General features: G+C 50.7%; 51 protein-coding genes, 1 rRNA gene and 1 pseudogene (1 of these 53 running past the window's edge). 31 read left to right on the top strand and 22 right to left on the bottom strand.

Annotation, left to right across the window (positions count from 1 at the left end):
* The 4 genes from mutM to radC form a co-directional block, all read right to left on the bottom strand.
* Positions 1-535: the 5' portion of a bifunctional DNA-formamidopyrimidine glycosylase/DNA-(apurinic or apyrimidinic site) lyase gene (gene mutM / locus F3J40_RS21280; protein WP_017348852.1), read on the bottom strand. 275 nt of this gene lie to the left of the window's left edge; 535 of the gene's 810 nt are visible here — the first part of the coding sequence; it begins with the start codon at positions 533-535; its stop codon lies off the left edge, out of view.
* Positions 536-609: 74 nt separating this feature from the next.
* On the bottom strand, positions 610-777 hold the full coding sequence (gene rpmG, locus F3J40_RS21275) for a 50S ribosomal protein L33 (RefSeq protein WP_001051798.1): 168 nt from the start codon (positions 775-777) through the stop codon (positions 610-612).
* A gap of 11 nt (positions 778-788) precedes the next feature.
* On the bottom strand, positions 789-1,025 hold the full coding sequence (rpmB, locus tag F3J40_RS21270; RefSeq protein ID WP_026042749.1) for a 50S ribosomal protein L28: 237 nt from the start codon (positions 1,023-1,025) through the stop codon (positions 789-791).
* Positions 1,026-1,273: 248 nt separating this feature from the next.
* Positions 1,274-1,921, bottom strand: coding sequence for a RadC family protein (radC, locus tag F3J40_RS21265; RefSeq protein ID WP_167017881.1), 648 nt, complete (start codon positions 1,919-1,921; stop codon positions 1,274-1,276).
* 191 nt (positions 1,922-2,112) lie between these two features.
* Here radC and coaBC point away from each other — a divergent pair, with 191 nt between their 5' ends.
* The 3 genes from coaBC to slmA all read left to right on the top strand — a co-directional run bounded on the left by coaBC (position 2,113) and on the right by slmA (position 4,479).
* The gene (gene coaBC, locus F3J40_RS21260; protein ID WP_167017879.1) at positions 2,113-3,333 is read left to right on the top strand and encodes a bifunctional phosphopantothenoylcysteine decarboxylase/phosphopantothenate--cysteine ligase CoaBC; all 1,221 of its coding nucleotides are present in this window, start codon (positions 2,113-2,115) and stop codon (positions 3,331-3,333) included.
* On the top strand, positions 3,311-3,769 hold the full coding sequence (dut, locus tag F3J40_RS21255) for a dUTP diphosphatase (protein ID WP_167017877.1): 459 nt from the start codon (positions 3,311-3,313) through the stop codon (positions 3,767-3,769). Before coaBC ends, dut begins: the two co-directional genes overlap by 23 nt.
* 113 nt (positions 3,770-3,882) lie before the next feature.
* Positions 3,883-4,479 (top strand): nucleoid occlusion factor SlmA, encoded by a 597-nt coding sequence (gene slmA / locus F3J40_RS21250; protein WP_017348857.1) that lies wholly within the window; start codon positions 3,883-3,885, stop codon positions 4,477-4,479.
* Between the two features lie 30 nt (positions 4,480-4,509).
* On the opposite strand, the gene pyrE is transcribed toward slmA, so the two are convergent.
* Together pyrE and rph are read right to left on the bottom strand one after the other, a co-directional pair.
* The gene (pyrE, locus tag F3J40_RS21245; RefSeq protein WP_167017875.1) at positions 4,510-5,151 is read right to left on the bottom strand and encodes an orotate phosphoribosyltransferase; all 642 of its coding nucleotides are present in this window, start codon (positions 5,149-5,151) and stop codon (positions 4,510-4,512) included.
* Positions 5,152-5,201: 50 nt separating this feature from the next.
* Positions 5,202-5,918 (bottom strand): ribonuclease PH, encoded by a 717-nt coding sequence (gene rph / locus F3J40_RS21240; RefSeq protein WP_017348859.1) that lies wholly within the window; start codon positions 5,916-5,918, stop codon positions 5,202-5,204.
* A gap of 147 nt (positions 5,919-6,065) precedes the next feature.
* Between rph and F3J40_RS21235 the strand changes: the two genes are divergently transcribed.
* Positions 6,066-7,250 carry a NupC/NupG family nucleoside CNT transporter gene (locus F3J40_RS21235; protein ID WP_167017964.1) on the top strand — a complete coding sequence of 395 codons (1,185 nt, stop codon included), beginning with the start codon at positions 6,066-6,068 and terminating at the stop codon, positions 7,248-7,250.
* 34 nt (positions 7,251-7,284) lie between these two features.
* Here the strand turns inward: F3J40_RS21235 and F3J40_RS21230 are convergent, their stop codons facing one another.
* Positions 7,285-7,725 carry a DUF3574 domain-containing protein gene (locus F3J40_RS21230; protein ID WP_167017962.1) on the bottom strand — a complete coding sequence of 147 codons (441 nt, stop codon included), beginning with the start codon at positions 7,723-7,725 and terminating at the stop codon, positions 7,285-7,287.
* A 162-nt stretch (positions 7,726-7,887) separates the two neighbouring features.
* Here F3J40_RS21230 and F3J40_RS21225 point away from each other — a divergent pair, with 162 nt between their 5' ends.
* From F3J40_RS21225 to F3J40_RS21195, 7 genes and pseudogenes are all read left to right on the top strand, one after another.
* Positions 7,888-8,751: a YicC/YloC family endoribonuclease gene (locus F3J40_RS21225; protein ID WP_026042752.1), complete on the top strand. Its 864-nt coding sequence runs from the start codon at positions 7,888-7,890 to the stop codon at positions 8,749-8,751.
* Positions 8,752-9,344: 593 nt separating this feature from the next.
* Positions 9,345-10,706 carry a DNA cytosine methyltransferase gene (locus F3J40_RS21220; protein ID WP_167017872.1) on the top strand — a complete coding sequence of 454 codons (1,362 nt, stop codon included), beginning with the start codon at positions 9,345-9,347 and terminating at the stop codon, positions 10,704-10,706.
* Entirely contained in the window at positions 10,703-12,301 is a 1,599-nt protein-coding gene (locus F3J40_RS21215) for an ATP-binding protein (protein ID WP_205297476.1), read from the top strand. Before F3J40_RS21220 ends, F3J40_RS21215 begins: the two co-directional genes overlap by 4 nt.
* A gap of 3 nt (positions 12,302-12,304) precedes the next feature.
* Positions 12,305-14,563: a Z1 domain-containing protein gene (locus F3J40_RS21210; protein ID WP_167017871.1), complete on the top strand. Its 2,259-nt coding sequence runs from the start codon at positions 12,305-12,307 to the stop codon at positions 14,561-14,563.
* On the top strand, positions 14,563-15,549 hold the full coding sequence (locus F3J40_RS21205; RefSeq protein ID WP_167017869.1) for a PD-(D/E)XK motif protein: 987 nt from the start codon (positions 14,563-14,565) through the stop codon (positions 15,547-15,549). Before F3J40_RS21210 ends, F3J40_RS21205 begins: the two co-directional genes overlap by 1 nt.
* Before the next feature lie 345 nt (positions 15,550-15,894).
* Positions 15,895-17,006, top strand: a protein-coding gene (locus tag F3J40_RS21200) for an IS3 family transposase (protein ID WP_370659870.1) whose coding sequence is annotated in 2 segments (ribosomal slippage) — positions 15,895-16,147 and positions 16,147-17,006 — 1,113 coding nt in all. Because the reading frame shifts where the segments join, the coding sequence is not laid out codon by codon here.
* Between the two features lie 17 nt (positions 17,007-17,023).
* Positions 17,024-17,457, top strand: a pseudogene (locus F3J40_RS21195) (integrase core domain-containing protein); the annotation flags it as partial.
* 102 nt (positions 17,458-17,559) lie between these two features.
* On the opposite strand, the gene F3J40_RS21190 reads toward F3J40_RS21195, so the two are convergent.
* Positions 17,560-17,895: a zinc ribbon domain-containing protein YjdM gene (locus tag F3J40_RS21190; protein WP_167017865.1), complete on the bottom strand. Its 336-nt coding sequence runs from the start codon at positions 17,893-17,895 to the stop codon at positions 17,560-17,562.
* A 439-nt stretch (positions 17,896-18,334) separates the two neighbouring features.
* Positions 18,335-19,984, bottom strand: coding sequence for a malate dehydrogenase (quinone) (gene mqo, locus F3J40_RS21185; protein ID WP_167017863.1), 1,650 nt, complete (start codon positions 19,982-19,984; stop codon positions 18,335-18,337).
* A gap of 606 nt (positions 19,985-20,590) precedes the next feature.
* Here mqo and lpxP point away from each other — a divergent pair.
* From lpxP to F3J40_RS21160, 5 genes are all read left to right on the top strand, one after another.
* Positions 20,591-21,514, top strand: a complete 924-nt coding sequence (gene lpxP, locus F3J40_RS21180) for a kdo(2)-lipid IV(A) palmitoleoyltransferase (RefSeq protein ID WP_017348865.1) — start codon at positions 20,591-20,593, stop codon at positions 21,512-21,514.
* Between the two features lie 229 nt (positions 21,515-21,743).
* A complete protein-coding gene (locus F3J40_RS21175; protein WP_167017861.1) occupies positions 21,744-23,177 on the top strand; it encodes an efflux transporter outer membrane subunit in 1,434 nt (477 codons plus the stop codon).
* 116 nt (positions 23,178-23,293) lie between these two features.
* Entirely contained in the window at positions 23,294-24,436 is a 1,143-nt protein-coding gene (locus F3J40_RS21170) for an alanine racemase (RefSeq protein WP_167017859.1), read from the top strand.
* Positions 24,437-24,562: 126 nt separating this feature from the next.
* A complete protein-coding gene (locus F3J40_RS21165) occupies positions 24,563-24,958 on the top strand; it encodes a hypothetical protein (protein ID WP_017348868.1) in 396 nt (131 codons plus the stop codon).
* Positions 24,959-25,120: 162 nt separating this feature from the next.
* A complete protein-coding gene (locus F3J40_RS21160) occupies positions 25,121-25,738 on the top strand; it encodes a trimeric intracellular cation channel family protein (RefSeq protein WP_017348869.1) in 618 nt (205 codons plus the stop codon).
* On the opposite strand, the gene ligB is transcribed toward F3J40_RS21160, so the two are convergent.
* The gene (ligB, locus tag F3J40_RS21155; RefSeq protein WP_167017857.1) at positions 25,703-27,424 is read right to left on the bottom strand and encodes an NAD-dependent DNA ligase LigB; all 1,722 of its coding nucleotides are present in this window, start codon (positions 27,422-27,424) and stop codon (positions 25,703-25,705) included. The genes F3J40_RS21160 and ligB overlap by 36 nt on opposite strands.
* A 248-nt stretch (positions 27,425-27,672) precedes the next feature.
* Here ligB and gmk point away from each other — a divergent pair, with 248 nt between their 5' ends.
* The 8 genes from gmk to F3J40_RS21115 all read left to right on the top strand — a co-directional run bounded on the left by gmk (position 27,673) and on the right by F3J40_RS21115 (position 37,848).
* Positions 27,673-28,296: a guanylate kinase gene (gene gmk, locus F3J40_RS21150; RefSeq protein ID WP_017348871.1), complete on the top strand. Its 624-nt coding sequence runs from the start codon at positions 27,673-27,675 to the stop codon at positions 28,294-28,296.
* A gap of 54 nt (positions 28,297-28,350) precedes the next feature.
* Entirely contained in the window at positions 28,351-28,626 is a 276-nt protein-coding gene (gene rpoZ, locus F3J40_RS21145; protein WP_017348872.1) for a DNA-directed RNA polymerase subunit omega, read from the top strand.
* A 20-nt stretch (positions 28,627-28,646) separates the two neighbouring features.
* Complete coding sequence (gene spoT / locus F3J40_RS21140) at positions 28,647-30,752, top strand: bifunctional GTP diphosphokinase/guanosine-3',5'-bis pyrophosphate 3'-pyrophosphohydrolase (RefSeq protein WP_017348873.1); 2,106 nt, start codon at positions 28,647-28,649, stop codon at positions 30,750-30,752.
* A gap of 3 nt (positions 30,753-30,755) precedes the next feature.
* Positions 30,756-31,448, top strand: a complete 693-nt coding sequence (trmH, locus tag F3J40_RS21135) for a tRNA (guanosine(18)-2'-O)-methyltransferase TrmH (RefSeq protein ID WP_167017855.1) — start codon at positions 30,756-30,758, stop codon at positions 31,446-31,448.
* Positions 31,448-33,526 (top strand): ATP-dependent DNA helicase RecG, encoded by a 2,079-nt coding sequence (gene recG, locus F3J40_RS21130; RefSeq protein WP_167017853.1) that lies wholly within the window; start codon positions 31,448-31,450, stop codon positions 33,524-33,526. Before trmH ends, recG begins: the two co-directional genes overlap by 1 nt.
* A gap of 149 nt (positions 33,527-33,675) precedes the next feature.
* On the top strand, positions 33,676-34,428 hold the full coding sequence (gene glnH, locus F3J40_RS21125) for a glutamine ABC transporter substrate-binding protein GlnH (RefSeq protein ID WP_167017851.1): 753 nt from the start codon (positions 33,676-33,678) through the stop codon (positions 34,426-34,428).
* A 230-nt stretch (positions 34,429-34,658) separates the two neighbouring features.
* Positions 34,659-36,047: a nucleobase:cation symporter-2 family protein gene (locus F3J40_RS21120; protein WP_017348877.1), complete on the top strand. Its 1,389-nt coding sequence runs from the start codon at positions 34,659-34,661 to the stop codon at positions 36,045-36,047.
* 121 nt (positions 36,048-36,168) lie between these two features.
* The gene (locus F3J40_RS21115; protein WP_167017958.1) at positions 36,169-37,848 is read left to right on the top strand and encodes an AsmA family protein; all 1,680 of its coding nucleotides are present in this window, start codon (positions 36,169-36,171) and stop codon (positions 37,846-37,848) included.
* A 33-nt stretch (positions 37,849-37,881) separates the two neighbouring features.
* Here F3J40_RS21115 and fabY read toward each other — a convergent pair whose 3' ends face one another.
* The 4 genes from fabY to yihX are packed head-to-tail and all read right to left on the bottom strand — an operon-like array spanning position 37,882 to position 40,782.
* Positions 37,882-38,829: a fatty acid biosynthesis protein FabY gene (gene fabY / locus F3J40_RS21110; RefSeq protein WP_017348879.1), complete on the bottom strand. Its 948-nt coding sequence runs from the start codon at positions 38,827-38,829 to the stop codon at positions 37,882-37,884.
* Between the two features lie 59 nt (positions 38,830-38,888).
* Positions 38,889-39,326, bottom strand: coding sequence for a D-aminoacyl-tRNA deacylase (gene dtd / locus F3J40_RS21105; protein WP_167017849.1), 438 nt, complete (start codon positions 39,324-39,326; stop codon positions 38,889-38,891).
* On the bottom strand, positions 39,323-40,195 hold the full coding sequence (locus F3J40_RS21100) for a virulence factor BrkB family protein (protein WP_167017847.1): 873 nt from the start codon (positions 40,193-40,195) through the stop codon (positions 39,323-39,325). The genes dtd and F3J40_RS21100 overlap by 4 nt, the downstream gene beginning before the upstream one ends.
* On the bottom strand, positions 40,192-40,782 hold the full coding sequence (gene yihX, locus F3J40_RS21095) for a glucose-1-phosphatase (protein WP_167017846.1): 591 nt from the start codon (positions 40,780-40,782) through the stop codon (positions 40,192-40,194). Before yihX ends, F3J40_RS21100 begins: the two co-directional genes overlap by 4 nt.
* A 330-nt stretch (positions 40,783-41,112) precedes the next feature.
* Between yihX and F3J40_RS21090 the strand changes: the two genes are divergently transcribed.
* Entirely contained in the window at positions 41,113-41,625 is a 513-nt protein-coding gene (locus F3J40_RS21090; RefSeq protein ID WP_167017844.1) for an Ail/Lom family outer membrane beta-barrel protein, read from the top strand.
* Positions 41,626-41,706: 81 nt separating this feature from the next.
* Here the strand turns inward: F3J40_RS21090 and typA are convergent, their stop codons facing one another.
* Positions 41,707-43,527: a ribosome-dependent GTPase TypA gene (typA, locus tag F3J40_RS21085; protein ID WP_017348884.1), complete on the bottom strand. Its 1,821-nt coding sequence runs from the start codon at positions 43,525-43,527 to the stop codon at positions 41,707-41,709.
* A 439-nt stretch (positions 43,528-43,966) separates the two neighbouring features.
* On the opposite strand from typA, the gene glnA reads away from it, so the two are divergent.
* The 4 genes from glnA to F3J40_RS21065 all read left to right on the top strand — a co-directional run bounded on the left by glnA (position 43,967) and on the right by F3J40_RS21065 (position 48,263).
* Entirely contained in the window at positions 43,967-45,376 is a 1,410-nt protein-coding gene (gene glnA / locus F3J40_RS21080; protein WP_017348885.1) for a glutamate--ammonia ligase, read from the top strand.
* 204 nt (positions 45,377-45,580) lie between these two features.
* Positions 45,581-46,630 carry a nitrogen regulation protein NR(II) gene (glnL, locus tag F3J40_RS21075; protein ID WP_017348886.1) on the top strand — a complete coding sequence of 350 codons (1,050 nt, stop codon included), beginning with the start codon at positions 45,581-45,583 and terminating at the stop codon, positions 46,628-46,630.
* 7 nt (positions 46,631-46,637) lie between these two features.
* Positions 46,638-48,047: a nitrogen regulation protein NR(I) gene (glnG, locus tag F3J40_RS21070; RefSeq protein ID WP_017348887.1), complete on the top strand. Its 1,410-nt coding sequence runs from the start codon at positions 46,638-46,640 to the stop codon at positions 48,045-48,047.
* Between the two features lie 90 nt (positions 48,048-48,137).
* A complete protein-coding gene (locus F3J40_RS21065; RefSeq protein ID WP_167017842.1) occupies positions 48,138-48,263 on the top strand; it encodes a YshB family small membrane protein in 126 nt (41 codons plus the stop codon).
* Between the two features lies 1 nt (position 48,264).
* On the opposite strand, the gene hemN is transcribed toward F3J40_RS21065, so the two are convergent.
* Positions 48,265-49,638: an oxygen-independent coproporphyrinogen III oxidase gene (hemN, locus tag F3J40_RS21060; protein WP_167017839.1), complete on the bottom strand. Its 1,374-nt coding sequence runs from the start codon at positions 49,636-49,638 to the stop codon at positions 48,265-48,267.
* A gap of 210 nt (positions 49,639-49,848) precedes the next feature.
* On the bottom strand, positions 49,849-50,364 hold the full coding sequence (yihI, locus tag F3J40_RS21055) for a Der GTPase-activating protein YihI (RefSeq protein WP_017348890.1): 516 nt from the start codon (positions 50,362-50,364) through the stop codon (positions 49,849-49,851).
* Between the two features lie 551 nt (positions 50,365-50,915).
* On the opposite strand from yihI, the gene yihA reads away from it, so the two are divergent.
* Positions 50,916-51,545, top strand: a complete 630-nt coding sequence (yihA, locus tag F3J40_RS21050) for a ribosome biogenesis GTP-binding protein YihA/YsxC (protein ID WP_026042758.1) — start codon at positions 50,916-50,918, stop codon at positions 51,543-51,545.
* Between the two features lie 67 nt (positions 51,546-51,612).
* Here yihA and spfP read toward each other — a convergent pair whose 3' ends face one another.
* From spfP to F3J40_RS21035, 4 genes are all read right to left on the bottom strand, one after another.
* Positions 51,613-51,660, bottom strand: a complete 48-nt coding sequence (gene spfP, locus F3J40_RS25360; protein WP_071892919.1) for a small protein SpfP — start codon at positions 51,658-51,660, stop codon at positions 51,613-51,615.
* Between the two features lie 231 nt (positions 51,661-51,891).
* The gene (gene polA / locus F3J40_RS21045) at positions 51,892-54,681 is read right to left on the bottom strand and encodes a DNA polymerase I (protein WP_167017837.1); all 2,790 of its coding nucleotides are present in this window, start codon (positions 54,679-54,681) and stop codon (positions 51,892-51,894) included.
* 370 nt (positions 54,682-55,051) lie between these two features.
* On the bottom strand, positions 55,052-55,681 hold the full coding sequence (gene dsbA, locus F3J40_RS21040) for a thiol:disulfide interchange protein DsbA (RefSeq protein WP_167017835.1): 630 nt from the start codon (positions 55,679-55,681) through the stop codon (positions 55,052-55,054).
* Between the two features lie 26 nt (positions 55,682-55,707).
* Complete coding sequence (locus F3J40_RS21035) at positions 55,708-56,694, bottom strand: serine/threonine protein kinase (protein WP_167017833.1); 987 nt, start codon at positions 56,692-56,694, stop codon at positions 55,708-55,710.
* Positions 56,695-56,779: 85 nt separating this feature from the next.
* Between F3J40_RS21035 and mobA the strand changes: the two genes are divergently transcribed.
* Complete coding sequence (gene mobA, locus F3J40_RS21030) at positions 56,780-57,397, top strand: molybdenum cofactor guanylyltransferase MobA (RefSeq protein ID WP_167017831.1); 618 nt, start codon at positions 56,780-56,782, stop codon at positions 57,395-57,397.
* Between the two features lie 195 nt (positions 57,398-57,592).
* Here the strand turns inward: mobA and rrf are convergent.
* Positions 57,593-57,671 (bottom strand): 5S ribosomal RNA (rrf, locus tag F3J40_RS25355); the annotation flags it as partial.

The following is a 57,671-nucleotide window of genomic DNA, read 5'->3' as shown; positions in this document are numbered from 1 at the left end:
CGGTGAACAGTGACTCGCTGGCATAGATATTCCCTACCCCTACCACGATTTTGTTATCCATGAGCCACTGTTTTACCACCGTGCGCTTGCCGCGAGATTTCTCAAACAGATAATCCGTATTGAACGCTTCGCTTAACGGCTCTGGACCAAGATGTGCCAATACGCTGCTACCGGCTAAGTCATTGCTCCACAACCACGCACCGAAGCGACGAGGGTCGGTATAGCGCAGTACCTTGCCGTTGCTCATCACCAGGTCAACGTGATCGTGCTTTTCTGCCGGCAGTTCATGCGGCAGCACGCGCAGGCTGCCAGACATGCCAAGATGTACGATTATCCAGCCGTGGGGCAGCTCAATCAGCAGGTATTTAGCCCTGCGCTGTACGCTGATTACCGGCTGATCGCTCAGTGCATGAATTTCCTGCGAAACAGGCCAACGCAGGCGGCCATTACGTACCACGGCATGCAGGATAGTTTCCCCTACCAGATGCGGCTCAATACCGCGACGGCTGGTTTCGACTTCAGGTAATTCTGGCATCTCATCTCCCGGCTGCATTACTGGATAAAAACAAAAAACCCGGCCGAAGCCGGGTTTTTAGCAGAACACCAAAATTACTTAATTTTGGCTTCTTTGTAGATCACGTGCTGGCGTACAACCGGATCGAACTTTTTCAGTTCCAGTTTCTCTGGTTTAGTACGCTTGTTCTTCGTGGTGGTATAGAAGTGACCTGTACCAGCAGAGGAAACGAGCTTGATCTTCTCACGAATACCTTTAGCCATGATTCAGTTCCTTAGTACTTCTCACCACGGGCACGGATTTCGGACAGAACCGTATCAATGCCTTTCTTATCAATAACACGCATACCTTTAGCAGATACACGCAGAGTAACGAAGCGCTTCTCGCTCTCAACCCAAAAACGGTGTGAGTGCAGGTTCGGCAGGAAACGGCGTTTCGTCGCGTTCAGTGCGTGGGAACGGTTGTTACCGGTCACCGGACGCTTTCCAGTTACCTGGCAGACTCGTGACATGTCTATTCTCCAAAAATCAAATCAGCTCGAGCTTTAAAAATTAGGTTTTGGCCGCCTCGTCAGGCAAATGCCCGCCCAGGCGAGTTCCATGTGAACCCGCTAAGCTGGCCCAAACGCCAAACCCGAGATTCTCAAAGGTGGCGTAGTATACGCCGCTCAGCGTAAGTGCTCAAGTCCCGAACAAATAAAGATCCCAATGGATCGCGTAAAAAGCCGCCGTTTACACCGATTTTTCCAGGCTCAGACCCTTATAACCAGCCTCTTTCCGCAAAAGAAACATATTCACCACGACCAATCACTAAATGGTCAAGCAGCCGAATATTAAGCAGTTGGCAGGCTTCATTAACGCGACTGGTCACCTCACGATCGGCCTTACTTGGCTCAGATTTCCCCGAAGGATGATTGTGCGCCAGTATCAGAGCGGCCGCATTAAACTTTAACGCTTCTCTGACAATTTCACGTGGATGCACTTCAACGCTGCTAATCGAACCCGCAAACATTTGCTGTGCTTGTAGCACCCGATGCTGGTTATCTAAAAACAGCGCCATGAAAACCTCACGCTCCTGGTTGCCCAACAGACTTTGTAAGTAAGAACGCGTCGCATGCGGATTTTCCATGACGTTTTCACACGCAATCTGGGTGGTTAACACGCGTTTTGCCAGCTCAGCAATGGCGTGTAGCTGTGCCAGTTTCGCGTTACCCACACCTTTAATCTCATCAAATTCCTGACGGCTGGCGCTGAGGATATGATAGAGCGATCCAAATTTCGTCAGCAGTTGCTGTGCCAGCGCCATCACATTCAGACCGGTCACACCGGTACGCAGGAAAATCGCCAGCAGCTCGACATCTGTCAGGTGCTCAGCGCCCATTTCCAGCAGTTTTTCTCGTGGTGCCATCACTGTTTCCCTGTTCGTTTCACCCAGCGCTATCCTGCCCTGGCACGCGATGAACTGTCTGTTCGACGTGACAAATTCTGGAAACGGCTCGCAAACCACAGGGCGTGGCAAAGGCGCAAATCGGGTTTTGTGGTAAAGTTCATCCATTCTGCTGTGCCAGATACAGCACCCGATTTCACGAGGTCACAAGCATGATGGGTTTAGCCGGGAAAAAAATCCTGCTGGGTGTTAGCGGCGGCATTGCTGCTTATAAAACCCCTGAACTGGTTCGCCGTCTACGCGATCGCGGTGCGGACGTTCGGGTCATGATGACCGAAGCCGCCAAAGCTTTTATCACCCCATTGAGCCTGCAAGCCGTATCGGGCTATCCCGTCATGGACGATCTGCTCGACCCAGCAGCCGAAGCGGCTATGGGACACATCGAGCTGGCAAAATGGGCTGACCTAATTTTACTCGCTCCCGCTACCGCCGATTTAATTGCCCGGCTGGCAGCAGGAATGGCCAATGATTTGGTGACCACCGCCTGTCTGGCCAGCGCCGCGCCATTAGCGATTGCACCTGCCATGAACCAGCAGATGTACCGTGCGGCAGCCACTCAGCATAACCTGCAACTGCTTGACGCGCGTGGTGTGATGATTTGGGGACCAGACAGCGGCAGCCAGGCTTGTGGAGATGTCGGGCCGGGCCGCATGTCAGACCCGCTCACCCTTGTTGACCATGCGGTGCAGTGGGCATCCCCCGTCAAAGATCTGCAACATCTCAACATTATGATCACCGCCGGCCCAACGCGGGAAGCGCTGGACCCGGTGCGTTATATCACTAACCACAGCTCGGGTAAGATGGGCTTCGCCATTGCGGCTGCGGCTGCACAGCGCGGCGCAAAAGTGACGCTGGTAGCCGGCCCGGTTACACTGACAACGCCGCCACAGGTCGCGCGTGTTGATGTAAACAGCGCCCTTGAGATGCAGGCTGCGGTGATGAGCGACATTGAACAACAACATATTTTCATCGCCAGCGCAGCCGTGGCAGACTATCGTGCCGCCGCTGTTGCCGAGCAGAAGATGAAAAAACAGGGCGGAGAAGACACTCTGACGCTGCAGTTAGTTAAGAATCCAGACATCGTTGCAGAAGTGGCGGCGCGTAAGACGGGTCGGCCTTTTGTGGTTGGATTTGCGGCAGAAACCCAGAATGTGGAAGAATACGCCCGGCAAAAACGGCAACGGAAGAACCTCGATCTGATCTGTGCAAATGACGTTTCACAGAGCGGACAAGGTTTTAACAGTGACCGCAATGCGCTTCACCTTTTTTGGCAGGATGGAGATAAACGCTTACCGCTTTGCGATAAGACACTCCTTGGCCAACAATTATTAGACGAGATAGTCAGCCGTTATGATGAAAAAAATCGACGTTAAAATTCTGGATGCGCGCGTAGGCACCGAGTTCCCCCTGCCTTCTTATGCGACAGCAGGTTCAGCAGGCCTGGATTTACGCGCCTGTCTCGATGAAGCTCTGGAAATCACACCAGGCATGACAACGCTGGTACCAACCGGCTTGGCTATCCATATTGCCGATCCTTCTCTGGCGGCAGTTATCCTGCCACGCTCAGGCCTGGGCCATAAACATGGCATCGTGCTGGGCAACCTGATCGGCCTGATTGACTCCGATTACCAGGGCCAACTGATGGTTTCGGTCTGGAATCGCGGCAGCGAAAGCTTTACGCTGCAACCGGGCGATCGTCTGGCACAGCTGGTGTTCGTACCTGTCGTGCAGGCGGAATTCAACCTGGTGCAAGACTTTGACGCCAGCGTACGCGGTGAAGGTGGCTTCGGTCATTCTGGTCGCCAGTAACGCTCGCACTCCCACTTACGCCTCTGCCATTTTTATCCTCTCCATAAGCTCCTTGCTTGTGGCAGACGCGTAAGTGTTGCCTGTTTTGGTTACTTTCAGGGGTCTTTTAGGTCATGGCAGAAAAAAAAGTTGCGAAACGGAACCGTCGCGAAGAGATTTTGCAGGCTCTGGCACAAATGCTGGAATCCGACGATGGTAGCCAGCGCATCACTACCGCAAAGCTGGCGGCAAATGTCGGTGTTTCTGAAGCGGCACTCTATCGTCACTTCCCCAGCAAGACACGCATGTTTGACAGTCTGATTGAGTTTATCGAAGACAGTCTGATTACCCGCATCAATCTGATTTTGAACGATGAGAAAGAGACACTTTCACGCCTACGCCTGATGGTTCAGCTCATTCTCGGCTTTGGTGAGCGTAATCCGGGGCTGACACGCATTCTGACTGGCCATGCACTGATGTTTGAACAAGATCGCCTACAAGGGCGTATCAATCAGCTGTTCGAACGCATTGAAGCGCAACTGCGTCAGGTGATGCGTGAGCGAAAAATGCGTGAAGGCGTTGGTTTCCAGACAGACGAAACACTGCTGGCGAGTCAGTTGCTGGCAATGTGCGAAGGGCTGTTGTCGCGCTATGTGCGCTCTGAATTCCGCTATCGTCCTACTGCGGACTTTGACGTGCGCTGGCCACTGATTGTGGCGCAGCTGGTGTAATACTCTGGCGGGCAAATGCCCGCCAGACGATCAGATTCCGTACTGCTGCTGATAGGCACGCACTTGAGCCAGGTGGTCGGCCATTTCAGGCTTCTCTTCCAGGTAGGCGATCAAATCGTTCAGGGTGATGATGGCTGTCACCTGGCACTGATAATCACGCTCCACTTCCTGAATCGCTGAGATATCACCACGTCCACGCTCCTGACGATCGAGCGAGATTAATACGCCAGCCAGTTTAGCTTTATGCGCATTGATGATTTCCATCGATTCACGGATCGCGGTACCTGCGGTGATCACGTCATCCACTAACATGACTTTGCCTGCCAATGGGCTACCCACTAACAAACCACCTTCGCCATGATCTTTCGCTTCTTTACGGTTAAAGCAGTAAGGCACATCGCGGTCATGATGGTCAGCCAGCGCCACTGCGGTCGTCGTGGCAATTGGGATGCCTTTGTAAGCCGGACCAAACAGCAGGTCGAACTCAACGCCACCATCTACCAACGCCTGCGCATAAAAACGCCCTAACAGCGCTAAATCGCGGCCACTGTTAAACAAACCGGCGTTGAAGAAATAAGGACTAATGCGTCCTGATTTCAGGGTGAACTCACCAAACTTCAGCACCCCTTTGTTCAGGGCGAATTCAATAAACTGACGCTGCCAGGCTTTCATTTCTCACTCCTTCAAACAAAAAAAAGGCGACTCTCTGGTCGCCTGTTAAATCAATTTTCCAGTACCGCTTTCTGCGCCTGGATGAGCTGTTCAATACCGCCACGGGCCAATGCCAGCAGGGCTAACAGTTCGTCATGACTGAACGGCTCGCCTTCCGCAGTACCCTGCACTTCAATCATGCGGCCATCTTCGGTCATCACGACATTCATGTCGGTTTCAGCTGTCGAATCTTCAACATACTCGAGGTCACACAGCGCTTCACCCCCCACGATACCAACAGAGATCGCTGCAACCATGCCTTTCAGTGGGCTGGATTTCAGCTTGCCATCGGCAACCAGTTTGTTGAGGGCATCAGCCAGCGCCACACAAGCACCGGTAATTGAGGCGGTACGCGTGCCACCATCGGCCTGAATCACGTCACAATCCAGCGTGATGGTAAATTCGCCCAGCGCTTGTAAATCAACAGCTGCACGCAGTGAGCGTGCGATCAGGCGCTGGATTTCCAGCGTACGCCCACCCTGTTTGCCTTTGGCGGCTTCGCGCGCCATGCGGCTATGGGTTGAGCGCGGTAACATGCCGTACTCTGCGGTGATCCATCCCTGGCCTTTGCCTTTCAGGAAGCGTGGCACACCCTCTTCAATGGTGGCGGTGCACAGCACTTTGGTTTCACCAAACTCAACCAACACTGAACCTTCAGCGTGTTTAGTGTAATTACGGGTGAGTGTAACAGGGCGCACTTGTTGCGCGCTTCGGCCTGCTGGACGCATGGGATTCTCCGGCTTGCTAATGACTGGATGCGCATTATACGGACTTACCCGGCCACTGTCCTGCCTGCATCGGCACAATGGCGGATGAAATTTCGCCCTGGCTGTGGCTAAATGCGCCCATACTCCTCACAAATATGAAGAAAAATGATGACAGCACTCCTGCATTTCCTGCTGGCGTTGGTGGTGATCTTTGCCCTCGCCTTGCTGGTCAGCCATGACCGTAAACTGATTCGCCCACGCTATATCATGCAACTACTGGTCGTTGAAGCCCTGCTGGGCTGGTTTTTCCTGCACTCTGCCAGCGGCCTTGCCGTGGTCACCTCTGTCAGCGGATTTTTTGAAACGCTATTAGGCTTCGCGGCCCAGGGCAGCGACTTTGTCTTTGGCAATATGAGTAAACAGGGACTGGCCTTTATTTTCCTCGGGGTACTTTGCCCGATTATCTTTATCTCAGCGCTGATTGGTATTCTGCAACACTGGCGCATTCTGCCACTGCTTATCCGCTTGTTTGGTACGCTGTTGTCCAAAATTAATGGCATGGGCAAACTGGAATCCTTTAATGCCGTCAGTACCTTGATCCTCGGGCAGTCGGAGAACTTCATCGCTTATAAAGGCATTCTTGGCGATATCTCTTCTGCGCGAATGTACACCATGGCCGCGACGGCAATGTCCACGGTTTCCCTCTCCATCGTCGGGGCTTATATGTCGATGATCGAGCCGAAATATGTGGTCGCAGCGCTGCTGCTCAACATGTTCAGCACGTTCATTATTCTCTCAATCATTAATCCACTACGCCCGGAAAGCGAAGAGCATATTGCTCTCGACAAGCTGCACGAAGATCAGAGCTTCTTTGAGATGTTAGGTGAATATATTCTGGCGGGATTCAAGGTTGCGATGATTATTCTGGCGATGCTGGTCGGCTTTATTGCGCTGATCGCGGCTGTGAATGAAATCTTTGCGGCCGTTTTTGGTCACAGCTTCCAGCAGTTGCTGGGCTACTTGTTCTATCCTCTGGCGTGGTTAGTGGGCATTCCTGCGGCAGATGCGCTTCAGGCTGGCAGCATTATGGCAACCAAGCTGGTAGCCAATGAATTTGTCGCGATGATCGACCTGAAAAAAGTGGCAGCAGAGATGACGCCGCGTGGCCTGGGTATCCTTTCTGTGTTCCTGGTTTCGTTCGCTAACTTTGCCTCGATTGGTATTGTTGCGGGTGCGATTAAAGGGCTGAATGAACGCCAGGGTAATGTGGTTTCCCGTTATGGCTGGAAGCTGGTTTATGGCTCTACGCTGGTGAGTTTACTCTCCGCCGCGTTTGCCGGGCTGTTCATTTAATAGAAGCGGGAGGCTCAGGCCTCCCGTTTTTTTGTTAAAAACTCACACACACCGGCGCATCAACGCGCATCACAGACTCCTGCGCAAATCGCTTCTTATAGATCTCACGCAGTGCTTCAATACTGGCCTGGCTAGTACGATCTGAGCCATGAATCAGCATCAGTGCTTTGCTGTTTTCATGCGCGACTGTACCGTCCTGGCCCAGCCATTGTCCCTTTGCATCGTAAACAGACAACCCTTCTTTAAAGCGTGGCGTCACATCTTTATCGACGAAGTTCTGCCACTCCTGGGGCGTAATCGCTGCGCCATGGGGCCGATTTAAACCAAACCACAACGTGGTTTGCATCATGATATCGCCGCCCGCACACACCGGAACAGGCTTGCTGACAGGAGCAGAAACCACCGAAGACACCGGGGCCTGACAGGCAGCCAATAGCATTGCCAATCCAGTAGTCAGTACGAATTTTCGTATCATCATTACGTGATCCTTTAAGGTGAGAATTCCCTGTTCATCATAAGTAACGCGGTAAAAAAAGGTGAAATATTTCAAAGGCATTTAACGCTCAGGATTTGGTCTGTCATGCCGCCGCGCTGGCCGCTATACTTCAGCAATAAATTCCGCCATCGAGTAATGCTTATGATCCGCAGTATGACCGCTTACGCACGCCGTGAAGCAAAAGGAGACTGGGGCAGCGCAGCCTGGGAGCTTCGTTCCGTCAACCAGCGCTATCTGGAAACCTATATCCGCCTGCCAGAGCAGTTCCGCAGCCTTGAGCCGGTGATCCGCGAGCGCATCCGCAACCGCCTGACGCGCGGTAAAATCGAGTGCAATCTGCGCTTTGATGCTGACCCAAGCGCACAAGGCGAGTTGATTCTCAACGAAGCTCTGGCGAAACAGCTGGTGAAATCTGCCAACTGGGTAAAAATGCAGAGCGACGAGGGTGCAATTAACCCATTGGATATCCTGCGCTGGCCGGGTGTGATGTCGGCGAAAGACCAGGATTTGGATGCGATTAACGCCCAACTGCTACAGGCACTGGATGTCGCGTTAGATGAATTCATCATTGCACGTGAAACCGAAGGTAATGCCCTGAAAGCGCTGATTGAGCAGCGTCTCGCAGGCGTGAGCGAAGAAGTGGCAAAAGTGCGTGCACAGATGCCAGAAGTGCTGAAATGGCAGCGTGAACGCCTGGTCGCTAAACTGGAAGATGCCGAAGTGCAGTTAGAGAATAACCGCCTGGAGCAGGAACTGGTATTAATGGCACAGCGTGTAGACGTTGCCGAAGAACTGGATCGCCTCGATGCCCACGTAAAAGAGACCTATAACATCCTGAAGAAGAAAGAAGCCGTAGGCCGCCGCCTCGACTTTATGATGCAGGAGTTTAACCGCGAGTCGAATACGCTGGCGTCAAAATCTATTAATGCGGATATCACCGCTTCCGCTATTGAGCTGAAAGTGTTGATTGAGCAGATGCGCGAGCAGATTCAGAATATCGAGTAAGATTTCACGATCTCGCGTTGTCTCACTAAATCTTGCTTTGACAAAAAGGTCATTTTAAATCATGGCCTTTTCTGTTTTATATAGTCTCATATCGTATCAATAGAGCGCGTGTTTCGTGTGTACATAGACGTGTACCTACTGGCATTTATGACACGCAGTTTATGATGACGAATTGAGGCAAGGAAATCATTCTAAAACGAAGCTGAGTATGATCATGCCCTAGATAAGGTCAGCAGGTCACAGTAACTTGCTTTCTGTTGGTCATTAAAAGAAAATTCACATATACATCATTGTGCGATTTCTGATGGTAACTAAGATTTAGAGCTTTACCTGAATTGACTGCTGTGCTTATGTACAGCTATAAGAGATAACGGTGTATCGTCATGTGGTTCGCGTTGGTTTGAGAAAATTTTGGCGACTCCTTAGAACGCCGATGTATGTAACCTGAGCGATGCAGCGATAACTGCTTTATCATGTGAGGAGTTTGTTTGTAGAGAGCGATTACTCTATAGAAAAACTGCATCGCAGTGCAATTCTTGTTGTAAAAGACACTCCGATGGCTGCTTCCATCAACTAAAAATTGGCTAAGAAATATGAAGACACCATCGTTCAAATTTATCGACTTGTTCGCCGGATTGGGCGGATTTCACCTTGCTCTCAATAGGCTCGGTGGGCAGTGCGTCTTTGCAGCTGAGTGGCAAAAACATTTGCAGGACCTATATCAGATTAATTTCAATCTCCGTCCTGAAGGAGATATCACCCTGATATCTCCCAGTGATGTGCCGACACACGACATTCTAACAGCAGGTTTTCCCTGCCAGCCATTCTCCAAGGCCGGGGAGCAGCTTGGGTTTGAGTGCACGAAACAAGGTGACTTGTTTTTCAATGTAGCAGCAATACTCGAGCAGAAGAAGCCGCACTTCTTCATTCTTGAAAATGTTCCAAATTTGCTTAAACATGACGAAGGCCGAACTTGGGAGGCTATTCAAGAAATCTTAGGGTTGGGTCCAAAAGGACTGGGGTACCATATTGCCGCAGAACGCTTCTCACCGCATCATTTTGGTATCCCGCAGATTCGGGAGCGTGTATACATCATCGGCTCACGAAAACCTCTAAATAACTTTTCCTGGCCTCAAAGAAACCCGACAGAGACATCAATTGATAACATCCTAGATGATCATCCTGCTAACGCGAAACCACTTTCTACGCAGGTTATTGATTGCCTGAATGTCTGGGCAGATTTTTTGAAACGCTGCCCAGCAGATGTTGAATTACCGTCTTATCCGTTATGGTCTATGGAATGGGGAGCGACATATCCATACGAAGAGGATACGCCCTACGCTTTAAAAGAGGACTATGGTATTGACGGTCTTAAGGGATTTTCTGGGAGTCACGGACGCAAGATCGGCTACCTGCGTACTATCGAAGAGCGTTGGCTGGCTTTGCCTAGCCATGCTCGGACTGCTCATCGAAAGTTCCCCAAATGGAAGGTAGACTTCATTCGGCAGAACCGCCAGTTCTACGCTGACAATAAGGAATGGATTGATCCGTGGATGAAAAGTATCTTGAAGTTTCCTTCAAGTCTTCAAAAATTAGAATGGAATGTTAAGGGTGGGAAGCGCGATCTGTGGGAATACGTGCTGCAATTCCGTGCATCAGGCGTGCGAGTGAAACGCCGTAATACTGCCCCTAGCTTAATTGCAATGACGGATACACAGGTGCCCATCATTGCATGGCAACGGCGTTACATGACGCCGGAGGAATGTGCCCGTTTGCAGAGTTTAGACGATTTGAAAGCGCTGCCATCTACTCCTACTAAGGCTTTCCATGCGCTTGGTAATGCGGTGAACTCGACTGTCGTTGAGCGTGTTGCCCGTGCTCTGCTGGGAGATTTTATAGAACAACTTCCGGCTAGTGAGGATAATAAAGTTAGCCATGAAAAGGTCGATGCATGATGGATAGCCAGAAGCTAGGTCAATTACCATCCATTCAAATTCGCCCCGAAGTTACGATGCTCTCGGTGCTCCGACACTTAAACTATAAGCCATGGTTTGCCATGGCAGAGTTCGTAGACAACGCACTTCAGAGCATGATCGCCAACAACGAGCAGTTGCAAGTATTGCATGATGATAAATTTCAACTGAGGGTAGATGTCAAAATCGATACTTCTGGCCCAGGCCTGATTGTTATCCGTGACAATGCAGCCGGAATATCGAAAGTTGATTTTCCTCGAGCATTTCGGGCTGCTCAAGTTCCAGAGGATCGCAGCGGGCTTTCTGAGTTCGGTATGGGTATGAAAAGCGCTGCATGCTGGTTTGCAGAGAAATGGAGTGTTCGTACCAAAGCCATTGGTGAATCAATAGAGCGCACAATATATTTCGATGTTCGAAACATTGTCGAAAATAAGATTGAAAGTTTGAATACTGAAACTCGTGAGGTCGATCCATCAGCGCACTACACAGTGGTGACCCTTCGAGGTTTACATCACATGCCGCAAGGACGAACCGTCGGTAAGATTCGAGACCATTTATCTAGCATCTATCGGATGTTTCTAAGGGATGGAAGACTGTCCCTTCACTTAAATGGTTCACCGCTTACATATCAACTTCCGGACATACTCACTGCAGTTGCTTATACATCTCCCGGGGTACAAGCACAGGGTGATAATGTGGTGCCTGTTGAATGGCGGAAAGATATCGATCTGGATTTTGGTGGAAATCAGCGTGTTAAAGGATTTGCTGCGCTTCGTGAAATTGGCTCAACACCATTAGCCGGTTTTGCTTTATTTCGTCGAGACAGATTAATCGAAGGTAGCTTCGATGAGAGCTATCGGCCTAGCTATGTATTCAAACAAACTAACAGTTATCCATATCAACGACTATTTGGTGAACTTCATGTTGAAGGGTTTGAAGTTAGTCATACAAAAGATGGGTTTCGCTGGGAAGAATACGAAGATATTTTTCTGGAACATTTGAAAGCTCAAATTGAAGAAGCCCCACTAAACCTACTCACTCAAGCCGAAAATTATCGGTCGCTTCCTTCTAGAAAGAGTATTGGGACACGGGCTGTGGCAGCGACTGCCGCCGTCGCAAACTACGTCGAAAAAGAAGTTGCGCCACTGTTAATTGAGGCCAATCAGTATCCGACTGATGCGAATAAGTTGCCATCCGAACTCGTTTCGAGGGAACTCCAGGCGTCTGAGCGTATTGTCGAAGTTAACGATGGTAATTATCAATGGATAATAACTTTGAGAACCTCTGTGGATCCCGCAACAGAGGATTGGGTATCAGTTGCAATTACTCAGCAGCCTACGGACTTGGGTGAAGATATCCGGCGTTTGACGATTGATCTTTCATTGGCTCATCCATTTTCGATTGAATTTTTAGGAGTGAACAACGAGAACGTAGAAGTATTACTACGCATCTCAACAGCGATATGCATTGCTTTGATCTTAACAGAGGATGTTTCAGGAGAACCTCCAGAAAGCTTTCTCTATCATTTCAACTACTTGATGAGGGGGGCTCTATCGAGAACCCCATTAGAGAAATAAAATATGGCAACCTCTATCGAAATCCTAAAAACTCTTCAGCCTCCTTTGCGTTGGGTGCCGGAAAAAAAAGACATTACTGAGGATTTTCTTCAAAGCAAATCCAAAGATCCGAATGGCCCTGACTATGAGGATTTAACCAATGGTGTTAATTCTGTACTTCAAGAAGCACAGCGGATTCTTGGTCGCTGTTTACCCCCTACAGAGCCTGCAGGACGAGAAACGGGGTTAGTAGTGGGTTATGTGCAAAGCGGTAAAACAATGTCGTTTGAAACAGTGATTTCTCTAGCACGCGACAATGGCTACGGGCTTGTAATTGTTTTGGCTGGTACGAAGAACAATCTTCGTGACCAATCTGAAAAACGCCTGAAGAAAGACCTTGGTATCGATGACGGCGAAAACTGGTACCACTATTCCAATCCCTCCGCGAACGTTAAAAGGCAGATTGAGGATAAGATTGTTGCTTGGATAAAGAAACCTACAAAAAAAGCAATTTTAATTACTGTGCTCAAGCACGGCGGCCATCTCGAAAACTTGGCTGCTCTCGTTAAAAAGTTGTCAGTATCAGACGTCCCATCCTTGATTATTGATGATGAGAGCGATCAAGCAAGCCTAAATACCCATTCGGCTAAGATTCGTAGTGGGAAAGTAGCACCATCAGAAATGAGCACGACCTACGAAAAAATTTGTAAGCTTCGTGACGAGCTTCCGCATCATTCTTATCTACAGTACACGGCAACTCCGCAGGCCAATCTTCTACTTGCGCAAACTGATTTGCTGAATGCTTCCTTTGCAGAGTTGGTTACGCCTGGTGAGGCTTACACAGGTGGAAAATCTTTCTTTGGAAAAAACTCTTCGCTCGTCAGGGATATTCCATCTGTGGAGGTACCCGGGCCAACCAATAAATTGACATCATCTCCTAAAAGTTTACTGAGCGCCTTGCGTTATTTCTTATTAACATGCGCTCACCACGCGCTAACGCGTGAGCGGAAAAAAGACAGAAATCGCTCAATGATGATCCACCCCGCAATGGCAACCACCTCTCATACTAATTATATGGAGTGGCTTGATAAGTCCTTAAAGACGTTAAAGTCATTTGTCGAGAGGCAATATGATACTAAAATCGAAACTGTGGCTCAGCTTTTCCAGACTGAGTACGATTCTCTTAAGAAAACATATCCAAAAATCAAACAATTAAGTGAATTGCTTGCCGCTATGGTTGATGAGGTATTCAGCGAACTGAATCACGTCGTGGTTAATGGAACTAAGGATGCTGAAAAGAACATTGACTGGAAGGCCACGCCATATTGGATTCTAGTGGGCGGTGCTAAGCTAGATAGAGGTTATACTATTGAAGGCCTTTGTGTGACCTATATGCCACGTCCCTTAGGTACATCGCCAGCAGCTGATACTTTGCAACAGCGAGCACGATTTTTCGGTTACAAAAAAGCATATTTGGGCCTTTGCCGTGTATTTGTTCAGAAGAATGTGAGCAATGCTTTCACCGAGTATGTAGAGCATGAGGAATTCGTTCGAGAGGCTTTAGAGAATTCACGGGGCAAACCTCTCTCTGATTGGCGCCGAGATTTTGTACTTACATCAATGCTTAAAGCAACTCGTGCTAATGTCGTCGGACTCGATACACGACGTATCCCAGCTAATGGCTGGATGGTTCCTGATGTTATGCAAAGGGATGACGAAGCTCATTTAGCTAATCAAGAGTTGCTTTCGTTCGTAGTAAGGAAATGGACTACTGAATATGGTGCACCCGTCAACGCGGCTGAGTTCTCTCAATTCAAAGGCGTTAAAGACTTATCACCGCACTTCTTGTTTGACCCTATCCCGCTGAAAGCGGTGCTTAAAGATTTTCTGCTTGAGGTGAAGGTGAAAGATCCCTTTGATGCAGAGGAACATAGCGCGATGCTGCTCGCGATGGCGGCACTTCTTCGGAAGACTCCAAGCCTCAAGGCCGATGTATTTCTTATGAACAACTTAGTTGCAGGTTATCGAACACGCTCTTCAGGACGTGGCGTCGATGCCAAGCACCGCTTCGCACCAATCAATCAGTATTTCAGCCAAAGTGCGGAGGCTATCAATGACAGAAGTTTTTGCTCTACTGAACGTGTCTCTATCCAGTTACGTCGATTCAATTTGGGCACGATACAGCGTGACTATGCCAGCGCCGATATTAAGGAAGTCACTTGGTTTGCATTACACGTGCCAGACAAGTTGAGAAAGGATTTACTGATCGAGGCACGTCGTTAATGAATGTTTTCGATCACTTCTTAAATCTACCCTGCGCAACGTCAGAAATGAGCTTTACTGCGATCCCTTTATCCATACACCGTAAGGACTTTCTTGCAAAAGGCTCTGATGGCACCCCACTTTTCTTATTACATGATGCTAGCGAAGTACAGTACAGCCCCGGTGTGCAGTTCCGGTATTTGACCGCGCAGTTTCACGCAACTTGCAGAGTACATACAGACGGTAAGGAACTACAGGATCAATTTGCCCTCGTTTCTTGCGATGCTGCTGTACCGGACCTCCATGAGATATTTGTACGTTGTTTCAGCGCTGCGATCGAAGAACTCCCTATTACTTCGGGAACACGAGAGCTAAACAACTGTATTCAGAAGCTCGTAGATCTTTTTAGGGCTCTTTCCCAACCAAGTGGGAAAGACGTTTTGGGTCTATGGGGCGAACTCTACATAATCGCTAATAGCGGCAACATTGTGGGAGCCATGACAGATTGGCACGAAGATCCATTCGATCGCTTTGACTTCTCATGGGGACAAGGATGCCTAGAGGTTAAGGCATCCATGCAATCAGCTCGGCTTCACACCTTTACACTCGAGCAGTTGATGAATCCTACGAAAGGTATTGGTTATGTTGCGTCGCTGCTGTTACAACCTTTGTCTGGAGGACTCGGGTTGATTGATCTTGCAAATTTGATTGAAATGGAATTGAGTCACTCGCCTGCACTGAAGTTGAAGCTCTGGAAAAATTTGGCTAAGGCTCTGGGTGGGGATTTTTCTGAAAAACTGGACAAGCGATTCGATATCTCTTATGCCGAGCGTAACCTTATTGTGTATGCAATGGATGACCTCCCAAGGCCTGAAAAACCCAGTGATCCGCGAGTGATTGCGATACGATTCACAGCAGATCTTACAACGACTACATCTTCTCTAAAGAAAAATTCACTATCAGCATTGCGCGACATTTTGGAACGATATTGTGAAAGATCTTCGTAAGCCAAAGCAGATAAGACTTGAGCATCAACTATTGTACACGGCAACTCAAAGTTGATAACTCCCGCTGACTGTGATGCATATACGAATGTTTACGCTTTTTTATTCATTGCTGTGGAGCGTGGAAGTAATGCGCTATGCAGATCAATTCTCACTTTATTAACCCCAAACATTTCAATCATTCAAAAAATGCAGGGTAATGTGCCGGAAATTTGTAATTCCACCTCAATGCTCAAAGTAGGCAAGCATGATTATAGTGCTTAATGCTTTGTAAGCATCCCTGCAAAACGGACCATTCACTTTTAGAGATCTTCCGACATACTGACTATGTCCTTTGAGGAGATCACCATGCGCAAAGCCCGATTTACCGAACATCAGATCATTGCCGTTCTGAAGTCCGTTGAAGCTGGACGTACAGTCAAAGATGTTTGTCGCGAGGCGGGAATATCCGAGGCCTCGTATTACAACTGGAAAGCGAAGTTTGGTGGGATGGAAGCCTCTGATATCAAAAAGATGAAAGATCTGGAGGACGAAAATCTCCGCCTGAAGCAAATGTTTGCTGGCCTAAGTCTGGAATGCCGGGCGCTGACAGACGTCATCGAAAAAAAGCTTTAAAACCAGCGATAAAGCGTGAGCTCGTCAGCTATCTGACCACGCAATTTACGATGAGCATACGCCAGGCATGCAGGACGTTATCGCTGAGCAGGACGGTTTTTCGCTACCAACCGAACACGCGGCGTGATGAACCGGTGATCCAGGTTTTGACTGTACTGGCTGAACGCTATCCCCGCTACGGCTTTAAGAAGCTTTTTCAGGTGCTTCGCAGGCAGGGTCACGTCTGGAACCACAAGCGTGTGCACCGGATTTACCGCCTTCTGAAACTGAATTTTCGGCGTAAGGGTAAACAGCGTCTGCCGGTGCGAAATCCGGCTCCGCTGGCCATGCCGGAAGCACTTAACCAGAGCTGGTCGATTGACTTTATGCACGAAGCCCTGACATGTGGCCGACGTTTTCGGACTTTCAATATCGTTGATGACTTTAACCGTGAAGCACTGGCCATCGAAATTGACCTGAATATACCAGCACAGCGTATCGTTTGGGTGCTGGACAGGATAGTGGCAAACCGTGGATATCCACTGAAAATGCGAATGGATAACGGGCCAGAACTGATATCACTGGCTCTGGCGCAATGGGCTGAAGACCACGGTGTGACGCTGGAATTTATTAAGCCGGGTAAGCCAACGCAGAACGCCTTTATTGAACGGTTTAACCGAACGTACCGGACAGAAATACTGGATTTTTATCTGTTCAGGACGCTGAATGAAGCACGGGAAATTACAGAGCGCTTGTTGGCTGAATATAATAGCGAGCGCCCTCATGAATCCCTGAATAACCTGACGCCGGAAGAATTCCGGCTGATAACAGAAAACCCGGAAATCTCAAAAAGTGCGTGGAACTAAAACGGGTGCGCTTACAGATTGATTTTATGCACGATGCGCTGACATGTGGCCGACGTTTTCGGACTTTCAATATCGTTGATGACTTTAACCGTGAAGCACTGGCCATCGAAATTGACCTGAATATACCAGCACAGCGTATCGTCCGGGTGCTGGACAGGATAGTGGCAAACCGTGGATATCCGCTAAAGATGAGGGTGGCGTGATGCTGGAGTTTATCAGGCTGGGTAAGCCAACCCAGAATGCGTTTATAGAACGGGTTAACTGAACGTACCGGGCCGAAATATTGGATTTTTATCTGTTCAGAACGCTCAATGAAGCACGGGGAATCACAGAATGCGGGCTGAATGAATACAACAGTGAGCAGCCTCATGAATCCCTGAATAACCTGACGCCGGAAGAATACCGGCTAATGACTGAAAAACCGGAAATTTCAGAAAGCGTATGGAACTAAATTTGGGATAATTACACAACCACTTTAAACCAATACTCAACATTCAGATTCAATCGAATAACGCTTTCCACCTGTGCAGCCTCGCTGCACAGGTTTCGCTTATTAGCCTTTTTTCACAAACTCAGATTTCAGCTTCATTTGGCCAAAGCCATCGATGCGGCAATCAATATTGTGGTCGCCTTCTACCAGTCTGATGCCCTTTACACGGGTGCCAATCTTCAGCATCGACGAACTGCCTTTCACCTTGAGATCTTTGATGACGGTTACGCTGTCGCCATCCGCCAGCAGATTGCCGTTAGCATCTTTGACGATCAGCACGTCGCTCTCTTCAGCAGGCTGGGTGTCATCCCACTCATGGGCGCACTCGGGGCAGATGAACAGGCTACCATCGGCATAGGTATATTCAGACTGGCACTGGGGGCAAGGAGGGCATTGCATGATGATATCTCAACAAATCAAAAAGGATAAAAGCCGATTAGGCACAAGCCCCTATAATAACGCAGGAATTAGCTTTAGGGTTTGATCTCAGTAAAAATAATTTAAATAAAATGCCAAACCTTACATTATCCCTCTAAATCAATGGATACTTAGCTCGCGAAATGTTAGGCAGCTTTTAATAACATAGAGGATATAGATGTTTTATCTCACCTCAAATTCAGAGAGAAACTCGCGGCTTATCTTAAAACCATCATGACTACTTTTACTTTGCGAAGAAAATACTCCTGAACAATAACAACACACTCTTTTAATAAAATATTATTGCTATCAGGAAAGCATTTATATTCAGAAAATGAAGGCAAGGAGGGAAATAATGTTAAAACCGAGGATGACTGACTGATTTTTTAGAGAACCCCCAGCCGAAGCTGGGGGAAATAGCTTACAGCGCCATATCGTGAGCGTTATGCTCAACAGGTTTTGCCTGTGGCATTGCTTCCGCTGGTGCAGCGGCTGGCATCTGAATCACCGGTGGTTTGGTCAACTGCAGCGTTGCTGCGGTGTCATCCCAGACCTGCTGTGTCAGTGCAACGTTGCCGTTTAGCTGCTGGCCATAGCTTGGCACGATGGTGCGGATTTTTTCCTGCCATTCCGCTGACTTGAATTCCTGCGGGAACAGCTGCTTCACTACGTTCAGAGCAATCGGAGCTGCTGTTGAAGCGCCAGGTGAAGCACCCAGCAGGGCAGCAACGGTTTTCTGCTGGTCTGTAACGATCTCAGTACCCAGCTTCAGCACGCCACCTTTGTCAGCATCTTTCTTGATGATCTGCACGCGTTGACCGGCTTGAATCAGCTTCCAGTCCTCTTTCTTCGCGTTCGGGAAGTACTCTTTCAGCGCGGCGAAACGATCGTCATCACTCAACATCACCTGACCGATCAGGTATTTCACCAGGTCAAAGTTATCCATACCAACGTGCGACATTGGCAGCAGGTTTTTGGTGGTTGTGGTGCTCAGCAGATCGAGGAATGAACCCTGTTTCAGGAATTTGGTCGAGAAGGTAGCAAATGGCCCAAACAGCACCACACGCTTACCATCCAGGAAACGGGCATCAAGGTGTGGAACCGACATCGGCGGTGCACCAACAGAAGCCTGGCCGTAAACTTTCTCAAGATGACGGCTGGTAATGGCTGGGTTTTCAGTCACCAGGAATGAGCCGCCTACTGGGAAACCTGCGTAGTTTTCACCTTCAGGAATACCGGTCTTTTGCAGTAGCTTCAATGCGCCGCCGCCAGCACCGATAAACACATATTTTGCATCTACCGCGTGCTCTTCACCGCTTTTCACATCTTTGATTGTGACGTGCCAGCTGTTATCAGCGTTACGGCTGAAATCAGTGACCTCAGCGGAGGTTTCCAGCTTGAAGTTATCATTCTTCTTCAGGCTACCAATCAACTGGCGTGTAATTTCACCGTAGTTTACGTCGGTCCCAACCGGGGTCCAGGTTGCGGCAACCTTCTGCTGCGGATCGCGACCTTCCATGATCAGTGGCGCCCACTGTTCGATTTGCTGGTGATCGGTAGAGAACTTCATGCCCTGGAACAGCGTGGTCTGCTGCAGTGCAGCATAACGCTTACCAAGATAATCAACGTTCGCATCGCCCCAGACGAAGCTCATATGCGGCGTTGAGTTAATGAATGAGTGTGGATCGTGCAATACGCCCTGTTTGACCTGAGCCGTCCAGAACTGGCGCGAAATCATAAAGGCTTCGTTGATCTCCAGCGCTTTGCTGACGTCAATCGAACCATCGGCACGCTGAGGCGTATAGTTCAGTTCCATGTTCGCGGAGTGTCCAGTTCCGGCATTGTTCCAGCCATTGGACGATTCCAGCGCTACGCCATCCAGCTTCTCAACCATCAGCTGCTTCCACTGCGGTTGCAGCGTTTCCAGCCAGGTTCCCAGTGAAGCACTCATGATACCGCCGCCGATCAGCAAGACATCGGTTTTTTCCGGGGTGGTATTAGCGTAACTGCTTGAACAAACTAACAAAGCCGAGAGAGTAATGACAGGCGTGAAATTTTTTGATTTAAACATTTTGGCGGTACTTTTATACAAAAACTTAATAATTGAAAAAAGAGTTTAACCTTTTATCGCTTAAATTTAAAAAACAATTTTGCCGCGTTATGATAACCTTGCTTAATCTCTGGTCTTTTCACGCTGTTCGTCAGGCTGCCAGGAGGTCATTTTTTAACCGGAAGAGCTATCCTGATCATAATTCAGACTATTAGCCTTTTTATCCAGAAGGTAAGACCTCATACTAATAAAAAAAATTAATGTGTCGATATTAACTGGGCCCGAATTTTTAAGAATATTCACCGCAAGATAGATGTAAATAAATCGTAAGGAATCGTTTTTCCATATTCTCAATCATGTGTTTTTGTATCTGACCACGCAAACACAGAAAGTATGGGGAAATTAATAACATTATGATTTAAATCAAAAAAAACGAAATAAATTAGTGAACTGATTGATAATCCATAGCACCATAAACGAAATAAATCCTGCTGATTGCAGAGTTTACCTTTTAATCACGGCACTTTTTGCTACATTGCCGGTCACATCCTATACGGCTGTAACGTCTGAAGAAGAAGCACAATCAATGGTTGTGCGCTACATTTGCTCGCCCCAACGAAGGTTGTCATGAAAAATAGCAGTTGCTTTAACTCATCTCTGCTGCACCCACGCTACTGGTTTACCTGGTTTGGCCTTGGTGTTCTCTGGCTGCTGGTGCAGTTACCTTATCCGGTTTTGATTCGCCTTGGGGCGGGCGCTGGGCGTCTGTCGCGCCACTTCCTGCAACGCCGAGAGCGGATCACGCGTCGCAACATCGAACTGTGCTTCCCAGGGATCAGTGATGAGGAAGCCGAGAAAATGATCGCGGCTAACTTTGCTTCGTTGGGGATGGCGTTAGCGGAAACCGGTATTGCCTGGTTCTGGTCCGATCGTAAAGTGAAGAAGCTGTTCCAGGTCAGCGGCCTCCACAACCTCCACTCCGCACAGGATCAAAAGCGTGGTGTGATGGTGATTGGCGTGCACTTTATGTCGCTGGAATTAGGTGGACGTATCAGCGGGTTGTGCCAACCTATGATGGCGATGTATCGCCCGCACAACAATCGTGCGATGGAGTGGGCGCAAACCAAAGGACGCATGCGTTCTAATAAAGCCATGATTGACCGTCGCGATCTGCGTGGCATGGTTCAGGCATTAAAGCAGGGTGAATCGGTGTGGTTCGCGCCAGACCAGGATTATGGCCCGAAAGGCAGCACCTTTGCCCCATTGTTCGCTGTCGAAAAAGCGGCAACCACCAACGGAACCTTTGTGCTGTCACGCCTGGCAAGACCTGCCATGTTGACCATTGTGCTGATTCGTAACAGTGCCAAAGATGGCTATAAGCTGATCATTGGGCCAACGCTGGAGAATTACCCGCACGATGACGAAGCAGCTGCTGCGGCTTACATGAATAAAGTGATTGAGAGCGAGATCCTGCGCGCACCAGAGCAATATCTGTGGCTGCACCGCCGCTTTAAAACCCGTCCACCGGGTGAGGCTTCGCTCTACGTTTAAAACTGACCATTTCACAGCACGAAATGCGCCAGCAAAAGGCGCGGGTAACTTTCCACCCGCGCTGCCTCCTCCCAAACCGCATTAAATGACCCTTGTCACATCATCTTAAAATTCCTGGTTTTTTTCTGGCAGCCAAACATTTATCAACTATTCTTAACGAAAAACAGGTTGTCAAAATTTGTGCAGCCTTTTGTAATGGTGTCCATTTCTTTTTTTCTGACCGGTAATCATGACAATCCCTTTTCATGCTCAACGCCGTGCTATGCTCGGTGTCGCTATTGCTAGTGCCTTGCTCGCTGGCTGCGCCAATCCTCATGGGCTGCACACCAGTAATCATAAACTGGATGCAAATACACTCCAGGCGAGTGACACGCTTAAATCCGCTAAACTGAGTCCTGCTAATTGGCCAAAAGCCGAGTGGTGGAAAGGGTTTAACGATGGCCAACTCAACCGTTTGATTGGCGATGCCATGGCATCCAGCCCGGACCTGCAAGTGGTCAATGCACAGGCGGCCAAGGCGAACGCGGGCGTGATTGCTGCTCAGGCTGCACGTTATCCAACTCTGGACGCGAATGCGGGGATTACCCGTTCGAGAGTCGCCAAAGTTGATGACCCATTATTGCAGGGTAAAAGCTACAGCACGCTGCGCACAGCGAACCTCAGCGCCAGCTATACGTTTGACCTGTGGGGCGGCCAGAAAGATGCCGCTGAAGCCGCGATTGGTGCTGCGCGCGCCAGCGAACTGGATACCCAGGCGAGTAAGCTCACCCTGGCGGCTAACGTCACTCGTGGCTGGATCAACCTGAACCTTGCCTGGGCGAAGCAAAAACTGGCGAAAGATACTCTCGACCGCGCGGATGGCATTGCCAAAATCCAGCAGCAGTACGTCTCTGCCGGCCTCGCTTCTGATTATCAATATAAGCAAGCGCTCTCGCAGCAACGCAGCGCGCAGTCTTCTCTGACTGCGGCTAAACAAGCCGTCACCGATGCCGGTATTCAGCTCTCAACGCTGGTCGGTAAAGGCCCGGACTACTGGCATAGCCTGAAACCAACCACCATCAATATCCCGGTGGAAGCAACACTGCCAACTACCATCCCCGCAGACTTGCTGGGTCGTAGGCCGGACGTTGTTGCGGCGCGCTGGCGCGTTGAGGCAGCCTCGAAAACTATCGCGGCGACCCGCACCGAGTTCTACCCGAATATCAACCTGGTGGCTGAAGCGGGGACGCGCTCACTGCTGGGAGATGCCCTGTTCGGTGCCCCAAGCCGCTTCTTCAACGTTGGCCCAAGCCTGTCATTGCCTATCTTTGACGGTGGTAAACGCCGTGCGGATCTGGCAGCCAGCAACGCGGACTACGACTTAGCCGTAGCGCGTTATAACCAGCTACTGATTAGCTCAGTAAACAATATTAGCGATACCATTACCCAGATGGCCTCACTCCAGGATCAAATTGCCCAGGAAGAGAGTGCTGATGAGCTGATTCACAGTTCATGGGAAGACCTGCATCGCGAATACACCGGCGGTCTGCGCCCTTATCTGGACGTCTTGAGCATCCAGAACCAGCTTATCGAATCCGACGAGAAGATGGTTGAGTTGAAAGCACAGCAGATTAACCTTGCCGTGGTATTGATTGAAAATCTGGGCGGCGGCTTCCAGCCGTAATCGCCTTAGCGGGTAACTGCTCTCCGCGGTTACCCGTTATCTCTTTCCGTCTGGCTTTCCTTTTCGTTTTCCGCTTACTATCCCCTTTCGCCGATGTCATGTGAAAGGATCAACGAATGGAGTTTTCTCTGCCTCGCGAGGCTTCCTGTCCGCTGTTTGACGATCGCCCCACCCCGTATATCGAAGTCAATGCGTTGCGGCTGCAACGTAATCTGGCACAGATGCAGCATAAAGCTAACCAGGCAGGTGTTGCATTACGCCCACATATTAAAACCCACAAAAGCGTTTATATTGCTCAGCAGCAAATTGCGCTGGGGGCACAAGGGGTTACGGCCTCCAAACCCAGTGAAGCGCAAGTGTTTCTGCGTTCGGGCATACGCGATATTCTGGTGGCCTATCCCATTGTTACTGCCAGTACATTGCAGCCATTACTGGAAGAAGCGCGTCGCTACCAGGCGCAACTGACGCTGATTGTTGCGACTCAAGGGTCGGTTGCAGCCATCGCGGAGGCATTACGCGTAACGCCCAACGATCGGGTGCGTGTCGCTATTAAAGTGGATGTAGGCCTGCATCGTATTGGGGTTAATCCTGAAGGTCATGAAGCACTTGAACTGCTCGACGCGCTCAATACGCATCACATCCCTTTCGCGGGGCTAGTGGCTCATGCGGGCCACGCTTATGGTGCTGGCGCACCGGATGCGATTGCACAGATCGCACAACAAGAAGCCGCCACTTTGCTGGCACTGCGCGAGCGCATTTTGGCGCAGGGTGCCAGCGAATGCCCCCTCTCGGTCGGTTCCACACCTACCGCGCTGGCAGCACCCGTTGCTGCAGGCGTGAATGAGATTCGGCCCGGGAATTATGCACTGTTAGATCTGACAGCCTGGCGGCTCGGCCTGTGCCAGCCCAACGAGTTAGCCATGAGCGTGACAACGCGCGTGGTTTCGGTGAATGCTCACTACATCATTGTTGATGCAGGCTCGAAAATGCTGAGCTCGGACAAAGGCCCGCACGGCACAAATGCCAGCGGCTTTGGTATTGCTATGGATGCAAATGGCAATCAATGGGAAGTGGCCAAGCTTTCGGAAGAACACGGTTTCCTGAACCTGTCCGGGGTGACGCCAGAGCCTGGCAGCTTGCTTCGCATCTATCCGAACCACAGCTGTGCGGTCATGGCGCAGTCGAACAGCTACGTATTGCGAGAAGAAGATGGCAATAGCCAACTGATGCTGATCGACGCACGCGGCCAGTTTATTTAACTTAAGGTACGGGCATTTTGCCCGTACTGCCAAAGCCGCTTTTACTCCACACTTCTGCATACACGGCATTTTCCCGCTGTGCCGGACATGCTTTAATGCATTTTTAGCACTTTTTCAGGAGGGATCATGCTGCCATCACAAACTCTAAGTATCACCATAGCCCGACACTGGTTAGATCTGTATGAAACCATCTGGAAGCCGGAGTTCTTTGCCAAATGGGCATCAGGCATTAGTAATGGCACATTAGAACCCGAAGGCAATGCCTGGCGCGCCACAGGCCCTGAAGGGAGTGTGAAAATTCGCTTTACCCCGCACAACACGTTGGGCGTGATGGATCACTGGGTCGATACTGGTTTTGGTAAAGAGATCTATATGCCTATGCGCGTCATCGCTAATGAGGCAGGGGCACAAATTCTCATCACCGTTTATCGTCAGCCGCTGATGTCCGATGAGAAATACGCTGAGGATATCGCCTGGGTGAAGAAAGACCTGGCACGACTAGATGCAATATTAACCAAATAAAACAATGCATTAAATTGGTATTGCACGCGTAGAACTGAAGCCGCTTTGTACATCCTGAACGGGTTACTTGCGGCATCATTTTTATTTTTCATCCTCCACGGTACACGGGCTGACGAACATCAAGAGCTGAAGTAACATAGCGCCTCTCTTGAGGAGTCCACTATGTTATTAACTGTCCTGTATATCATTGGCATCACCGCAGAAGCCATGACCGGTGCGTTAGCGGCCGGGCGACGTAAAATGGATCTGTTTGGTGTCATCATTATTGCCTCCGTGACCGCAATTGGCGGAGGGTCAGTGCGCGATATCCTGCTGGGTCACTATCCACTGGGTTGGGTTAAGCATCCTGAATACATCATGATTGTTGCAGCAGCGGCAGTTATTACCACCTTAGTCGCACGCCTGATGACGCATTTACGCAAAGTATTTCTGGTACTGGATGCATTAGGCTTAGTGGTCTTCTCAATTATTGGTGCTCAGGTTGCACTGGATACCGGTCATGCCATGTTAATCGCCGCAATCAGCGCTGTAGTTACCGGTGTTTTTGGCGGCGTGCTGCGCGATATGTTCTGTAATCAGATCCCACTGGTGTTCCAGAAAGAGATTTATGCCGGTATCGCCTTTGCTTCTGGCTGGCTCTATATTTTGCTGCTGAAAACGGCGTTGCCTAACGAAGTTGTCGTGATTATTACACTGCTGTTTGGCTTCGCTTCGCGCTTGCTGGCACTCCGTTTCCGCCTTGGCTTACCCATCTTCAACTACCCCGACGCCGACCACTAACGCTCTCTGTGGAATGCCCTGCTGCTGGAGAAACAGTATCAGGGCGCGCAGCTCTTCATTCGCTAACATCGTCACAAGCTGCTGCGCCAAGTGATTGCCAATACCAGGTAACAACTGCCACGCCTGCTGATCTCGTGCCAGCAACTGCTCCCAATTTTCATCATCGAGTGTCTTTAATGCCTGCTGTGGTATGGGTAGCCCTAGCGCTGCGACCCAACGCTGAAATGGCTGGCGGCGGGTTTGCTGTAACTGCTGCCAGACTTTCTCTGCACGCTGCGGCGTAAAACCACCGGCATGCGCAACCTGTTCTGGCGTCAACGTCAGCCAGGCAAACAGATGTGAAACATCGCCCTGGCTGATCAGGCGCAGCCAGTTACTGCGTTGCATCCCCGAAATAGCGAGGGATTTTTTGCCGCTGAGATGCGCCAAACGTGCCAGAAACTGCGGCTGACACTCTGCGGAAAAAGCCAGACAGCTCAAAGCATGGAAGTGCTCTGCGGGTGGCTGTGGGTAGTCACGCGCCTCCACCCGCCAGATAACCCGTTCCAGCCTGGGCACACCCTGTCCGGCAAGGCTTAATGTTATCTGGTCTCCAGCCACAATATCCCGTTCGCGCCAGCGCCGCACAGACCCCAGGCTAACACGCCGAACTGTTTTGTCGTCCAGTTGTACCGGCTGTACGTTAAGCACCACTGTGATTTTACCGGTTCGCCCAACGTTAAACGCTACGGAAAGCACTTCAGCAGTGACGTGCGGCGGCTGATATTTCCACGCTGCCAGCCAACTTCCCTGCCCCGGACGCCAGTGTTTTCCCTGCGGCACCGCAGACTGATGTAACACCACACCATCCGTCACAAACGGCAGCGGCGATGTGAACCACCGCTCGCGTAAAGCCGCGACTTCATCTTCATTCGCTACCCGTTCACTCCACTGCTCGGCCAGAGGAAAGCCCCACTCGGTCAGTTGTTGCAGGCGCTGTTTGAATGTGACCGCTCCGTCGGGCAAGGCCCAAATAAATATGCCTGTCTGGCTCAGCAAGGGCAGATTCTTTTTACCCATCATCGCTCCAGCAATCTGAGCGCGGGCATTCATTCCTCCCGCCTGCGACTGTCGATGACCGGTCATCATCAGGAACAATTCCCCCTGAAGCGTCACTTCAGCAAGATGCGTAGAAATGTTTAGCGGAATAGCGGGAATGAAGGGGGCTTTTGCTATCCACTCTTCTCCTCTCAACCCATCTCCCCGGCTGATCAAAGAGACCAGTTTTCCTTGTTGGTAGACCAGCGTAACTGCAACGCCATCCACTTTGGGCTGTAACCAGACCTCGCCTCGATCTTGCATCCACCAGGCAACATCCAACGCAGTACGTAACTTACGCACTCCGGTGTGCGCTACCGGATGCCACTGCCCACCCTGATCGGGAAGATTCGGGCTATAGCGTGCGAGTTCGGGTGAAAAGCACGCTTGCCAGTCTTCCAGGCGCTGAGTCAGACGGTCATAGTCAGCGTCTTCAATCAGGCTTTTCCCCTGACGGTAGTAGGCATCATCCCAGTGCCTGAGTTGCTGCTGTAACTGCGTCATTTCCTTTTCGGCGCGAGCAGGTGTCCAGTCGGGGCAGAGCCCAACGGCAACGGTTGGGCAGACGAACAGCATCAATGAAAAGAGTACAAAAAAGCATCCCTGCATAACTCACCCTCCGGTTTTTCCCGGCGGCTATTGCAGCGCCTTTCCCGCATTGCTGCCAGGCGAAATCTTCCTCTTCCGGAAGCCCCTCGCAAACAATCAGCAGCAAATACAGGCTATTCATTAGCGTTTGCGACCGGGCTCGATAAAAAGAATTACCCTACGCTTTCGCGCAAACGCTGCGAGAGTGGCTTAAGCCGTGTATACTGTGCAGGAAATCAACTCCGCTCTTTACGCAATTCAAGAAGATCATGGCTCAAGGCACGCTTTTTATTGTTTCTGCCCCCAGCGGCGCAGGTAAATCTAGCCTGATTCAGGCACTGTTAAAGACACAGCCACTGTACGATACGCAGGTGTCTGTTTCTCACACCACGCGTAACGTGCGCCCCGGTGAAGTTCATGGCGAACACTATTTCTTTGTCAGCAAAGAAGAGTTTGAAGGCATGATCGCTGCGGATGACTTCCTTGAACACGCGCAGGTGTTTGACAATTATTACGGTACATCGCGTAAAACCATCGAGCACGTATTGTCGACTGGCGTTGACGTTTTCCTGGATATCGACTGGCAGGGCGCGCAGCAAATTCGGCAGAAAATGCCCGCCGCACGCAGCATTTTCATTCTGCCACCGTCAACCGATGAACTGGATCGCCGTCTGCGTGGCCGAGGCCAGGATAGCGAAGAAGTCATCACCCGTCGTATGGAACAGGCCGTCGCTGAGATGAGCCACTACGCGGAATACGATTATCTGATCATCAACGACGATTTCGATTTGGCGCTGACCGATCTAAAACACATTATTCGTGCCGAGCGTCTGCGCATGTCGCGGCAGAAAATGCGGCATGATGCTTTAATCAGCAAACTATTGGCAGTCTGAAGTCACTTTCAGTATGATGCCCAGTCATTTCTTCATCTGTGGAGTAGCACACCTATGGCACGCGTAACCGTTCAGGACGCAGTAGAAAAAATTGGTAACCGTTTTGACCTGGTGTTGGTCGCTGCACGTCGTGCACGTCAGATGCAGGTAGGCGGTAAAGATCCGTTAGTACCAGAAGAGAACGATAAACCTACCGTTATCGCTCTGCGCGAAATCGAAGAAGGCTTGATCACCAACCAGATTCTGGATGTGCGCGATCGCCAGGAACAGCAAGAGCAGGAAGCTGCGGAACTGCAAGCAGTTACTGCTATCGCTGAAGGTCGTCGTTAACAGCCAGCCGCAGGTCACCCTTGTATCTGTTTGAAAGTCTCAATCAACTGATTGAAAAATACTTGCCAGAGGAGCAGATCAAGCGCCTCAAGCAAGCTTATCTTGTTGCACGTGATGCTCACGAGGGACAAACACGTTCCAGCGGTGAGCCTTACATTACTCATCCGGTTGCTGTGGCCTGTATTCTGGCCGAGATGAAGCTCGACCATGAGACACTCATGGCCGCGCTGCTCCACGATGTCATCGAAGATACGCCCGCAACCTATCAGGATATGGAACAGCTGTTTGGTAAGAGCGTTGCCGAACTGGTGGAAGGCGTATCCAAGCTGGATAAGCTGAAGTTCCGCGACAAGAAAGAAGCGCAGGCCGAAAACTTTCGCAAGATGATCATGGCGATGGTGCAAGACATCCGCGTCATTCTGATCAAACTGGCTGACCGCACCCATAACATGCGCACCCTCGGCGCGTTGCGACCGGATAAAAAACGTCGCATCGCGCTGGAAACGCTAGAGATTTACAGCCCTCTGGCGCATCGCCTCGGTATCCATCACCTGAAAACCGAACTGGAAGAGCTTGGCTTTGAAGCCCTCTATCCGAATCGTTTCCGGGTGATTAAAGAGGTGGTGAAAGCGGCGCGCGGTAACCGAAAAGAGATGATTCAGAAGATCCTTTCTGAAATCGACGGACGCCTACAGGAAGCCGGTGTTCCCTGCCGTGTCAGTGGCCGTGAGAAACATCTCTATTCGATCTACCGTAAAATGCACCTGAAAGAGCAGCGTTTTCACTCGATCATGGATATCTATGCCTTCCGCGTTATCGTAAAGGATGTTGATACCTGCTATCGCGTGCTCGGCCAGATGCACAGTCTGTATAAGCCACGTCCAGGACGTGTCAAAGATTACATCGCAATTCCTAAAGCTAACGGCTATCAATCTCTGCATACGTCGATGATTGGCCCGCACGGCGTGCCCGTCGAAGTTCAGATCCGTACCGAAGATATGGATCAGATGGCTGAAATGGGTGTTGCGGCACACTGGGCCTACAAACAGGCCGGTGAAAGCGGTACTACGGCACAAATTCGTGCTCAGCGCTGGTTACAAAGCCTGCTGGAGCTACAACAGAGTGCCGGTAACTCATTTGAATTTATCGAAAGCGTAAAATCCGATCTCTTCCCAGATGAGATTTACGTCTTCACGCCTGAAGGGCGTATTGTTGAACTGCCAGCGGGCGCAACCCCGGTAGACTTTGCTTACGCCGTTCATACGGATATCGGTCACGCCTGTGTAGGCGCACGCGTCGATCGTCAGCCTTATCCGCTCTCGCAGTCACTGACCAGCGGACAGACTGTCGAAATTATAACGGCACCGGGTGCTCGCCCTAATGCCGCCTGGCTTAATTTCGTCGTCAGTTCCAAAGCTCGCGCTAAAATTCGCCAGCTATTGAAGAACCTCAAGCGCGAAGACTCCGTCAATCTGGGGCGTCGTCTGTTGAGCCACGCATTGGGTGGCAGCCGTAAACTGGCTGAAATCCCGGCGGACTTTGTACAGCACGAATTAGAGCGTATGAAGCTCGCCACGCTGGACGACTTGCTGGCTGAAATTGGCCTCGGTAATGCGATGAGCGTCGTCGTGGCTAAAAATCTGCTACAGCAGAGCGGAACAGTTCAGGCGAACAGCAAACCCGGCAAACTGCCTATCAAGGGCGCTGATGGCGTTCTGATCACCTTTGCGAAGTGTTGCCGTCCGATTCCAGGCGACCCGATTATCGCCCATGTCAGCCCAGGTAAGGGTCTGGTGGTGCATCACGAATCCTGCCGCAACATTCGCGGTTACCAAAAAGAGCCGGAGAAGTTTATGCCGGTGGAATGGGATAAAGTGACCGATCAGGAATTTGTCGCCGAAATTAAAGTCGACATGTTCAACCATCAGGGGGCATTAGCCAATCTGACGGCAGCGATCAACACCGCCAGCTCAAATATTCAAAGCCTGAATACTGAAGAGCGCGATGGCCGCGTATACAGCGCCTTTATTCGCCTTACCGCCAACGATCGCGTCCATCTGGCGAATATCATGCGAAAAATCCGCGTGATGCCTGATGTGATTAAAGTTCACCGAAACCGTAATTAGTGCATGAACGCTCAACGTTTTGCTCGAATCCAGGAGATGCTGGCCCTGCGCCAGCATGATCTCACCGTCTGCATGGAGCAGGTTCACAAACCGCACAATGTCTCTGCAGTCATCCGCACAGCTGACGCTGTGGGTATCCATGAAGTACATGCCGTCTGGCCTAGCCAGCGTATGAAGGTCATGGTTTCTTCTTCTGCGGGCAGTAATAGCTGGGTCAAAGTCAAAACGCACCAAAACATCACTGAAGCGGTGAGCCATCTTAAAGCCCAAAACATGCAGGTGCTGGCGACCAATCTGTCAGACAAAGCCGTCGACTTCCGTGAAATCGACTATACCCGCCCAACCTGTATTTTGATGGGGCAGGAGAAAACCGGCATTACCGCCGAGGCCTTAGCGCTGGCGGATCAGGATATTATTGTCCCGATGGTCGGCATGGTGCAGTCACTCAATGTGTCCGTTGCCTCCGCGCTGATTTTATATGAAGCCCAGCGCCAGCGACAAAATGCCGGGATGTATCAGCGTACCTATAGCACCCTGGAAGAAGATGAGCAGCAGCGCTTATTGTTCGAAGGCGGCTATCCGGTTCTGGCGCGAGTGGCAAAACAGAAAGGCTTACCTTATCCACGCGTTAACCAGCAAGGCGAAGTAGAAGCCGACCCAAGCTGGTGGGCCACAATGCAGTCTACGGGTAAATAATGCAGGGTCGTCTGCTGGATGCCATACCGCTCAGTACCCTGACCGGCGTCGGTGCCAGCCAGGCAGCTAAGCTGGCAAAACTGCATCTCCACACCATTCAGGATCTTCTGCTGCATCTGCCCTTGCGTTATGAAGATCGCACGCAGCTCTATCGCATCAATGACCTGTTGCCCGGCGTCTGGGCGACGGTCGAAGGTGAAGTCCTCCATACCGAAGTCACTTTTGGTCGCCGCAGAATGCTGGTGTGCCAAATCAGCGATGGCAGTGGTGTGTTGGCGATGCGTTTCTTTAATTTCAATGCCGGGATGAAAAACAGCCTCGCCACAGGTCGACGCGTTACCGCCTATGGCGAAATTAAACGCGGGCAGCGTGGTGCTGAGATTATCCATCCCGAATACCGTATTCAGGGCGAACAAAGCACGCTCAGTCTGGAAGAGACGCTAACCCCCGTTTACCCCACGACTGAAGGTGTACGTCAGGCAACATTACGTAATCTGACCGATCAGGCGCTAACGTTGCTGGATACCTGTGCGATTGCAGAACTGCTCCCCCCTCAGCTAAGCCAGGGACTCATGAGCCTACAGGATGCGCTGCGGACACTGCATCGTCCGCCGCCAGATTTACGCCTGTCGGAGCTGGAGCAGGGGCAGCATCCCGCCCAACGCAGGCTGATTCTGGAAGAGTTACTGGCACATAATCTGAGTATGCTGGCGGTACGAGCAGGCGCACAGCGCCATTACGCTTTACCCCTGCCGGCGCGCCATGACCTAAGTGACAAACTGTTAGCCGCCCTGCCCTTTTCTCCTACCAGCGCGCAGCAACGTGTTGGCCGCGAGATCGAGCAAGACCTGGAAAAAAATTTCCCGATGATGCGTCTGGTACAGGGTGATGTGGGTTCCGGTAAAACGCTGGTGGCTGCGCTGGCGGCTTTAAATGTTATCGCCCACGGCAAGCAGGTTGCTTTGATGGCACCTACCGAGCTGTTAGCAGAGCAGCATGCCAATAACTTCCGCCAATGGTTGATGCCGCTGGGCCTCGACGTTGGCTGGCTGGCCGGTAAACAAAAAGGCAAAGCACGTCTGGCGCAGCAGGAAGCGATTGCCAACGGTCAGGTCGCAATGGTGGTGGGTACGCATGCCCTTTTCCAGGAGCAAGTTCAGTTTAACGGGCTGGCTCTGGTCATCATCGATGAACAACATCGCTTCGGCGTACACCAACGCTTGGCGTTGTGGGAAAAGGGGGAAGAGCAAGGTTTCCATCCCCATCAGCTGATTATGACCGCGACACCAATCCCGCGAACGCTGGCAATGACGGCATATGCCGATTTGGATACATCAACCATTGATGAACTGCCGCCAGGCCGTACTCCGGTCACCACCGTCGCTATTCCAGATAGCCGCCGCGCCGATATTATTGAACGCGTGCGTCTCGCCTGTGGTGAAGGACGCCAGGCTTACTGGGTTTGCACTCTGATTGAAGAGTCGGAACTGCTGGAAGCTCAGGCCGCAGAAGCGACCTGGGCCGAGCTAAAATTATCACTGCCGGATTTACAGGTCGGTCTGGTCCATGGCCGGATGAAATCGGCGGAAAAACAGGCCGTCATGCAGGCATTTAAAGCCAATGAGATTCAGCTACTGGTAGCAACAACAGTGATTGAAGTTGGAGTGGATGTGCCAAACGCCAGCTTGATGATTATCGAAAACCCAGAGCGACTAGGTCTGGCTCAGTTGCACCAGTTACGTGGCCGCGTCGGGCGCGGAGCGGTCGCCTCCCACTGCGTGCTGCTGTATAAAGCGCCACTGAGTAAAACCGCGCAGCGCCGCCTGCAAGTCCTGCGTGACAGTAATGATGGCTTTGTGATTGCCCAACACGATCTGGAAATTCGTGGTCCCGGAGAACTGTTAGGCACCCGCCAAACCGGCAACGCTGAATTTAAAGTGGCCGATTTACTGCGCGATCAGAAAATGATCCCCGAAGTACAACGCGTCGCGCGCCATATCCATCAGCACTATCCTGAGCAAGCTGTCGCCCTGATTGAGCGCTGGCTGCCAGAGACTTCACGTTACAGCAACGCTTAATCTCGCCCCTGGCTGCGTCATAAGAAAACAGAATGCATTTGAATCAATGTTGAGTTGACAGGATTCAAATGAATCCCGCACTATGAACCCCAGAACTTCAGCAGCAGAACATAATTTTGCGTGTTATTTTACTAACGCCAGGGGTTATCATGTCAGCAATTATTAATAAGCTTAAAGCCACATTCGCCGTTGCAATTCTTTCCGCCACCTTTTCCACACTGGCACAAGATAAAATTATGGTGGGTGTTGATACTGCTTTTGTTCCTTTTGAATTCAAGCAGGGTGATAAATATGTTGGTTTTGATATTGATCTCTGGGATGCGATCGCCAAGAAAATTCACGTAAGTTATGAATTGCATCCAATGGATTTCAGCGGACTGATTCCTGGTTTGCAGGCGCGTAACCTCGACGTCGCCATGGCGGGTATTACCATTACCGATGCGCGTAAAAAAGTGGTCGATTTCAGTGACGGCTACTATAACGCCGACTTACTCATGGCGGTAAAAAGCAGCGACACCTCAATCACAAAATTCAGTGACTTAGCAGGAAAGCGCGTGGGTTTAAAACAGGGCACCGCAGCGGCCAGCTTTATGAAAGCCAAATATAAAGCTAACTACGTTGAGTTCCCTAATATCGATAACGCGTATCTCGATCTGCAAGCCGGCAATCTGGATGCGGTCGTGCATGACTCACCCAATGTGCTGTATTACGTGAAGACCGCGGGAGATGGCAAAGTCAAATCAACCGGAGAAACGGACAGCATCCTGCCACAGCAATACGGTTTTGCGATGCAGAAAAACAGCAGCCTGACACCAAAGGTTAATGCCGCGCTGAAAGATTTACGTGCTGATGGCACCTATAACAAAATCTACGTTAAATGGTTTAATAAACAGCCAAAATAATGTTCATATGCCGGGGAAACCCGGCATACCTTATTTTTCAGTCTCACCGTAATAATCAACTTTCATTTATCAGCCGCCTGGAAAATCTCGACAAGAATTCCGCCTAAAACTCGCAAATTTGCGAGCTGACTCTGGATGTGCATTTTCACATTTGCCGACGCTTTGCAAACGATTGCTTTCAGCGTGCAACCGGTTAAAATCGCCCCTTTGTTGTGATTGAGAACCTTGAGATGTCGACCAAAACTGCCGATCCGCATCAGCCATCCAGTCCTGCTGGTCAGGCAAAAAGCGAACTGATTTACCGCCTTGAAGACCGCCCGCCGCTGCCGCAAACCCTGTTTGCTGCATGCCAGCACCTGCTGGCAATGTTTGTGGCGGTGATCACTCCGGCACTGCTGATTTGCCAGGCGCTGGGCCTGCCAGCACAAGATACCCAGCATATTATCAGCATGTCACTGTTCGCCTCGGGCGTTGCTTCAATCTTGCAAATCAAAACCTGGGGGCCGGTCGGTTCTGGCTTGCTGTCTATTCAAGGCACCAGTTTCAACTTCGTCTCTCCCCTGATCATGGGGGGTATGGCGCTCAAAAATGGCGGGGCTGATGTACCGACCATGATGGCAGCGCTGTTTGGCACCCTGATGATTGCCTCCTGTACTGAAATGGTCTTGTCCCGGGTGCTGCATCTGGCACGTCGAGTGATTACGCCGCTGGTTTCTGGGATTGTGGTGATGATTATCGGCCTGTCACTGATCCAGGTTGGCCTGACCTCCATCGGCGGAGGATTTGCCGCCATGAGCGACCATACTTTCGGTGCACCGAAAAACCTGCTGCTGGCCGGGATTGTGCTGGCGGTGATTATCTTGCTCAACCGTCAGCGTAACCCCTACCTGCGCGTGGCTTCCCTGGTGATCGCGATGGCCGTGGGATATCTGGCCGCATGGGCAATGGATATGCTGCCAACGTCCACCGCTACCACCAATCATGACCTTATCGCCATTCCGAAACCTTTCTATTATGGCCTCGGCTTTGACTGGAACCTGTTGATCCCACTGATGCTGGTATTTATGGTGACCTCACTGGAAACCATTGGTGATATCACCGCCACTTCAGATGTATCAGAGCAACCCGTCAGCGGCCCACTCTATATGAAGCGCCTGAAAGGGGGCGTTTTGGCGAATGGCCTCAACTCCTGCGTCTCAGCACTGTTTAATACCTTCCCTAACTCCTGCTTTGGCCAGAATAATGGCGTTATCCAGTTAACTGGAGTTGCCAGCCGTTATGTTGGGTTTGTCGTCGCACTGATGCTGGTTCTGTTGGGCCTGTTCCCGGCAGTCAGCGGCTTTGTGCAGCACATTCCAGAACCCGTGCTGGGTGGTGCAACGATTGTCATGTTCGGCACCATTGCTGCTTCTGGCGTGCGTATCGTGTCACGTGAGCCGCTCAATCGCCGTGCCATCATGATTATCGCGCTGTCGCTGGCCGTGGGTCTGGGTGTTTCTCAGCAGCCGCTGATCCTGCAATTCGCCCCAGACTGGCTCAAAACCCTGCTCTCTTCAGGTATTGCCGCAGGTGGAATTACCGCCATCGTGCTGAACCTAATCTTCCCGCAGGAAAAATAACAGCCAGCAGGCAGGCCATGCGCCTGCCTGCTATTTATCCCTCTTTACATCCAGGCTGTTGAGCTGTAACGGTAATTCAGGCATAACAACCACTCACCGGATAACTCTCGGGATGGATGCGATGAAATTCCTCGGCAAATTTTTCCTCACCTTACTGCTGCTGATTGTTTTCAGCTTTGTGGTGATCTACGTCATGCTCCAGACACAGTGGGGAGCAGGCTGGCTCAGCCGTTGGATCAGCGATAAAACTGCATGGCATCTCTCGATCAGTAAAATTGAGCACAACTTCTCTTCGCCCTCACATATCATTCTGGACGATTTTAGCTTTGGTCATGATGGCCAACCGGCAGTGATCGTGGTAGCTAAGGTCGATCTTGGCCTTTCACTGGTACAGTTTAGCGACCCGCTCCATTTCGCCAGTATTGGGCTGAGTGATGGCACGGCTAATTTGGCTAACCTGACCGATGACACGACGCTACCGATGCAAGCTGACCGGTTACAGCTGCATAATATGCGTATCGACAGCCCTGCTCCTCGCCAGGCCTTCTCTTCCGTTGCGGTGAACGGCGGCATTACGCCCTGGAAACCAGGTCAACACGATCTGCTCGGTCAAGATACCCAATTCCGCCTCAGTGCCAAACGCCTGGAGCTGAATAAAGTCGTCGGTGAAAACGTTCTGATTGAGGGAAGTGTAGATAAGGGTAACCTGCAATTGACCAATGTGGGTGCGGATATCGCACGAGGTTCAATGACCGGCAGCGCCAGCCGTGACGCCGCTGGCAACTGGGATATTAATCAGTTGCGCCTGAATGATATCCGTTACCAGTCTGCAGATAATCTGCACGATTTCCTGCAAAAATTCCTTGGCGGCCCATCGATTGCAATCAACCGTCTGGATATGACCGATGCACGTCTGCAAGGCCCCGACTGGGCGGTTACCGACCTTGATCTGACGCTGAAAAATCTGACGTGGAACAACGGTGACTGGCAAAGTGAAGATGGCTCGTTGGTCCTCAATGCCGGTAACTTTATTAATGGCAGCCTGACGTTAAACGATCCCATTATTGCCGCTGACTTTTCCACACAAGGTATTGCCCTGAAGCAGTTCAGCTCACGCTGGGTGAATGGTGTAGTACGTGCTGATGGTAACTGGACGCGGAGTGATAAACGCCTGACGCTTAACAACCTCGCCGTTGCCGGGCTGGAGTATACGCTGCCGCAAGACTGGCGGGATAAATGGCAAACAGCCCTACCTGAATGGCTGGACAGCGTGCTGGTGCAACGAGCACAGTTTAATCACAACCTGGTGATAGATATTAATCCGGCCTGGCCATTCCAGATGACATCACTGGATGGCAACGCCAGCAATCTGTTACTGGCTAAACAGCAACAGTGGGGGGTCTGGGAGGGTCAAGCCAGCTTCAACGCCGCCGAAGCCACGTTTAACCGAACAGACTTGCGCCACCCTTCATTGACGCTAGCGGCCAATGAGAGTGGAATTCAAATCACGGAGATGAGCGCTTTTAATAATAAAGGACTGCTTGAAGGAACGGCCAATATTGGCCAGCAACCTGAACGCCCATTATCTCTCAGCCTCAAAGGTCGTGGGGTACCGGTGAATGTGCTGCAAAACTGGGGATGGCCACAAATTTCCCTGGAGGGTGACAGCAACCTCCAACTGGAACTGAAGGCATCGCTGGCGGCGGCATCACCATTAAGGCCCTCGGTTAACGCAACTCTGAATATTCAGACCGACAGCCAGTCACAGCAACAGACACTGCACGCCGGGCAACTCCCTTAAAAAAAACGGGGCTTGTTAGCCCCGTTTATCTTGTTAGTTGATACGCGCTCCGGAGCCGCCCTCTTCCAGCGGCTCATCCGGGTCGGCTGGCAGAACAATGTACACGCCTTCAAACACCGCGCCACACTCTTCGTCGCCAAACAATTCAACTTCCATCTGTACCCGTGCTTTACGACCCCGCGCCAGACGATCGAGATCGCCACTCAATGAACCTAAATCGGCGATTGCGCCAGGCCGCCCCTGAATCGGTTTGCTATAGCGAATATGCGCATCGGCCAGAATAATTGTCCCGCCCAGGCAACGCTCGCGCAGTAACAGCCAAATCAAGCCCCATCCTGTGAGGGTTGCCAGAGAGAATAAGCTCCCCGCAAACAAGGTGTGATGAGGGTTCTGATTCCCCGTCTCAGGCATAGTAGTGATGAACTTTTGCCCGGTGTATTGCAGTATCCGCACCCCCATTTTTTCACTGAGAGGGATATGCTCATACCAGGCCTGCTGCAATTGCCCACACCAGTCTGCACGATGCAGAATATCATCCAGTGTGACGATGGGTTTTATCATCAAAAAGTGGCGTAACGGTGTCGTTTGCGCCGCCGTGATTTCCCCCTGGTTCACGTAGCCCAGTTTGGCAAAGAAGCCGACGGCGTCTTCACGGGCGCTACAGGTAATACGCTTTGCCCCTTCCTGACGCGCAACCGACTCCAGCGTCATCGCCACCAGTGTCCCCAGACCTTTCCCCTGAACGGAAGGATCAACGGCCATAAAACGGATTGCTGCTTCGTTTTCTGCGTTGATATATAACCGGCCAATGGCGACCAGTGCACCATGTTCATCCACCACCATTTGATGATGTGCTAAGGCATCCCAGGCATCTCGCTCAGAGCCTTTGGGTTGGTGTAATGGCTTACGCAGCATTTCCCAGCGGAACTGGTAGTAGGTTTCCAGCTCTTCGGCGGTTTGTGGTACACGAAGATGATACATAAAGTGGTTCTCCCGTTCGCTGCTAGCCTGACCCATCCCTTGTCGCTCAGCTAACAGACTCAAACCTGCAACCAAAAGGTGACTGGACCATCGTTCTCTAGCGAAACCTGCATATCCGCAGCAAAACGGCCATTTTCAGTGTTTATCCCCTGACGACGGCAGTTGTCACTAAAGCGTTCGTACAGGCGGTTAGCCTCTGCTGGTGCGGCACCTTTGGAAAAAGAGGGGCGCATTCCGCTCTGGGTATCTGCGGCGAGGGTAAACTGCGACACCACTAAAACGCTGCCGCCGACCTGCTGAACATTGAGGTTCATTTTTCCCTGTTCATCACTGAAGACGCGATATCCCAGCACTTTCTCACTCAGTCGCTGGGCTTTTTTATCATCATCGCCCTGCTCAACACCAAGAAGAACCAACAACCCCTGATCAATTTTTCCAACCACCGCGCCGTCGACCTTTACACTGGCGTGACGTACACGTTGAATTAACGCAATCATAATTCCTCTCGTTCTTTTTCTCTTTCTTGTTGTTTAAACAGGCGATAATCCTCAAGTGTGACCGTAATTTCCGCACCCAATAACACAATACACCAGGTCCAGTAGACCCACAGGAACAGAATTGGCACCACGGCCAAAACGCCATAAATTAACTGATACGAAGGGAACATCGTAACATAGAGGGCAAATCCTTTTTTACCCAGCTCAAACAACGCACCCGCAACCAGCGCACCGATCAGGGCATCCCGTGGTTTTACCCGCTTCACCGGAACAAGGCTGTAGAGCAGCCAAAAAGCCAACCAGGAGAGGAGTAAGGGGAAGATGCGTAAAGCATGATCGATTAACCCGGTAACGCCTGTAACGTTAACCCAGCGCAGCGAGAGTAAATAGGAGCTAATTGCCAGGCTTGCACCTGCGAGCAGTGGACCGAGCGTAAGAATCATCCAGTACACGGCAAACGAGTAAACCAGAGGGCGTTTCTTATGAGAGCGCCAGATCTCATTAAGTGCGCTGTCCACCGAATGCATCAGCAGCAGCGCAGTGACAATTAAACCGACTGCACCCACCGCCGTCATTTTATTAACGTTGGTGACAAACTGCTCCAGATAGTGCTGGATAACGCTACCCGCAGCGGGCACAAAATTATTGAAGATGAAGTTTTTTAGCTGCACGCTGATATCAGAGAACACCGGGAATGCGGCAAACAGGGCAAAAACCACGGCAATCAGCGGGACCAGCGCCAGCAAAGAGACATAGGCCAGATTTCCCGCATGCGTGGTCATCTTATCTTCATTAATACGCCGCCACAGCAGCTTCAGCCAGAGTAAAAAGGCATGGCAACCGTGGTACGCATAGTGCCACTGCTTCACCGTGCAAACCAACCCGGCACAGTACGGCTATCCTCGACCCATACGCTGGTGATACCGAGGGCCTTGGCAGCGTTGATGTTATCCTGGTTGTCGTCAAAGAATACCGCCTGCTCAGCGCTAAACCCTTCCTGCGCTAATACATGCTGATAGATACGCGCTTCGGGTTTGCGCATCCCTAGCTCTTGCGAGAGATAAATATGATCGGCTGACTGCTGCACTTCCGGGTACTGGCTCGGCCAGAATTGGGTATGAAGCTTATTGGTGTTGGAGAGAATGACAACCCGCTCCCCTTGCTGACGCAGCTGCTGCATGATCGCCAGCGTTTCATGCCGTACGCCGACAAAAATAGCCTGCCAGCCCGCTTCGAATTGAGGATAGCTGAGTGCGACATCCAGTTCAGCACATAATCTTGCTGCGAACTCCTCGTCACTGATCTCTCCGCGTTCGTGATATTCGAACGCCTCTCCAATATGAAAGCGACTTTGCAGGTTCGCCAAAGGGACTCGGCCCAGATTGCTCCAGACGCCGAGCACGCGGTTGAAGTCGATATCTACTATCACATTGCCCAAATCAAAAATGTAAAGCATATAGCCTCCTGCATTTTCCCTGGAGTATTCACTCTAGCGGGAAAAACAGATACTGAACAGGCACGATGTTCAGGAAAACAGCAGTTGCGAGATACCTCGTAAAAGGCGTGTGTATCTGAGCGTTGGTTTCATTCACTCGCTAACGCGGTTAATCGAGTTTACCCCAATTAATTTCTGCTCTGGCCGCATCTGAGTGGCAACAATTCCCTGTTTATCTGGCACAATTTTGTCTGTTTTCCCTTGCATGAATATTATCAAGACAAGGCTGTCTGGGCGCTAATTGCACGACTCCCTAGACTGAACTTTTAAAGTTCAATGAAGGAGGAAAGAATGAAATATCCACTGATGGCTCTGTTACTCACGCTGTCGGGATCGGCACTTGCTGAAAGCATCACGCTCTCAGCGGGCTGGGCAACCAGCCGATTCGAAGGCAGCAATCTGAATGGTATGAATGTCAAAGCAGGCTATCAGCCAGACAATAGCCCGCTGGGTTTAATGACCTCTTACAGCTATGCCGCACAAAGCACGGCTGAAGATATACGGGGTAATTGGGTAATCAGTAAGGTGACCTACCATTCATTACAAGGTGGGCTGAGTTATGAGAGCACGCCCTGGTTACGCCCGTATGCCATGTTAGGTGCTGCCAGATTAGGCGAAAAATATACCGCTTCTAACGGCACATTCAAAGAGAATGGCCAGCACGATAGGACAGCCATGGTCTACAGTGCAGGATTTCAGGTCTATCCGGTAAAGAATGTGTTTCTTGATGCCAGCTATGAAGGAACAAAGCTGTATGAACGACGCATCAGTACTTATACATTAGGCGTTGGCTGGAAGTTCTGAGATAAAAAAACCCCGCACCTGAGTGCGGGGTTTTTATTACCGACCTTTGATGCACCAGACTGGCGCAATCAAACAGCTAGATTACTCTTTGCTGCCGCGTGAAGCGCGCTTACGATCGTTCTCAGTCAGGTGACGTTTACGAATACGTACTGACAGTGGAGTCACTTCTACCAGTTCGTCATCATCGATGAACTCGATAGCCTGTTCCAGAGTCATTTTCTGAGGCGGAACCAGAGTGGTTGCTTCATCGGTACCTGACGCACGCATGTTAGTCAGTTTTTTACCGGTCAGGCAGTTTACAGTCAGGTCGTTTGAACGGCTGTGAATACCGATGATCTGGCCTTCATAAACCTCAGCACCGTGACCCAGGAACAGCTTACCGCGATCCTGCAGGCTGAACAGTGCGAATGCTACTGCTTTACCCTGGCCGTTAGAGATCAGTACGCCGTTCTGACGCTGGCCCACTTCGCCTGGACGAACATCGTCGTAGTGGCTGAAGGTGGAGTACAGCAGACCAGTACCTGAAGTCATGGTCATGAATTCGTTACGGAAGCCAATCAAACCACGGCTTGGGATGCTGTAGTCAAGACGCACACGGCCTTTGCCATCTGGGTCCATGTTCTTCAGATCACCCTTACGCTCACCCATCGCCTGCATCACAGAACCCTGGTGGGTTTCTTCGATGTCGAGGGTTACGTTCTCGAATGGCTCCTGCTTGCGACCTTCATGCTCACGGAAGATAACTTTCGGACGGGATACCGCCAGTTCGAAACCTTCACGACGCATGTTTTCGATCAGAACAGACAGGTGCAGCTCACCACGACCAGAAACGCGGAATGCATCCGAGTCTTCGGTTTCGTCAACGCGCAGAGCAACGTTGTGAACCAGTTCTTTGTTCAGGCGCTCAAGGATCTGGCGCGAGGTCACGAACTTACCTTCTTTACCGCAGAAAGGTGAGGTGTTGACGTTAAAGAACATGGTTACGGTTGGCTCATCGACGCTCAGGGCTGGCAGCGCTTCCACATTCTGCGTATCGCAGATGGTGTCAGAGATGTTCAGCTCGCCCAGACCAGTTACCGCGATGATATCGCCAGCTTCTGCTTCGGTGCTTTCAATACGTTCCAGACCGAGGTGGCCCAGTACTTTACCGACTTTACCGTTACGAGTTTTGCCTGCGCTATCAATGATAGTGACCTGCTGGTTCGGCTTGATTTTACCGCGCTTGATGCGGCCAATGCCGATAACACCCAGGTAGTTGTTGTAGTCCAGCTGCGAGATTTGCATCTGCAGTGGCGCTTCAACTTCAACCTGTGGTGGAGAAACACGATCAACAATTGCCTGATACAGCGGGGTCATGTCGTCTGCCATGTCGGTGTGATCCAGACCGGCGATACCATTCAGCGCTGAAGCATAAATGATAGGGAAGTCCAGCTGTTCATCCGTCGCATCGAGGTTAACGAACAGGTCAAATACCTGATCAACAACCCAATCAGGACGAGCGCCTGGACGGTCAATCTTGTTGATAACAACAATTGGCTTCAGACCATGAGCAAAGGCTTTTTTGGTCACGAAGCGGGTTTGCGGCATCGGGCCATCCATCGCATCAACGACCAGCAGCACCGAGTCCACCATAGACATTACACGCTCTACCTCACCACCGAAGTCGGCGTGTCCTGGGGTGTCAACGATGTTGATACGGTAGTCGTTCCATTTGATGGCGGTGTTTTTAGCGAGGATGGTGATCCCACGCTCTTTCTCCAAATCGTTGGAGTCCATTACGCGCTCAGTCGCTTCGGTACGGGCATCAAAGGTACCGGACTGTTGTAGCAGTTTATCAACCAGGGTGGTCTTACCATGGTCAACGTGCGCGATGATGGCGATGTTACGCAAATTTTCGATCACAGCTTTGCCTCAGGCATTTAGAAATAGCGCGCTATTGTACACGGATTAAGCGGAAGACTGAATACGATCACACTTTACGCGGTAAAGTTTAATTCAACGGTCATTTCCCGCATCAATGATGGTGCAGGATTCGCACTGAACTCGGTTTTTGCACCAAAACAGTGCCTGCACACAAATAAAAAGCACGCTTTTGGTGCATCTCTTCCATACTGGTGCAGTCTCCGTTTCATGAGAGGGCGCAGTATAGCGCGATTTTGCCCTCGACTGAAAAGTTGGCACAGAATTCGCTTTATATCTTTCAAGCGAAAACGACAGTTTCACGACGGTTGCAGAGCTTGCCGAGATCTTAGTCAGGATGTCTTCCACCCGAGACACAGTCCAGGCAACGAAAAAGTTCTCTACACCACGACGACAAAGACCATTTCCAGGAGAGTTGAGTATGTCCGCTGAACACGTTCTCTCGATGATGAACGAACACGAAGTTAAGTTTGTTGACCTGCGTTTTACCGATACCAAAGGTAAAGAACAGCACGTTACTATCCCTGCGCACCAGGTTAACGCTGACTTCTTCGAAGAAGGCAAAATGTTCGATGGCTCTTCCATCGGCGGTTGGAAAGGCATTAACGAATCAGACATGGTTCTGATGCCAGACTCAACTTCTGCGGTAATGGATCCGTTCTTCGCGGACTCTACCCTGATCATCCGTTGTGACATTCTGGAGCCAGGTACCCTGCAGGGTTACGACCGCGACCCACGTTCCATTGCTAAGCGCGCAGAAGAGTTCCTGCGTTCTTCTGGCATCGCGGATACCGTACTGTTCGGACCAGAGCCAGAGTTCTTCCTGTTCGATGACATCCGTTTCGGTTCTTCTACCTCTGGTTCACACGTTGCTATCGATGATATCGAAGCGTGCTGGAACACCGGCAGAGAATACGAAGGCGGTAACAAAGGTCACCGTCCAGCGCTGAAAGGCGGTTACTTCCCAGTTCCACCAGTCGACTCATCTCAGGACATCCGTTCTGCTATGTGTCTGACCATGGAGCAGATGGGGCTGGTTGTTGAAGCCCATCACCACGAAGTAGCAACAGCTGGTCAGAACGAAGTGGCTACCCGCTTCAACACCATGACCAAAAAAGCTGACGAAATTCAGATCTACAAATACGTGGTGCACAACGTTGCTCACGCGTACAACAAAACTGCTACCTTCATGCCTAAGCCAATGTTCGGCGATAACGGTTCTGGTATGCACTGCCACATGTCCCTGTCAAAAGGCGGCGTGAACCTGTTCTCTGGCGACAAGTACGGCGGCCTGTCTGAGACTGCGCTGTTCTACATCGGTGGTGTTATCAAGCACGCTAAAGCGATCAACGCCCTGGCGAACCCAACCACCAACTCATACAAGCGTCTGGTCCCAGGCTACGAAGCACCGGTAATGCTGGCTTACTCAGCACGTAACCGTTCAGCTTCTATCCGTATCCCAGTGGTTGCTAGCCCGAAAGCTCGTCGTATCGAAGCTCGCTTCCCAGATCCAGCGGCTAACCCATACCTGGCATTCACCGCGCTGCTGATGGCTGGTCTTGATGGCATCATCAACAAGATCCACCCTGGCGATGCGATGGACAAAAACCTGTATGACCTGCCACCAGAAGAAGAAGCTGAGATTCCAAAAGTTGCAGGTTCTCTGGAAGAAGCACTGAACGCACTGAACGAAGACCGCGAGTTCCTGACCCGTGGCGGCGTGTTCACTGATGACGCTATCGACGCGTACATCGAACTGCTTAAGCCAGACGTAGACCGCGTGCGCATGACTCCGCACCCAGTAGAGTTCGAGATGTACTACAGCGTTTAATTCGCCGTGGATATTTAAAATCCCAGAGGTTTCGTGACGCAGCCGTGTCGTAGCGACACGAAGCCCTGAGGAAATTTTTTTGTTGCCGTGGAAACTTTTCAGCCCATCTTCGGATGGGTTTTTTTCTCCACGAATTCATCGTTCAGACGCCAAAACCCCGGCTCAAAGACTATAATGCACTAAATTGGTGCAGAGGAACGTTGTATGGCAACTGGCACACTACCCGATGCAGGGCAGATTCTAAACTCCCTGATTAACAGTGTTCTGTTGGTAGATGACCATCTCGTCATCCATTACGCTAATCCTGCGGCGCAACAGATTCTGGCACAAAGTTCACGCAAACTGTTTGGCACCCCTTTGCCCGACCTTATCGGCTATTTTTCGCTGAATATTGAGGTCATGCGTGAAAGTCTGGAAGCAGGCCAGGGCTTTACCGATAGCGAAGTCACTCTTGTAGTCGATGGCAAAGCGCACATTATGGCGCTGACGGCACAACGCCTGCCCGATGGTTTAATTCTGATTGAAATGGCCCCGATGGATAATCAGCGCCGCCTCAGTCAGGAACAGCTGCAACATGCACAGCAGGTGGCTGCTCGCGATTTGGTGCGGGGACTAGCGCACGAGATCAAGAACCCACTCGGTGGATTACGCGGTGCAGCCCAGCTGTTAACGCGTGCGCTACCAGACCCTTCTTTGCATGAATACACCAAAGTCATTATTGAACAGGCAGATCGCCTGCGTAATCTGGTAGACCGCTTACTCGGCCCACAACAGCCGGGAATGCACGTCACGCAGAGTATTCATCAGGTCGCAGAACGCGTGGTTAACCTCGTTTCGATGGAGCTGCCGGATAACGTAGTGCTGGTGAGAGACTACGATCCCAGCCTGCCCGAATTACCCCACGACCCCGACCAGATTGAGCAAGTCCTCTTGAATGTGGTTCGTAATGCACTGCAGGCGTTGGGCGAAGCCGGTGGCACCATTACCCTGCGCACCCGTACTGCATTTCAACTGACTCTGCACGGCACCCGCTACCGGCTCGTCGCGCGTATCGATATTGAAGATGATGGCCCCGGTATTCCCGCCTTGCTGCAGGATACCCTGTTTTACCCCATGGTTAGTGGCCGCGAGGGAGGCACAGGTCTTGGCCTGTCCATTGCGCGTAGCCTGATTGATCAGCATTCAGGAAAAATAGAATTTAACAGTTGGCCAGGACATACCGAATTCTCGGTTTACCTGCCTATTCGCCAGTGAGGTTTCTATGCAACGAGGGATAGTCTGGATCGTCGATGACGATAGCTCCATCCGCTGGGTGCTCGAACGTGCGCTCACTGGAGCCGGTTTAAGCTGCGCCACATTTGATAGCGCAAATGAAGTGCTGGAAGCACTTGCCAGTAAAACCCCGGACGTATTGTTATCAGATATTCGTATGCCGGGCATGGACGGCCTGACGCTGCTAAAACAGATTAAACAACGTCATCCGATGTTGCCGGTCATCATTATGACCGCGCACTCTGATCTGGATGCTGCCGTTAGCGCATACCAGCAAGGGGCTTTTGATTATTTGCCTAAGCCGTTTGATATTGATGAGGCTGTTGCGTTGGTTGAACGCGCAATTAGCCACTATCAGGAGCAGCAGCAGCCGCGTAATCAGCAAGTTAATGGCCCTACCACCGATATCATTGGTGAAGCGCCAGCGATGCAGGATGTGTTTCGCATCATTGGTCGCCTGTCACGCTCGTCCATCAGCGTGCTCATTAACGGTGAATCAGGAACGGGTAAAGAGCTGGTCGCACACGCATTGCATCGGCACAGTCCTCGCGCTAAATCGCCATTTATCGCTTTGAATATGGCGGCAATCCCCAAAGATTTGATTGAATCCGAGCTGTTTGGCCACGAAAAAGGGGCATTTACCGGCGCAAATCAGATCCGTCAGGGCCGCTTTGAACAGGCCGATGGCGGCACACTGTTTCTTGATGAAATCGGTGATATGCCACTGGATGTTCAGACGCGTTTGTTGCGTGTTTTAGCTGACGGGCAGTTTTATCGTGTTGGCGGCTACGCGCCGGTCAAAGTTGATGTCCGTATTATCGCCGCGACCCACCAGAACCTGGAGAAAGGCGTTCAGGAAGGTAAATTTCGCGAGGATTTATTCCATCGCCTGAACGTGATTCGCGTTCACCTTCCGCCTCTGCGTGAGCGTCGCGAGGATATCCCTCGCCTGGCACGCCACTTCCTGCAAATTGCGGCAAAAGAGCTGGGTGTTGAAGCTAAGATCCTGCACCCAGAAACTGAAACCGCCTTAACGCGCCTGCATTGGTCAGGCAACGTGCGCCAGCTAGAGAATACCTGCCGCTGGCTAACGGTGATGGCAGCCGGCCAGGAAGTGTTGATTCAGGATTTACCGCCAGAGCTGTTTGAATCCACTGCACCAGATAGCCCGGTACAGTCATTACCCGACAGCTGGGCAACGTTACTGGCACAATGGGCCGATCGAGCGCTGCGTTCCGGTCATCAAAACCTGCTTTCCGAGGCACAACCTGAAATGGAACGTACGCTGCTCACTACAGCGCTGCGCCATACTCAAGGCCATAAGCAGGAAGCCGCTCGTTTACTGGGTTGGGGGCGTAATACCCTGACACGTAAGCTAAAAGAATTAGGTATGGAATAAGCCGTTCAGGCTGGATGAATTTTGATCGGTTAAAAGCTTTACTCCACGGTGCCGCTGAGTATTATACGGCGGCTACCGGGAGAAGAGACCATGTTCGAGACATTTATCCGCACCATCAGCCATGATGTTATGGCTATCGTTACCGCTGCCAGCCATGCTCCACAAACCGCCATTGCTGCGTTAATGTGCGCCATCATGTTCCAGCTGTTTCAGTAATTCAGATTACCCTTGAGCACTGTTGCAGTTGCGCAGTGCGACGGGCATAGCGATCAAAGCACATACAGATATTGCGAATCAGCAGCCTTCCCGCGGATGTTACCTTCAAACCTTCTTCATCCAGAATCACCAGTCCATCAGCCGCCAGAGGTGCTAACAGCGCGAGATCTTCGGCGAAATAGCGACAAAAATCGATTGGCCAGCGCGCCTCGATGGCGCTAAAGTCGAGCCGGAAGTGGCAAATTAACTGCTTAATGACATCTCGCCGTAAGCAATCATCATCGTTAAGCGTTACACCGCGCCATAGCCCGCTACCTTGATTCTCCAGGCTGGAATACCAGGTGTTCAACACCTTGTGATTTTGCGCATGGCTCTCACCCAACGAGCTGATCGCCGAGACCCCAAGCCCAAGCAGATCACACTCCCCTTGCGTGGTATAGCCCTGAAAATTGCGGTGTAGCCTTCCCTCACGCTGGGCAATGGCTAACTCGTCCTGCGGCAGCGCAAAATGATCCATACCGATGTAGCAATATCCGGCAGCCGTAAGGGTTGCGATGCTCTGCTGCAAAATCACTAACTTTTGACCAGCACTCGGTAACTCATGGGATTTTATCTTACGCTGCGCAGCAAACAGTTCGGGTAAATGGGCATAGTTGAAGACACTGAGACGATCGGGCGCCAGTGATATGACTTTTGCCAGTGTGGCGGCAAAGCTCTCTGGGGTTTGCAGCGGCAAGCCATAAATCAGGTCAAAGCTTACTGAGCGGAACCCAACACTGCGTGCCTCACGCATCAGCTTCTCAATGCTACTTTCATCCTGAATGCGATTAATACGTTGCTGAACGGCCGGATCAAAATCCTGGATACCGATGCTCAGCCGCGTGAATCCCAATAGCCATAAATGTTCAATCATGCCACTGGCCAGCTCACGGGGATCAATTTCAATCGACATCTCAATGTCTGCGCTAAAACTGAATTGCCGCCGTAGCTGCTCAGTGAGGCGACTAAGCTGATTCCTGGTCAAAAAGGTCGGTGTACCACCACCGAGATGCAGTTGCGTTACCCGGCGGCCCTGAAACATCGGCGCGCGCTGACGAATCTCGAGCGCCAGCGCTTCAAGATAACGGTCAGCTTTTTGGGGTTGACGCGTAACCTGCTTATTGCAGCCACAGAAGTAACAGAGCTGATGACAGAAAGGGATATGGATATACAACGAGAGATCGCGTTCTGGATACTGCTCAACCGCGTGCAGGTAATCAGCTTCACTAAAACGCTCCTGAAAAGAGAGCGCGGTAGGATAGGAGGTATAACGAGGCCCAGCGTAGTTGTATTTCTCAATCAGCGCCTGGTGCCACTCCGCTTGCTGCGTGGACATGGTAGCTCCTTCCGGGATGTTCTGTAGGAAGGTCGCAGCGCAGAAGCGGTTACAGCACGGCGTAATCGTGACTTAAGGCGCGACAGTCGCCGTAGTTTAAACAACAGCACCGCGAGAAAACACGCCAGCATTAGCGCTAAAATTGATCCAGGCCAAAGCATTGTCAGATACCGGGTTCTGGCATGGGGCTCACCCCATGCCAATGTCGAATTAGTGACCTTTCAGCAGGCGATACATATCGTCTTCTGCGGCTTTGTCCTCTTCTTCATCATCCATGCTGATGCCCAGCTGTTCCATCAACTCATCGATGCGATCAAGGGTTTCATCCAGCCATGCTTGCTCTTCAGCAGACAGTGTTTCACCTTGTTCAAGGCGATCTAGCAGGCTATCGAGGCGATCGTCATTTTCAAGTTTCGCCAGCTCTTCCTCAGGCGTCAGGCGTACTTTTTGTACCGCTGGCTTAGGTTTTGGCTGAGCCTTCACCACAGGCTGCGTTTTTCCTTCTGCGATCAATGGCACCGGGGTTTTGCTACCGGTACGTGGATCGCGATCGGCTTTATTGCCCGCTGAGCCGCTATTCTGTTTCGCCGGTGGGTTAGCACGGCTACCAGCAGAGTGGCCACTCTTCTTCTGATCGCGCTTACGGGCGCGTCCTTCCTGGTTCAGTTCTTCACGCGATTTACGTGTTTTACGTTTAGCGTTCGGCGCTCGTGCGGGTTGCTTCATGATGGTGTTTCTCGGCGGTTTTTAAACAGTATAGAATTGCGGCGAAATCTAGCAGAAACTACGCAAAGAGAAAAGGCGACAGCTCACTGCTGTCGCCTTTTTTCACACCTTCAGATGAAGGAATTCGGTTGTCATTCCCTGCCAGCTCGCAACATCCCGGTTTTTCCTGCGCCTGCCCACTCCAGGGCCGTTCCTTTTCCTTGTCAGGTCTCTCCTTTGACCCCTTTCCTTAGCCTAATGCTCTTCGTTATCCCAACGTTCCTGAACACATCATCCTGATGGGTGCGCCCCCGCACTGCATTAAAATGTAGACTAACTACTAAAAGTCTCAACCCGGAGTTTTCTGTAATTTATGTTCTTAAAGAACACTGATAATTTAATTATTTGAAATTAAACACTATTATTTAATCGTTAAATAATTAAAACAGCAATCACTGGCATGAATTATCGGCGATCTCTTACAAAGCACACAGCAAAGACGCCATCAGGTACTTTAGTGCGATTATGCGTATAATCAGCGCATCACCTGAACAGGTCTGTGGAGTCCTCATTTGTCTGCTTTGAATTATCACGTTACACATTTCGTCCTCAGTGCACCGGACATCCGCCATTTGCCCAGCGATTCAGGGATTGAAGTGGCTTTTGCGGGCCGCTCTAACGCAGGAAAATCCAGCGCACTGAACACCCTGACTAACCAAAAAAGTCTGGCCCGTACCAGTAAAACACCAGGTCGAACCCAGTTAATCAACCTTTTCCAGGTTGCTGAAGGAAAACGTCTGGTCGATTTACCGGGCTATGGCTATGCCGAAGTACCAGAAGAAGTAAAACGTAAGTGGCAGCGTTCACTGGGTGAATATCTGCAAAAACGTGAGTCCCTGAAGGGATTAGTGGTATTGATGGATATTCGCCATCCACTGAAAGATCTCGATCAGCAGATGATCCAGTGGGCGGTAGAGAGCGGCATTCAGGTTCTGGTGCTGTTAACTAAAGCAGATAAGCTGGCATCTGGTGCACGTAAGGCACAGCTAAACATGGTGCGTGAAGCCGCTCAGGCATTCGCCGGAGATATTCAGGTGGAGATGTTCTCTTCACTGAAAAAACTCGGTGTCGATAAGCTGCGTCTCAAACTGGATAACTGGTTCGCGGAACTGGAACCTGCCGTCGCTGAAGACGAGAATTGATCCTGCCGGGCCAGGCGCGGCCCAATAAAAAACGCCCCAGTCATAAATGACTGGGGCGGCTAAATATTCAGCCAAATCCGATTACGTGAAGTAAAAGGTCTGAAAGATAGAACATCTTACCTCTGTACCCTACGCCTCAAACTTTACCTTAATTTCCGTGCGTGACAAAGGCTTTTTTGTAGTTAATTTTCAACAAAAGAGGATTTTTATACAATGCGCGTCACATATTTGTCTTATAGTTGTAGTTTAATTACTTAAAAAATGCTTACTGTTTAGTCAGTTAGCAAAATGCCCATCCTGAGACGGGCATCACATCTAAACGCACTCGTTTTGCAGATCGTTGGGCTTAGTGAGCCTGATCCCAGTTATCACCCACGCCAACTTCAACCAGCAAAGGTACGTCCAGCTGCATACTGTTTTGCATCAGCTGCTGGATTTTTACGCTAGCGGCCTCGACATCTTCAGCCCGAACTTCAAATACCAGTTCATCGTGAACCTGCATGATCATTTTTACTGCATCACCCTGCTGCTCCCCTAACCAGGCATCTACAGCGATCATCGCACGTTTGATGATGTCCGCAGCAGTACCTTGCATTGGGGCATTGATCGCCGCACGTTCAGCAGCTTTACGACGAATAGCGTTGCTGGAATTGATATCCGGCAGCCAGAGACGACGACCATCAAGGGTTTCCACATAACCTTTTTCCGCTGCCAGGCGACGCGTGTCTTCCATATAACGCAGCACACCAGGGTAACGCTCAAAGTAGAGATCCATATACTTTTTCGCTTCGCCCGCACCAATGTTTAACTGGCGAGACAAACCAAAAGCACTCATGCCATAGATCAGACCAAAGTTAATTGCTTTGGCGCTACGGCGTTGTTCGCCGCTCACTTTATCCAACGCTACGCCAAACACTTCGGATGCAGTCGCACGGTGAATATCCTCACCTGCGGCGAACGCATCCAGCAGGCCTTTATCCTGTGACAGATGTGCCATGATGCGCAGCTCAATCTGCGAGTAGTCCGCAGCCAGAATCCGGTTGCCTTTCGCCGCGATAAACGCCTGACGAATACGTCGACCTTCATCGTTGCGCACCGGGATATTTTGCAGGTTAGGATCGGTCGAGGAGAGGCGTCCGGTAGCCGTCACCGCCTGATGATAGGAGGTATGCACTCTGCCGGTTTTCGGGTTAATCATCAGCGGCAGCTTATCGGTGTACGTGGATTTCAGCTTCGATAAACCACGGTGTTCAAGGATCACTTTTGGTAGTGGGTAATCCAGAGCCAGCTCCGCTAATACTTCTTCGCTGGTTGAAGGTGCTCCACCAGGCGTTTTCTTTGTAGGCTTAATCCCCTGTTTTTCGAACAGGATGGTTTGCAGCTGTTTTGGCGAAGAGAGATTAAACGGCTCACCAGCCAGCTCGTGGGCTTTCTGCTCCAGTTCACTGAGTCGAATAGCCAGCTCTTGCGAATGCTTAGACAGTATCGCAGGATCGATCAACACACCGGTGCGCTCGACACGGGAAAGCACATTCACTAACGGAACTTCGATCTGCTGGAAGACTTTCTTCGGTCCGCTGGCTTTCTCCAGTTCAGGCCAGAGCTTTAAATGCAGCTGTAACGTAACATCCGCATCCTCTGCGGCATAGTGTGCGGCTTGCTCTAACGCGATCTGATTAAAAGTGAGCTGATTTTTTCCCTTACCTGCGATCTCTTCAAACGTGACGGTTTTATGGTTCAGCCAGCGCGCCGCCAGAGAATCCATATCGTGTTTTCCTGCCACGCTGTTGAGAATATAGGACTCCAGCATGGTGTCGAATTCGATACCCTCTAACTCAATATCGTAGTTTTTCAGCACGCCACGATCATACTTGAGATTTTGCCCCACTTTGGCTGCTTTGCCATTTTCCAGCAGAGGTTTGAGGCGGGCCAATACCGTATCCCGATCTAACTGTGCTGGCGCATCAAGATAGTCATGTGCGACGGGAAGATAAGCCGCTTCGCCAGGCGCTGTGGCAAACGAGAGCCCAATAATATTGGCGCTGAGCGTATCGAGAGAGTCCGTTTCCAGATCGAAGGCAAACACCTCGCTATTAGAGAGCTTTTCAAACCACTCATCGAAGGTGCTCTCATCCAGAATGGTGACATAGCCCTCTGAGGATAATACGCTCGAGGCCTCAGCCTTCGCCGGTGGCTCATCTGGCAATGCCTGTTGTGCTGCTTTGGTGCTGCCCTTTTTGCCCTGTAACCATGTGCCATCTTCCAGATCAGCCAACCAACGTTTGAATTCATAACGGGCAAACAGGGTTTGTAGTGCCGCGACATCAGGTTCATTAACGGTGAGCTGCTCGCAGGTCAAATCAAGGGCAACATCGGTCTTGATCGTTGCTAGCTGGTAAGAAAGGAACGCAACGTCTCTATTCTGTTCCAGTTTTGCACCCATGGTTTTTGCACCACGGAAGCCCAAATCAGCAACCTTATCCAGGTTTTCATAGATTGACTGCATCCCGCCCAGCCCCTGCAACAGTGCCTGTGCAGTTTTCTCACCCACCCCAGGAACGCCGGGAATGTTATCTGAGCTGTCACCCATCATGGCGAGGAAATCGATAATCAGTGAAGGAGGAACACCGTATTTCTGCTCAACTTCCTCTGGACCGAGGATCGTATTGCTCATGGTGTTGATCAGCGTGATATTCGGAGTAACCAGCTGTGCCATGTCTTTATCACCGGTACTGATCAGCACCGCCTGACCTTTGTTGCCGGCTTCAAGCGCAAGCGTACCGATAACATCATCAGCTTCTACGCCACTAACGGCCAGCAGAGGAAGGCCCATGGCTTTAACCATGGTGTGCAGGGGTTCGATCTGCGCCCGCAGGTCATCCGGCATAGGCGGTCGATGTGATTTGTAATCCTCGAAGAGTTCGTCACGGAAGGTTTTACCTTTCGCATCAAAGACCACAGCCACATGGCTTGGCTGATACTGCATAAGCAGGCTTTTCAGCATGTTCAGCACACCATACATCGCACCGGTTGGTTCGCCTGCGCCGTTCGTCAGCGGGGGGAACGCATGGTATGCGCGATAGAGGTAAGACGAGCCGTCTACCAGAATCAGGGGGTTTTCTGCAATTTGCGCCATAAGTCTGTGTTTTCTTCGTTGCGATGGACTGGGTTGTAAGGATGCCACAGGAGAGAGCGAATGTTGAATTTCACGCGCGGATCATGCGAGATTTTATCTGTTTAGTGGTGGCGATCGCAGAGATCGTGCTGTGGATAACTTTGTGCGTAAATTTCATAACGTCTGATAAGATCCTGTTAAACATAAAAGGAATTCACTATAAACAATTGATAATCAATCAGTTATGATTAATACAATTCCTTTTGCTTAAATTTAACCCAAGATCGAATATGTGGATATTAAATTTCCTCGCGTACAGCATATACTTCTGACTGCGTTGTAAATAAAAAACGCCAGCTTAGCTGGCGTCAGTGTGAATGCATATTAACGATTATTTTTTATTCACCAGGAATTTAACCGCATTAGCATAATCCAGTTTGTAGTTTTCCATTGAACTGGTATCAAGACCACCATTGTTAATCAGGTATTTACCGTTAACGTAGACGGCTGGCACACCCTGAATTTGGAAATCAGCTGCGGCTTTCTGCTGCTGAGCAACAAAAGCTTTAACCGCAAAACTGTTCCAGGCAGCGTCGTACGCTTCAGGTGTAATGCCTGCGGCTTTAACAAAGGTCGCTTTCAGGCTAGCTGGATCGGTAATTGTCTGCGTCTTTTGAATACCATCGAAGATCGCATCCGAAACTTTATCTTCAACGCCTAACGCAACCGCTACAGCCCATGCCTGTGAGACCGCAGGTGCAAAATCACCACCAAGGAAATCAACGTGATATTTCACATATTTGGTATTGGCTGGCAGCTCTTTTTTCACTTCTGCGCTGACATGCCAGACATGTTCAAACTGATAGCAGTGTGGGCAGAAGAAGGAGAAAAATTCCACAACTTCAGGCTGTCCAGCAACGGTTTGTTTAATCGCGCTATACTGCTGGCCTTCACTGTAAGGTGCTGCGGAAGCGCTAAAGGCCAGCACTAAACCAACCAGTGCAAAGAAAATCTTTTTCATCTTAAGAAACTCTCCATCTTTCTTCATTAAAATTGCGGGACGAGCTGTAAAGGGGGCTCCTGTAACAGTCTTTCCTGCTCGGTAAAAAGTGCAATCTGCCTACGCCAGAAATCTTCATCGTTCATCCACGGAAACGCACGTGGGAAAGCAGGATCCTGCCAACGACGAACTACCCAGGCCAGATAATAAACCATGCGCATAGCGCGTAAAGGCTCAATCAGTGACAATTCATGAACATCAAAATCGCGGAATTCACTGTAGGCTTCTAGCAGAATATCCCATTGGATCCGCTGTTCTTGCCTGTCACCGTTGACTAGCATCCAGAGATCCTGAATGGCAGGTCCGGTACGAGCATCATCCAGATCGACAAAAAGTGGCCCATCTCGCCACAGAATATTGCCGGGATGGCAGTCACCATGTAAACGCAGTGGTTGCCAGTTGGTATGCCAGCACTGATGTAGTGTTGTGCTTAATTTATCAACGACCTGCAACAGGTTATCCTTTAACGCTGCAGGGACTAGCTCGCTGCTCGCCAGAATTTTCTGTGGTTCGAGGATATATTCTTCCAGCCCTAGCGTCGGGCGAGTGGTGAAGGCGCTTTTCTGCCCGGTCTGGTGAATACGTCCAAGAAACCTGCCAACCCACTCCATGTGATCTTCGTTATCAGTTTCATACTGACGACCACCAAGGCTCGGGAAAACAGCAAAAAAGAATCCGCCATGGCTTTGCAATGACTGCCCATTAAGCATTAACGGCGCTGCGACAGGGATTTCATCTGCGTGTAAATCAAAAGCGAACTGATGCTCTTCTGCGATCTGATCGGCACTCCAGCGCTGAGGGCGATAAAACTTTGCCACGTAGCGGCGTTTATCATCGTCACTGAACTGATATACGCGATTTTCATAGCTGTTCAGGGCCGTTAAACCTGATTCAACTCTGATGCCGGTGTTCCAGAGCGCATCAAGGATGAGATCGGGATCCAGCGTCTGAAAATTAAATGCGGCTTCGCTCATTCTCATTCCTGTTTGTGTTGCCGTAGCTAAAACGCAAGAATAACATTTCTCCTCTCCTTCACGCAGCGGGCTATGATAAAACACGATGACTAAAGCTTATTCACCATATGGGCCACAGGGTATAACAGGCGTCATTTTGGCGGGTGGTCAGGGAAGCCGAATGGGCGGTGAAGATAAAGGGCTAGTCTTACTAAACGGGATGCCGCTTTATCAGCATGTGCTCGCCCGGCTCAGGCCACAGGTGAGTGAGGTCCTCATTAGTGCTAATCGCAATCTTCCCTTATATGCCTCCTCGGGTTGCCCAGTCGTTAGCGATTCTTTCCCTGGCTTTGCCGGACCGCTTGCGGGCATTTTAAGCGCATTACAAGCTGCACGGAGTGAATGGGTGGCTTTCTGTTCCTGTGATACCCCAGCTATTCCTCAGGATTATATTGCCCGCTTATGGGCTGAAAAAGGTTCGGCTACTGCGTTATGGGTGCGTACAACGCAGCGCGATCATCCCACACTGGCTTTAATTCATCGATCTGTTGCGGCAGATCTTGAGATCTTTTTGCATCACGGTGACAGGAAGTTGATGCTGTTTTTACAGCAGCAGAAGGGGCATAGCGTGTTATTTGAGGATGATGAAAGCTGTTTTCGCAATATTAATACGGTAGAAGATCTGCAACAAGCCGGGCAATTTCTACTAAATGATGGGCGATGAATGCCGTTTTTTGCACGGTTCTCCATGTTTACGGGCCGGTTTTTCCGATCCCGAACAGGTTGGGAGGTGGATTTACGCTGTTATCCCCCTCTCTGTTGTACTTTGCAGCTGGTTTATATCTCAGATAGTGGGGATTTTAAGTGCCGCAAACGCAAAAAACCCCTGTCTTTCGACAGGGGTCTTCGCTTATTTGATGCCTGGCAGTTCCCTACTCTCGCATGGGGAGACCCCACACTACCATCGGCGCTACGGCGTTTCACTTCTGAGTTCGGCA

The organism is Candidatus Pantoea multigeneris (genome assembly GCF_011752615.1).
GTDB lineage: Bacteria > Pseudomonadota > Gammaproteobacteria > Enterobacterales > Enterobacteriaceae > Pantoea > Pantoea multigeneris.
Note: the sequence above shows the minus strand (reverse complement) of the source record. Positions and strands in the feature narration are given on the sequence as shown.

Coding starts and splice junctions, on each gene's coding strand:
- rpmG (WP_001051798.1), bottom strand. CDS start 777: ATGGCTAAAGGTATTCGTGAGAAGATCAAGCTCGTTTCCTCTGCTGGT.
- rpmB (WP_026042749.1), bottom strand. CDS start 1,025: ATGTCACGAGTCTGCCAGGTAACTGGAAAGCGTCCGGTGACCGGTAAC.
- radC (WP_167017881.1), bottom strand. CDS start 1,921: ATGGCACCACGAGAAAAACTGCTGGAAATGGGCGCTGAGCACCTGACA.
- coaBC (WP_167017879.1), top strand. CDS start 2,113: ATGATGGGTTTAGCCGGGAAAAAAATCCTGCTGGGTGTTAGCGGCGGC.
- dut (WP_167017877.1), top strand. CDS start 3,311: ATGATGAAAAAAATCGACGTTAAAATTCTGGATGCGCGCGTAGGCACC.
- slmA (WP_017348857.1), top strand. CDS start 3,883: ATGGCAGAAAAAAAAGTTGCGAAACGGAACCGTCGCGAAGAGATTTTG.
- pyrE (WP_167017875.1), bottom strand. CDS start 5,151: ATGAAAGCCTGGCAGCGTCAGTTTATTGAATTCGCCCTGAACAAAGGG.
- rph (WP_017348859.1), bottom strand. CDS start 5,918: ATGCGTCCAGCAGGCCGAAGCGCGCAACAAGTGCGCCCTGTTACACTC.
- F3J40_RS21235 (WP_167017964.1), top strand. CDS start 6,066: ATGACAGCACTCCTGCATTTCCTGCTGGCGTTGGTGGTGATCTTTGCC.
- F3J40_RS21230 (WP_167017962.1), bottom strand. CDS start 7,725: ATGATACGAAAATTCGTACTGACTACTGGATTGGCAATGCTATTGGCT.
- F3J40_RS21225 (WP_026042752.1), top strand. CDS start 7,888: ATGATCCGCAGTATGACCGCTTACGCACGCCGTGAAGCAAAAGGAGAC.
- F3J40_RS21220 (WP_167017872.1), top strand. CDS start 9,345: ATGAAGACACCATCGTTCAAATTTATCGACTTGTTCGCCGGATTGGGC.
- F3J40_RS21215 (WP_205297476.1), top strand. CDS start 10,703: ATGATGGATAGCCAGAAGCTAGGTCAATTACCATCCATTCAAATTCGC.
- F3J40_RS21210 (WP_167017871.1), top strand. CDS start 12,305: ATGGCAACCTCTATCGAAATCCTAAAAACTCTTCAGCCTCCTTTGCGT.
- F3J40_RS21205 (WP_167017869.1), top strand. CDS start 14,563: ATGAATGTTTTCGATCACTTCTTAAATCTACCCTGCGCAACGTCAGAA.
- F3J40_RS21190 (WP_167017865.1), bottom strand. CDS start 17,895: ATGCAATGCCCTCCTTGCCCCCAGTGCCAGTCTGAATATACCTATGCC.
- mqo (WP_167017863.1), bottom strand. CDS start 19,984: ATGTTTAAATCAAAAAATTTCACGCCTGTCATTACTCTCTCGGCTTTG.
- lpxP (WP_017348865.1), top strand. CDS start 20,591: ATGAAAAATAGCAGTTGCTTTAACTCATCTCTGCTGCACCCACGCTAC.
- F3J40_RS21175 (WP_167017861.1), top strand. CDS start 21,744: ATGACAATCCCTTTTCATGCTCAACGCCGTGCTATGCTCGGTGTCGCT.
- F3J40_RS21170 (WP_167017859.1), top strand. CDS start 23,294: ATGGAGTTTTCTCTGCCTCGCGAGGCTTCCTGTCCGCTGTTTGACGAT.
- F3J40_RS21165 (WP_017348868.1), top strand. CDS start 24,563: ATGCTGCCATCACAAACTCTAAGTATCACCATAGCCCGACACTGGTTA.
- F3J40_RS21160 (WP_017348869.1), top strand. CDS start 25,121: ATGTTATTAACTGTCCTGTATATCATTGGCATCACCGCAGAAGCCATG.
- ligB (WP_167017857.1), bottom strand. CDS start 27,424: ATGCAGGGATGCTTTTTTGTACTCTTTTCATTGATGCTGTTCGTCTGC.
- gmk (WP_017348871.1), top strand. CDS start 27,673: ATGGCTCAAGGCACGCTTTTTATTGTTTCTGCCCCCAGCGGCGCAGGT.
- rpoZ (WP_017348872.1), top strand. CDS start 28,351: ATGGCACGCGTAACCGTTCAGGACGCAGTAGAAAAAATTGGTAACCGT.
- trmH (WP_167017855.1), top strand. CDS start 30,756: ATGAACGCTCAACGTTTTGCTCGAATCCAGGAGATGCTGGCCCTGCGC.
- recG (WP_167017853.1), top strand. CDS start 31,448: ATGCAGGGTCGTCTGCTGGATGCCATACCGCTCAGTACCCTGACCGGC.
- glnH (WP_167017851.1), top strand. CDS start 33,676: ATGTCAGCAATTATTAATAAGCTTAAAGCCACATTCGCCGTTGCAATT.
- F3J40_RS21120 (WP_017348877.1), top strand. CDS start 34,659: ATGTCGACCAAAACTGCCGATCCGCATCAGCCATCCAGTCCTGCTGGT.
- F3J40_RS21115 (WP_167017958.1), top strand. CDS start 36,169: ATGAAATTCCTCGGCAAATTTTTCCTCACCTTACTGCTGCTGATTGTT.
- fabY (WP_017348879.1), bottom strand. CDS start 38,829: ATGTATCATCTTCGTGTACCACAAACCGCCGAAGAGCTGGAAACCTAC.
- dtd (WP_167017849.1), bottom strand. CDS start 39,326: ATGATTGCGTTAATTCAACGTGTACGTCACGCCAGTGTAAAGGTCGAC.
- yihX (WP_167017846.1), bottom strand. CDS start 40,782: ATGCTTTACATTTTTGATTTGGGCAATGTGATAGTAGATATCGACTTC.
- F3J40_RS21090 (WP_167017844.1), top strand. CDS start 41,113: ATGAAATATCCACTGATGGCTCTGTTACTCACGCTGTCGGGATCGGCA.
- glnA (WP_017348885.1), top strand. CDS start 43,967: ATGTCCGCTGAACACGTTCTCTCGATGATGAACGAACACGAAGTTAAG.
- glnL (WP_017348886.1), top strand. CDS start 45,581: ATGGCAACTGGCACACTACCCGATGCAGGGCAGATTCTAAACTCCCTG.
- glnG (WP_017348887.1), top strand. CDS start 46,638: ATGCAACGAGGGATAGTCTGGATCGTCGATGACGATAGCTCCATCCGC.
- F3J40_RS21065 (WP_167017842.1), top strand. CDS start 48,138: ATGTTCGAGACATTTATCCGCACCATCAGCCATGATGTTATGGCTATC.
- hemN (WP_167017839.1), bottom strand. CDS start 49,638: ATGTCCACGCAGCAAGCGGAGTGGCACCAGGCGCTGATTGAGAAATAC.
- yihI (WP_017348890.1), bottom strand. CDS start 50,364: ATGAAGCAACCCGCACGAGCGCCGAACGCTAAACGTAAAACACGTAAA.
- polA (WP_167017837.1), bottom strand. CDS start 54,681: ATGGCGCAAATTGCAGAAAACCCCCTGATTCTGGTAGACGGCTCGTCT.
- dsbA (WP_167017835.1), bottom strand. CDS start 55,681: ATGAAAAAGATTTTCTTTGCACTGGTTGGTTTAGTGCTGGCCTTTAGC.
- F3J40_RS21035 (WP_167017833.1), bottom strand. CDS start 56,694: ATGAGCGAAGCCGCATTTAATTTTCAGACGCTGGATCCCGATCTCATC.
- mobA (WP_167017831.1), top strand. CDS start 56,780: ATGACTAAAGCTTATTCACCATATGGGCCACAGGGTATAACAGGCGTC.